General features: G+C 36.6%; 63 protein-coding genes (1 of these 63 running past the window's edge). 18 read left to right on the top strand and 45 right to left on the bottom strand.

Annotated features, from left to right (window positions below; translation table 11 throughout):
• The 23 genes from infA to rplC all read right to left on the bottom strand — a co-directional run.
• Positions 1-89: the 5' portion of a translation initiation factor IF-1 gene (gene infA / locus IPP61_15150; protein ID MBL0326496.1), read on the bottom strand. The gene continues 130 nt to the left of window position 1, outside the view; only the first 89 of its 219 coding nucleotides appear in the window; the start codon lies at positions 87-89; the stop codon falls past the left edge of the window.
• A gap of 1 nt (position 90) precedes the next feature.
• The gene (map, locus tag IPP61_15145) at positions 91-894 is read right to left on the bottom strand and encodes a type I methionyl aminopeptidase (protein MBL0326495.1); all 804 of its coding nucleotides are present in this window, start codon (positions 892-894) and stop codon (positions 91-93) included.
• A gap of 4 nt (positions 895-898) precedes the next feature.
• Complete coding sequence (gene secY, locus IPP61_15140) at positions 899-2,224, bottom strand: preprotein translocase subunit SecY (protein ID MBL0326494.1); 1,326 nt, start codon at positions 2,222-2,224, stop codon at positions 899-901.
• Positions 2,225-2,235: 11 nt separating this feature from the next.
• Positions 2,236-3,087 (bottom strand): 50S ribosomal protein L15, encoded by an 852-nt coding sequence (gene rplO / locus IPP61_15135; GenBank protein MBL0326493.1) that lies wholly within the window; start codon positions 3,085-3,087, stop codon positions 2,236-2,238.
• A 46-nt stretch (positions 3,088-3,133) separates the two neighbouring features.
• The gene (rpmD, locus tag IPP61_15130) at positions 3,134-3,313 is read right to left on the bottom strand and encodes a 50S ribosomal protein L30 (protein MBL0326492.1); all 180 of its coding nucleotides are present in this window, start codon (positions 3,311-3,313) and stop codon (positions 3,134-3,136) included.
• A 21-nt stretch (positions 3,314-3,334) separates the two neighbouring features.
• Positions 3,335-3,838: a 30S ribosomal protein S5 gene (gene rpsE / locus IPP61_15125; GenBank protein ID MBL0326491.1), complete on the bottom strand. Its 504-nt coding sequence runs from the start codon at positions 3,836-3,838 to the stop codon at positions 3,335-3,337.
• A 10-nt stretch (positions 3,839-3,848) separates the two neighbouring features.
• The gene (locus IPP61_15120) at positions 3,849-4,196 is read right to left on the bottom strand and encodes a 50S ribosomal protein L18 (protein ID MBL0326490.1); all 348 of its coding nucleotides are present in this window, start codon (positions 4,194-4,196) and stop codon (positions 3,849-3,851) included.
• Between the two features lie 30 nt (positions 4,197-4,226).
• On the bottom strand, positions 4,227-4,784 hold the full coding sequence (rplF, locus tag IPP61_15115) for a 50S ribosomal protein L6 (protein MBL0326489.1): 558 nt from the start codon (positions 4,782-4,784) through the stop codon (positions 4,227-4,229).
• A 49-nt stretch (positions 4,785-4,833) separates the two neighbouring features.
• On the bottom strand, positions 4,834-5,235 hold the full coding sequence (gene rpsH, locus IPP61_15110) for a 30S ribosomal protein S8 (protein MBL0326488.1): 402 nt from the start codon (positions 5,233-5,235) through the stop codon (positions 4,834-4,836).
• 110 nt (positions 5,236-5,345) lie between these two features.
• Entirely contained in the window at positions 5,346-5,615 is a 270-nt protein-coding gene (rpsN, locus tag IPP61_15105; GenBank protein MBL0326487.1) for a 30S ribosomal protein S14, read from the bottom strand.
• Between the two features lie 20 nt (positions 5,616-5,635).
• A complete protein-coding gene (gene rplE, locus IPP61_15100; GenBank protein MBL0326486.1) occupies positions 5,636-6,184 on the bottom strand; it encodes a 50S ribosomal protein L5 in 549 nt (182 codons plus the stop codon).
• A gap of 36 nt (positions 6,185-6,220) precedes the next feature.
• Positions 6,221-6,559 carry a 50S ribosomal protein L24 gene (gene rplX / locus IPP61_15095; protein MBL0326485.1) on the bottom strand — a complete coding sequence of 113 codons (339 nt, stop codon included), beginning with the start codon at positions 6,557-6,559 and terminating at the stop codon, positions 6,221-6,223.
• A gap of 33 nt (positions 6,560-6,592) precedes the next feature.
• Positions 6,593-6,961 carry a 50S ribosomal protein L14 gene (rplN, locus tag IPP61_15090; GenBank protein ID MBL0326484.1) on the bottom strand — a complete coding sequence of 123 codons (369 nt, stop codon included), beginning with the start codon at positions 6,959-6,961 and terminating at the stop codon, positions 6,593-6,595.
• A 34-nt stretch (positions 6,962-6,995) separates the two neighbouring features.
• Positions 6,996-7,250 carry a 30S ribosomal protein S17 gene (rpsQ, locus tag IPP61_15085; GenBank protein ID MBL0326483.1) on the bottom strand — a complete coding sequence of 85 codons (255 nt, stop codon included), beginning with the start codon at positions 7,248-7,250 and terminating at the stop codon, positions 6,996-6,998.
• 50 nt (positions 7,251-7,300) lie between these two features.
• Positions 7,301-7,486, bottom strand: a complete 186-nt coding sequence (rpmC, locus tag IPP61_15080; GenBank protein ID MBL0326482.1) for a 50S ribosomal protein L29 — start codon at positions 7,484-7,486, stop codon at positions 7,301-7,303.
• A 29-nt stretch (positions 7,487-7,515) separates the two neighbouring features.
• Positions 7,516-7,935, bottom strand: a complete 420-nt coding sequence (gene rplP / locus IPP61_15075; protein MBL0326481.1) for a 50S ribosomal protein L16 — start codon at positions 7,933-7,935, stop codon at positions 7,516-7,518.
• A 31-nt stretch (positions 7,936-7,966) separates the two neighbouring features.
• Positions 7,967-8,764, bottom strand: a complete 798-nt coding sequence (gene rpsC, locus IPP61_15070; GenBank protein MBL0326480.1) for a 30S ribosomal protein S3 — start codon at positions 8,762-8,764, stop codon at positions 7,967-7,969.
• Between the two features lie 41 nt (positions 8,765-8,805).
• On the bottom strand, positions 8,806-9,156 hold the full coding sequence (rplV, locus tag IPP61_15065; protein MBL0326479.1) for a 50S ribosomal protein L22: 351 nt from the start codon (positions 9,154-9,156) through the stop codon (positions 8,806-8,808).
• Positions 9,157-9,195: 39 nt separating this feature from the next.
• A complete protein-coding gene (gene rpsS, locus IPP61_15060) occupies positions 9,196-9,474 on the bottom strand; it encodes a 30S ribosomal protein S19 (protein ID MBL0326478.1) in 279 nt (92 codons plus the stop codon).
• Between the two features lie 10 nt (positions 9,475-9,484).
• Positions 9,485-10,309: a 50S ribosomal protein L2 gene (gene rplB, locus IPP61_15055; protein MBL0326477.1), complete on the bottom strand. Its 825-nt coding sequence runs from the start codon at positions 10,307-10,309 to the stop codon at positions 9,485-9,487.
• A 49-nt stretch (positions 10,310-10,358) separates the two neighbouring features.
• Positions 10,359-10,646, bottom strand: coding sequence for a 50S ribosomal protein L23 (gene rplW, locus IPP61_15050; GenBank protein MBL0326476.1), 288 nt, complete (start codon positions 10,644-10,646; stop codon positions 10,359-10,361).
• A gap of 12 nt (positions 10,647-10,658) precedes the next feature.
• Entirely contained in the window at positions 10,659-11,288 is a 630-nt protein-coding gene (gene rplD / locus IPP61_15045; protein ID MBL0326475.1) for a 50S ribosomal protein L4, read from the bottom strand.
• A 49-nt stretch (positions 11,289-11,337) separates the two neighbouring features.
• A complete protein-coding gene (gene rplC / locus IPP61_15040; protein MBL0326474.1) occupies positions 11,338-11,955 on the bottom strand; it encodes a 50S ribosomal protein L3 in 618 nt (205 codons plus the stop codon).
• A gap of 613 nt (positions 11,956-12,568) precedes the next feature.
• On the opposite strand from rplC, the gene IPP61_15035 reads away from it, so the two are divergent.
• The 4 genes from IPP61_15035 (at position 12,569) to IPP61_15020 (ending at position 18,331) form a co-directional block, all read left to right on the top strand.
• Complete coding sequence (locus tag IPP61_15035; GenBank protein ID MBL0326473.1) at positions 12,569-13,612, top strand: agmatine deiminase family protein; 1,044 nt, start codon at positions 12,569-12,571, stop codon at positions 13,610-13,612.
• Positions 13,613-13,705: 93 nt separating this feature from the next.
• Positions 13,706-16,027: a peptidylprolyl isomerase gene (locus IPP61_15030; GenBank protein MBL0326472.1), complete on the top strand. Its 2,322-nt coding sequence runs from the start codon at positions 13,706-13,708 to the stop codon at positions 16,025-16,027.
• Between the two features lie 4 nt (positions 16,028-16,031).
• Positions 16,032-17,348 carry a peptidylprolyl isomerase gene (locus IPP61_15025; GenBank protein MBL0326471.1) on the top strand — a complete coding sequence of 439 codons (1,317 nt, stop codon included), beginning with the start codon at positions 16,032-16,034 and terminating at the stop codon, positions 17,346-17,348.
• A gap of 11 nt (positions 17,349-17,359) precedes the next feature.
• Complete coding sequence (locus IPP61_15020) at positions 17,360-18,331, top strand: MoxR family ATPase (protein MBL0326470.1); 972 nt, start codon at positions 17,360-17,362, stop codon at positions 18,329-18,331.
• A 19-nt stretch (positions 18,332-18,350) separates the two neighbouring features.
• Here IPP61_15020 and IPP61_15015 read toward each other — a convergent pair whose 3' ends face one another.
• The 9 genes from IPP61_15015 to IPP61_14975 form a co-directional block, all read right to left on the bottom strand.
• Positions 18,351-20,024 carry a DNA polymerase/3'-5' exonuclease PolX gene (locus tag IPP61_15015; protein MBL0326469.1) on the bottom strand — a complete coding sequence of 558 codons (1,674 nt, stop codon included), beginning with the start codon at positions 20,022-20,024 and terminating at the stop codon, positions 18,351-18,353.
• A gap of 127 nt (positions 20,025-20,151) precedes the next feature.
• Positions 20,152-20,502 carry a preprotein translocase subunit SecG gene (gene secG, locus IPP61_15010; GenBank protein MBL0326468.1) on the bottom strand — a complete coding sequence of 117 codons (351 nt, stop codon included), beginning with the start codon at positions 20,500-20,502 and terminating at the stop codon, positions 20,152-20,154.
• Positions 20,503-20,622: 120 nt separating this feature from the next.
• The gene (locus tag IPP61_15005) at positions 20,623-21,189 is read right to left on the bottom strand and encodes a hypothetical protein (GenBank protein MBL0326467.1); all 567 of its coding nucleotides are present in this window, start codon (positions 21,187-21,189) and stop codon (positions 20,623-20,625) included.
• Complete coding sequence (locus IPP61_15000; protein ID MBL0326466.1) at positions 21,183-21,704, bottom strand: LptE family protein; 522 nt, start codon at positions 21,702-21,704, stop codon at positions 21,183-21,185. Before IPP61_15000 ends, IPP61_15005 begins: the two co-directional genes overlap by 7 nt.
• Positions 21,682-22,986, bottom strand: coding sequence for a sigma-54-dependent Fis family transcriptional regulator (locus IPP61_14995; GenBank protein MBL0326465.1), 1,305 nt, complete (start codon positions 22,984-22,986; stop codon positions 21,682-21,684). Before IPP61_14995 ends, IPP61_15000 begins: the two co-directional genes overlap by 23 nt.
• A complete protein-coding gene (gene miaB / locus IPP61_14990) occupies positions 22,983-24,404 on the bottom strand; it encodes a tRNA (N6-isopentenyl adenosine(37)-C2)-methylthiotransferase MiaB (protein MBL0326464.1) in 1,422 nt (473 codons plus the stop codon). Before miaB ends, IPP61_14995 begins: the two co-directional genes overlap by 4 nt.
• A 162-nt stretch (positions 24,405-24,566) precedes the next feature.
• Positions 24,567-24,725: a hypothetical protein gene (locus IPP61_14985; GenBank protein MBL0326463.1), complete on the bottom strand. Its 159-nt coding sequence runs from the start codon at positions 24,723-24,725 to the stop codon at positions 24,567-24,569.
• A 60-nt stretch (positions 24,726-24,785) separates the two neighbouring features.
• The gene (locus IPP61_14980; protein ID MBL0326462.1) at positions 24,786-24,986 is read right to left on the bottom strand and encodes a hypothetical protein; all 201 of its coding nucleotides are present in this window, start codon (positions 24,984-24,986) and stop codon (positions 24,786-24,788) included.
• Positions 24,987-26,136: 1,150 nt separating this feature from the next.
• Entirely contained in the window at positions 26,137-26,649 is a 513-nt protein-coding gene (locus IPP61_14975; protein MBL0326461.1) for a hypothetical protein, read from the bottom strand.
• A 1-nt stretch (position 26,650) separates the two neighbouring features.
• Here IPP61_14975 and IPP61_14970 point away from each other — a divergent pair, with 1 nt between their 5' ends.
• The gene (locus IPP61_14970) at positions 26,651-26,923 is read left to right on the top strand and encodes a hypothetical protein (protein MBL0326460.1); all 273 of its coding nucleotides are present in this window, start codon (positions 26,651-26,653) and stop codon (positions 26,921-26,923) included.
• On the opposite strand, the gene IPP61_14965 is transcribed toward IPP61_14970, so the two are convergent.
• The 3 genes from IPP61_14965 to IPP61_14955 all read right to left on the bottom strand — a co-directional run bounded on the left by IPP61_14965 (position 26,914) and on the right by IPP61_14955 (position 30,150).
• Positions 26,914-27,171, bottom strand: a complete 258-nt coding sequence (locus IPP61_14965) for a type II toxin-antitoxin system mRNA interferase toxin, RelE/StbE family (GenBank protein ID MBL0326459.1) — start codon at positions 27,169-27,171, stop codon at positions 26,914-26,916. The two genes, IPP61_14970 and IPP61_14965, sit on opposite strands and share 10 nt — an antisense overlap.
• Positions 27,172-27,188: 17 nt before the next feature.
• Entirely contained in the window at positions 27,189-27,422 is a 234-nt protein-coding gene (locus tag IPP61_14960) for a hypothetical protein (GenBank protein MBL0326458.1), read from the bottom strand.
• Between the two features lie 214 nt (positions 27,423-27,636).
• Positions 27,637-30,150, bottom strand: coding sequence for a BamA/TamA family outer membrane protein (locus tag IPP61_14955; GenBank protein ID MBL0326457.1), 2,514 nt, complete (start codon positions 30,148-30,150; stop codon positions 27,637-27,639).
• A 20-nt stretch (positions 30,151-30,170) separates the two neighbouring features.
• Between IPP61_14955 and IPP61_14950 the strand changes: the two genes are divergently transcribed.
• From IPP61_14950 to IPP61_14920, 7 genes are all read left to right on the top strand, one after another.
• The gene (locus tag IPP61_14950; GenBank protein ID MBL0326456.1) at positions 30,171-30,908 is read left to right on the top strand and encodes an RNA methyltransferase; all 738 of its coding nucleotides are present in this window, start codon (positions 30,171-30,173) and stop codon (positions 30,906-30,908) included.
• 117 nt (positions 30,909-31,025) lie between these two features.
• Positions 31,026-32,858, top strand: a complete 1,833-nt coding sequence (yidC, locus tag IPP61_14945) for a membrane protein insertase YidC (protein ID MBL0326455.1) — start codon at positions 31,026-31,028, stop codon at positions 32,856-32,858.
• Positions 32,859-32,927: 69 nt separating this feature from the next.
• Positions 32,928-34,580, top strand: a complete 1,653-nt coding sequence (locus IPP61_14940) for an amino acid ABC transporter substrate-binding protein (protein ID MBL0326454.1) — start codon at positions 32,928-32,930, stop codon at positions 34,578-34,580.
• A gap of 5 nt (positions 34,581-34,585) precedes the next feature.
• Positions 34,586-35,884, top strand: a complete 1,299-nt coding sequence (gene hemL / locus IPP61_14935) for a glutamate-1-semialdehyde 2,1-aminomutase (GenBank protein ID MBL0326453.1) — start codon at positions 34,586-34,588, stop codon at positions 35,882-35,884.
• Positions 35,881-36,855, top strand: a complete 975-nt coding sequence (locus IPP61_14930; GenBank protein MBL0326452.1) for a glycosyltransferase — start codon at positions 35,881-35,883, stop codon at positions 36,853-36,855. The genes hemL and IPP61_14930 overlap by 4 nt, the downstream gene beginning before the upstream one ends.
• Before the next feature lie 317 nt (positions 36,856-37,172).
• Positions 37,173-38,945, top strand: coding sequence for an ABC transporter ATP-binding protein (locus tag IPP61_14925; GenBank protein ID MBL0326451.1), 1,773 nt, complete (start codon positions 37,173-37,175; stop codon positions 38,943-38,945).
• 140 nt (positions 38,946-39,085) lie between these two features.
• Positions 39,086-40,282 carry a WG repeat-containing protein gene (locus tag IPP61_14920; GenBank protein ID MBL0326450.1) on the top strand — a complete coding sequence of 399 codons (1,197 nt, stop codon included), beginning with the start codon at positions 39,086-39,088 and terminating at the stop codon, positions 40,280-40,282.
• A 169-nt stretch (positions 40,283-40,451) separates the two neighbouring features.
• On the opposite strand, the gene IPP61_14915 is transcribed toward IPP61_14920, so the two are convergent.
• Positions 40,452-41,372: an AraC family transcriptional regulator gene (locus tag IPP61_14915; protein MBL0326449.1), complete on the bottom strand. Its 921-nt coding sequence runs from the start codon at positions 41,370-41,372 to the stop codon at positions 40,452-40,454.
• A 218-nt stretch (positions 41,373-41,590) separates the two neighbouring features.
• On the opposite strand from IPP61_14915, the gene IPP61_14910 reads away from it, so the two are divergent.
• Positions 41,591-43,108 (top strand): aldehyde dehydrogenase, encoded by a 1,518-nt coding sequence (locus IPP61_14910; GenBank protein ID MBL0326448.1) that lies wholly within the window; start codon positions 41,591-41,593, stop codon positions 43,106-43,108.
• 63 nt (positions 43,109-43,171) lie between these two features.
• Positions 43,172-43,552, top strand: a complete 381-nt coding sequence (locus IPP61_14905; GenBank protein ID MBL0326447.1) for a DUF779 domain-containing protein — start codon at positions 43,172-43,174, stop codon at positions 43,550-43,552.
• Between the two features lie 5 nt (positions 43,553-43,557).
• Here IPP61_14905 and IPP61_14900 read toward each other — a convergent pair whose 3' ends face one another.
• From IPP61_14900 to IPP61_14880, 5 genes are all read right to left on the bottom strand, one after another.
• Positions 43,558-44,982, bottom strand: a complete 1,425-nt coding sequence (locus IPP61_14900) for a TolC family protein (GenBank protein ID MBL0326446.1) — start codon at positions 44,980-44,982, stop codon at positions 43,558-43,560.
• A 3-nt stretch (positions 44,983-44,985) separates the two neighbouring features.
• On the bottom strand, positions 44,986-46,449 hold the full coding sequence (locus IPP61_14895; GenBank protein ID MBL0326445.1) for an HlyD family efflux transporter periplasmic adaptor subunit: 1,464 nt from the start codon (positions 46,447-46,449) through the stop codon (positions 44,986-44,988).
• A gap of 3 nt (positions 46,450-46,452) precedes the next feature.
• Positions 46,453-48,603: a peptidase domain-containing ABC transporter gene (locus tag IPP61_14890; GenBank protein ID MBL0326444.1), complete on the bottom strand. Its 2,151-nt coding sequence runs from the start codon at positions 48,601-48,603 to the stop codon at positions 46,453-46,455.
• A 206-nt stretch (positions 48,604-48,809) separates the two neighbouring features.
• Complete coding sequence (locus tag IPP61_14885) at positions 48,810-49,112, bottom strand: hypothetical protein (protein ID MBL0326443.1); 303 nt, start codon at positions 49,110-49,112, stop codon at positions 48,810-48,812.
• Between the two features lie 143 nt (positions 49,113-49,255).
• On the bottom strand, positions 49,256-49,585 hold the full coding sequence (locus tag IPP61_14880; GenBank protein ID MBL0326442.1) for a gliding motility protein GldC: 330 nt from the start codon (positions 49,583-49,585) through the stop codon (positions 49,256-49,258).
• 332 nt (positions 49,586-49,917) lie between these two features.
• On the opposite strand from IPP61_14880, the gene IPP61_14875 reads away from it, so the two are divergent.
• From IPP61_14875 to IPP61_14860, 4 genes are all read left to right on the top strand, one after another.
• Positions 49,918-50,163: a helix-turn-helix transcriptional regulator gene (locus IPP61_14875; GenBank protein MBL0326441.1), complete on the top strand. Its 246-nt coding sequence runs from the start codon at positions 49,918-49,920 to the stop codon at positions 50,161-50,163.
• A 30-nt stretch (positions 50,164-50,193) separates the two neighbouring features.
• Positions 50,194-51,192 carry a glycosyltransferase family 2 protein gene (locus tag IPP61_14870; GenBank protein MBL0326440.1) on the top strand — a complete coding sequence of 333 codons (999 nt, stop codon included), beginning with the start codon at positions 50,194-50,196 and terminating at the stop codon, positions 51,190-51,192.
• Positions 51,189-51,968: a hypothetical protein gene (locus IPP61_14865; protein MBL0326439.1), complete on the top strand. Its 780-nt coding sequence runs from the start codon at positions 51,189-51,191 to the stop codon at positions 51,966-51,968. Before IPP61_14870 ends, IPP61_14865 begins: the two co-directional genes overlap by 4 nt.
• Positions 51,969-52,221: 253 nt before the next feature.
• The gene (locus tag IPP61_14860; protein MBL0326438.1) at positions 52,222-52,524 is read left to right on the top strand and encodes a hypothetical protein; all 303 of its coding nucleotides are present in this window, start codon (positions 52,222-52,224) and stop codon (positions 52,522-52,524) included.
• A 58-nt stretch (positions 52,525-52,582) separates the two neighbouring features.
• Here the strand turns inward: IPP61_14860 and IPP61_14855 are convergent, their stop codons facing one another.
• The 4 genes from IPP61_14855 to IPP61_14840 form a co-directional block, all read right to left on the bottom strand.
• Entirely contained in the window at positions 52,583-53,155 is a 573-nt protein-coding gene (locus IPP61_14855; protein ID MBL0326437.1) for a Crp/Fnr family transcriptional regulator, read from the bottom strand.
• Between the two features lie 94 nt (positions 53,156-53,249).
• Positions 53,250-54,281 (bottom strand): acyltransferase, encoded by a 1,032-nt coding sequence (locus IPP61_14850; GenBank protein MBL0326436.1) that lies wholly within the window; start codon positions 54,279-54,281, stop codon positions 53,250-53,252.
• A gap of 26 nt (positions 54,282-54,307) precedes the next feature.
• Positions 54,308-54,775 (bottom strand): DUF1456 family protein, encoded by a 468-nt coding sequence (locus IPP61_14845; GenBank protein ID MBL0326435.1) that lies wholly within the window; start codon positions 54,773-54,775, stop codon positions 54,308-54,310.
• 80 nt (positions 54,776-54,855) lie between these two features.
• Positions 54,856-57,231 (bottom strand): alpha-xylosidase, encoded by a 2,376-nt coding sequence (locus tag IPP61_14840; GenBank protein ID MBL0326434.1) that lies wholly within the window; start codon positions 57,229-57,231, stop codon positions 54,856-54,858.
• Positions 57,232-57,475: the final 244 nt, after the last annotated feature.

Genomic DNA, 57,475 nt, shown 5'->3' with positions numbered 1-57,475 from the left:
TGTTTATTTTCCAGCTGGACTCTAAACATGGCGTTTGACAATGCCTCAACAATAACCCCATCAACCTGAATATTTGATTGCTTTGCCATATTAAATTATCACTAACTTTTTATTCTCTAATACTTCTTCTATATACTCAAAAGTGGTAAGAAGTTCAAATCCACTTTTTGTAACTAAAACAGTATGCTCAAAATGTGCTGCAGGTGATTTGTCTTCAGTTCTGATTGTCCAATTATCGCTTTCCTGAACAACAAATCTTTTACCTAAAGTAATCATGGGTTCGATTGCAATTACCATACCTGCCTGAAGCTTGGCACCATTACCTCTCTTTCCAAAATTAGGTACCTCAGGAGCTTCATGTAAATTCCTTCCTACACCATGACCCACTAATTCCCTTACTACACCATAACCAAGTTTTTCAACAAAGTTCTGTACAGCAAAACTCACATCACCAATGCGGTTACCCGGTTTTACCTGATGTATACCTTCAAACAATGAAAGTTTAGTATCTTTCAATAGCTTTTGCGTAACCGGTTCTACCTCACCAACCATATAAGTATAAGCACTGTCTGCATGATAACCGTTTTTAAAAACACCACAATCGACAGAAACTATATCTCCTTCTTTTAACTCTCTGTTACTTGGAATTCCGTGAACTACAACTTCATTAACAGAAATACATAAAGTTGCTGGAAAACCATTATAATTTTTAAAGGAAGGTTTAGCTTGATGATCTAAAATAAACTCTTCCGCTAACTTATCTAAATCTTTAGTTTTTACACCCGGTTCAATTGCTTTTAAAACTTCAGCGTGTGCTCTTCCTAAAATGACACCATTCTCTTTAATGATATGAGCCTCTTCTGAACTTTTAAGGTATATAACTTTTTTAGACACAATTTTATCTGCTTACCACTGATGTTTGACGTCCTTCAATTCTACCACTCTCCATCAAACCTTCATATTTCTTCATCAAAAGGTAGCTTTCAATTTGTTGAAGTGTATCTAAAACAACACCTACTAAAATCAACAATGATGTACCACCAAAGAAACCCGCAAAAAGTTGAGTCATTCCAAAAAGACTGGCAATTGCAGGAAATATTGCTATAAAGGCCAATAATATACCACCTGGTAAAGTAATCCTGTCTAATACCTGAGCAACAAAATCAGATGTTGGTTGACCAGGCTTTATTCCAGGAATAAATCCTCCTCCTCTTTTCATGTCATCAGCAATTTGATTAGGATTAATTGAAATTGCAGTATAGAAAAATGTAAATGCCAAAATCAAAACAAGATAAAGTAAATTATACTGCCATGATGTTGGATCGCTAAAGATCGTATTTACAGATTGTGCAAAATCACTCTTTTCAGCAAATAACGAAGCAACAAATGCTGGAATAAACATCAAAGCCTGACCAAAAATGATTGGCATAACTCCAGAAATATTAAGTTTTAAAGGCAAATATTGTCTTTGTCCACTTACTGATTTATTCCCAACAATTTGTTTAGCATATTGAACAGGAATTCTTCTCACAGCCTGAGTCATTGCCACAGCAAAAATCACAACCAGGAATAGTGCAACCAATTCAAGTATAAAGAAAAGGAATTCACCTTTTGCTCCTCTCGCCGATGCCTCACTGTAGATTGCACCCGGAAATCTGGAAACAATTCCAATCATGATAATCATAGAGATACCATTTCCAATACCTTTATCAGTTATTTTCTCTCCTAGCCACATACTCATCATTGTACCTGCCACCAACATTATCACTCCTGTAAAGTAAAAGAACCCTTGTGATATGGTAATTGCATCAGTAGGAATAGTTGTACGTAAATACGTAAAACCTTGAGTAGCAGTTACTATTATGGTTAACCACCGGGTAATTTGGTTTAATTTTTTTCTTCCAGATTCACCCTCTTTCTGAAGTTTCGAAAAATAAGGGAGGGCTAATCCAAGCAACTGAATTGCAATTGAAGCTGAAATGTAGGGCATAATACCCAAAGCCATGATGGAAGCCTTACTGAAAGCACCACCTACCAGGGTATCTAGCAATCCCAAAAGACCATTACTAGCTGTAACATCCTGTAATTTATTAGGATCTACACCTGGTAATGTTATGTATGAACCAATTCTAAAAACAACAATGATAAAAAGAGTAGCTAAGATTCTGTTTCTTAGCTCCTCGATTGACCAAATATTTTTTAGAGTATTAATTAATTTTTTCATATAAAGAAAAATTATTCAGGACGGCCTCCATTTAATTTATCCTGCAATTCTTTTAATTCGTCCCACTTTCCAGTAGCCGCAAGCAATGACTGCTCAGCCCAGGTTGAAGGATCATGTGATGCAAAATTGCTACCGCCATTAGAAAGTATCTCTTTCATGGTATCAACATTTGTGTCAGCTAACTTTTGAAAAGTATCAATTCCAGCATTTCTGAATAAATCAGCTATTTTTGGTCCAATTCCTTCAATTTTTTCAAGCTCATCACCTGCTTTAACCTTTTTTGTAGCTTTGGCTTTTGGAGCTTCAACTTCGGTCGCTTCTTCTGAAGTAACCTCAGCAACAACCTCTTTTTTTGCAACTTTAACTGACTTCCCTGATACAGCCGCAACCTGAACATCATCAAGCGAAGTTTCATCACTCAATAAAATTGCTTTACCACCTGCTTTCTCGATACTGTCAATCGCAGATTTTGAAAAAGCGTGTACTTTTATTGCTACTGCGGTGTTCATTTCACCTCTACCAAGAATTTTTACCAAATCAAATTTAGATACTAATCCGTGTTCTTTCAAAAATGCAAGATCAATTTTGTTGATTCCTGTATTTTCAACCAATGATTGAATAGTATCAAGATTTATTGCTTTATACTCAACGCGGTTGATGTTATTAAAACCAAATTTAGGCAACCTCCTTTGAAGTGGCATTTGACCACCTTCAAAACCTCTTTTCTGGCTGTAACCAGAACGAGATTTAGCACCTTTATGACCTCTTTTGGCAGTACGACCGCCACCAGAACCCTGGCCTCTGCCTAATCTGGTATTATTTCTAACTGAGCCTTCTGATGGCTGTAATAATTCTAATTTCATTGTTAATCTTTTTTACGCAGTAAATACTACTCGGTTTGCCCTAAAATTAAATATTTTCAATAGTGATAAGGTGACTAACCTTTCTAATCATGCCATCAATTGCAGGATTAGTTTCAACTTCAACAGACTTACCAATGCGATTTAAGCCAAGGGCCTGCATTGTTAATTTCTGTGATTTTGGTCTTTTAATAAGACTTCTGGTCTGAGTAACTTTCAATTTAGCCATCTCTTTAAATTTATCCGGAAATTATCCGTTGAATACTTTGTTTAGTTTGATTCCTCTCTGCATTGCAATTTCATGCGGAGCTCTCATTTTTACCAATGCATCGATTGTTGCTTTTACAACATTATGAGGATTGGAAGAACCCTTAGATTTGGCTAATACATTGTGTACACCGGCAGCTTCAAGTACCGCACGCATTGCACCACCAGCAATAACTCCCGTACCTGGAGCAGCAGGCTTCACGTATACAAATCCACCTGAATATTTTCCAATCATATCATGAGGCACTGTACCGTTGATAATAGGAACATTCACAAGATTTTTACGAGCATCCTCAATGGCTTTTGAAATAGCATCTGTTACCTCATTTGCTTTTCCAAGACCTTGACCTACAGCACCTTGTCCATCACCAAGTACAACGATAGCCGAAAAACTAAATCTTCTACCACCTTTTACTACTTTGGCAACACGGTTTATTGCTACAACTTTTTCTTTAAGTTCTGATTCGTTTACTTTAATTGCTTTCATTTAATTCGAATTAAAAGTTTAGTCCAGCTTCTCTAGCACCATCTGCCAAGGCTTTCACATTTCCATGATACAAATAACCATTTCTGTCAAATACACAAGTGTTTACGCCGTTTTCAATAGCCTTTTTAGCTATAGTCAAACCTACTTGCTTAGAATTTTCAACATTCAATGATTTAAGACCAAGTTCTTGTGAAGAAGCTGAAGCCAAAGTAGTACCAGCTATATCATCAATTAATTGAGCATATATACCAGAATTGCTACGAAATACAGTTAATCTAGGTTTCAATGAGGTACCATTAACTTTCTTTCTAACTCTCCACTTAATTTTCTGTCTTCTTTCAGACTTTAGACTAGACATATATTTATTGATTAAATATTCTACTATTGATTATTTTTTACCGGCAGTTTTACCAGCTTTTCTTCTTATTACTTCACCTACAAACTTAATACCTTTACCTTTATATGGCTCAGATTTACGTAGAGATTTAATTTTGGCAGCAACCAAGCCTATTAATTGCTTATCAATTCCTTCCAAAATAATAATTGGATTTTTACCTTTTTCCATTTTGGTTTCTACTTTCAATTCTTTAGGAACTATCAGGTAGATGTTGTGAGAATAACCCAATGACATATCAATCACATTACCATTATTGGTTGCTTTATAACCCACACCAACAAGCTCAAGTTCTTTTTTATAACCTTCGCTTACTCCTACTACAAGGTTGCTGATAAGTGATCTGTAAAGACCGTGAAGTGCTTTGTGACGTTTTTGTTCTGAAGGACGAGTAACAGTTAGCACTCCGTCTTCAATTGTGAGTCCCATATCGGGATCCATTCCCTGCGTAAGAACACCTTTAGGACCTTTTACAGTCACAAGGTTGTCGGAGTTAACTTCGACAGAAACTCCAGCGGGAATTGAAATTGGTTTTTTACCTATTCTTGACATAAATACTTGTTTAAGGCTTTAATTATTAAAGCGGTCAACTAAAAATTAATTAATATACGTAACACAACACTTCTCCACCCACATTAAGTGTTCTTGCTTCTTTATCGGTTACAATGCCTTTTGAAGTAGAGATAATTGCAATACCTAAACCATTGAGTACACGTGGTAATTCGTCGGCTTTCACGTATTTACGAAGCCCTGGTTTAGAAACTCTTGACAAGTTAACAATAGCCGATTTTTTTGTAAGCGGATTGTATTTCAAGGCGATTTTAATACTGCCCTGAACACCATCATCTTCAAATTTATAACTGGCGATATATCCTTTGTCATAAAGAAGAACTGTTAGTTCTTTTTTAAGGTTTGAGGCAGGAATCTCTACGACTCTATGCCTAGCTTTAATAGCATTTCTAATTCTGGTAAGAAAATCTGCTATTGGATCCGTTGTAATCATCTTTTTTTTAAATATTTTTTGGATACCTTAGCCAACATCAGACAGTATCACGGGCGTGACTTATCTAACTGGGCTGCAAAGATAGTAATTCAAATTAAGAAAAAAAAATTTTACCAAGAAGATTTGGTAACGCCTGGAATAAAACCGCTGCTGGCCATTTCGCGGAAGGTAACCCTGTTAATACCAAACTTCCTCATATATCCTTTGGGACGGCCTGTAAGTTTACAACGATTGTGTAATCTAACTGGTGAAGAATTTTTTGGGAGGGCATCTAGACCTTTCCAATCCTGAGCTTCTTTAAGGGCTTTTCTTTTAGAAGCGAATTTCGCAACTAATCTTTCTCTTTTTCTTTCTCTAGCTTTTATTGACTCTTTTGCCATAGCTCTGTATTAATTGAAAATTATTTATTTTTATTAGCAAATGGCATCCCTAAAGCTTTAAGCAATTCGTAACTTTCAGCATCAGTATTGGCCGAAGTAACAAATGTGATGTCCATACCTTGAATTTTACTGATTTTGTCGATTGAAATCTCAGGGAAGATAATTTGCTCTGTTACACCAAAAGTATAATTTCCTCTACCGTCGAAACCTTTTTCGCTGATACCTTGAAAGTCTCTTACACGTGGAAGAGCTACGGAAGTCAAACGATCCATAAATTCGTACATGATATTGGATCTAAGAGTAACTTTAGCCCCGATAGGCATTCCTTCTCTAAGTTTAAAATTAGATACGGCCTTCTTTGAAACGGTTGGAACCGCTCTTTGACCTGTGATAGTAGAAAGTTCTTCGACACTGTTGTCAACAAGTTTTTTATCGGCAGTAGCTGCACCGACACCTCTGTTAACGACTATTTTCAATAGTTTAGGCACCTGCATAACAGATTTGTACTGATATTTATCCATCAGTGCTTTCACTATTTCGTTTTGATATTGATCTCTAAGTCTTGCCATTTTCAATTTGTGGATTTCCGACCCACATTTTTTAGATTAAATAAATTTACCTGATGCTTTAGAATAGCGTTGAAGCTTTCCTGCCTCATTTTCTTTTCTACCAGTTCTGGTAGGTTTTCCTGTAGAAGGATCAACAACCATAACATTACTGATATGAATCGTACCTTCTTCTTCACGAATCTCACCTTGTGGATTTTGAGCACTAGGTTTGATGTGTTTTTTGATCAAACCAACGCCTTCAATTTTCACGCGGCTTTTTTTAACCAAAACCTCAACGATTTTACCTCTTTTACCTTTGCTATTACCTGCGATTACTTCGACAGTATCACCGCTTTTAACATGGAGTTTTGGTTGTTTATTAAATTTCCTTTCCATTGTAATAATTTAATTACTAATTTAAATAAGGGATTAAAGTACCTCCGGAGCTAGAGAAACAATTTTCATAAACTGTTTTTCTCTCAATTCTCTGGCTACTGGTCCAAATATCCTGGTTCCTCTTGGTTCGTTTTGGTTATTTAGTAAAACCACGGCGTTTTCCTCGAATCTGATGTAAGAACCATCTTTTCTTCTTACTTCTTTACGAGTTCTAACCACTACGGCTTTAGAAACAGTACCTTTCTTCATGTTTGAAGAAGACAACGCCTGTTTAACAGTAACAACTACTTTGTCACCAACAGAAGCATATCTTTTTTTAGTACCACCTAAAACTCTAATTACCAATACTTCCTTAGCCCCGCTATTGTCAGCTACATTGGCTCTTGATTCTTGCTGTAACATTATTTTTGCCTTTTACTATTTTGAAATAATCAGATTATTTGGCTTTTTCTATAACTTCAACCAATCTCCAATTTTTATTTTTGCTCAACGGACGAGTCTCCATAATTTTCACAGTGTCACCAATACCAGCGGTATTGTCTTCATCATGAAACATGAATTTTTTAGTCTTGAGCATAATTTTACCATATTTGGGATGTTTCACTTTACGAACAACCTGAATTACCCCAGACTTTTGCATTTTGTTGCTTGTCACAACTCCAATACGTTCTTTTCTTACTTGTCTTTCCATTTTCGGATAAAATTAATGGTTAATGCAAACCATGTTTTTTAGAATGATATTTACTTTCTACCGGAAACTTCAGTAAAAAGTCTGGCGATATTTTTACGTGTCTCAGTAATCCTCTTAGGATTTTCGATAGGTGTAATCGCGTGAGCAAATTTAAGTTTCACCAATCTGTCTTTTTCTTCGGAGATTTGTTGCTTTAGCTGATCCACAGTAAAACCACTTAAATCATTTTTTTTCATCTTCTTTAATAAATTGAAGTATTTGTTTACTATGCTTCGTAATCTCTACGAACAACGAATTTTGTTTTAACCGGAAGTTTTTGAGCGGCTAATCTTAAAGCTTCTTTAGCAAGCTCCAATGATACTCCGGTAGCCTCGAATAAAATAGTTCCAGGATAAATATTTGCTACCCAGTATTCCGGGGCTCCTTTTCCTTTACCCATCCTAACCTCTAAAGGTTTCTTGGTAATGGGATTATCAGGAAATATTCTTATCCATACCTGACCTTCACGTTTCATTGCACGGGTAACCCCGATACGGGCTGCCTCTATCTGTCTTGCGGTGATACGACCAGGTTCAAGACTTTTTATGGCGAATGATCCGAAAGCTATTTGGTGCCCTCTTGAGGCAATACCTTTGATTCTACCTTTTTGCTGCTTACGAAATCTAGTTCTTTTAGGTTGTAACATAACTTTGAAAATTTAGGCTATTGCCAAAAAATTAATTCCTTCTTTGTCCATTTGGCTTACCGCCGTTTTTTCTTCTTCTACCTTTGTCGCCATCTTCGTCTCTGCGGCCTTTACCACCCTGATGATGTGGAGCACCACCTTGAGAAGATTTTTTGCTGTCTGCTGATTCTGTTGCCAAAGCTGACACAGAAGTTAAGTCTCTTTTACCGAAAACTTCACCTTTAAATATCCAAACTTTGATTCCAATTAAACCATAAACAGTTAAAGCTTCCGATACTGCATAATCAATGTCTGCTCTAAGTGTATGAAGAGGAATTCTACCTTCTTTGTACATTTCAGTACGTGCCATCTCGGCACCGCCTAATCTACCAGAAAGCTTGATTTTAATACCCTGAGCTCCCACTCTGATAGCAGATTGAATTGCTTGCTTCATCGCTCTTCTGTAAGAAATACGAGCTCTTAGTTGCTGAGCGATAGTTTCACCCACTAATTTGGCATCAATTTCAGGTCTTTTTATCTCAAAGATGTTGATTTGAACATCTTTTTGAGTAAGTTTTTTAAGCTCTTCTCTTAATTTATCAACCTCACTACCGGCTTTTCCAATCACAACACCAGGTCTGGCAGTGTGAATAGTCAGGGTAATTCTTTTAAGGGTTCTTTCGATCACTACCCTGGAAACTGATCCCTTTGGAATACGGGCGTTGATATATTTTCTGATTTTGTCATCTTCAACCAGTTTGTCGGCGAAATTTTTTCCACCGTACCAGTTAGATTCCCAACCTCTGATGTATCCTAACCTCAAACCTACAGGATTTACCTTTTGTCCCATTTTGAAATATTGATATTTTATTTACTACTATAAAGTATTTATTAATTATTTTCCTGGCTATCTACCACGATGGTAATGTGCTGAGAGCGTTTTCTCACTCTGTAAGCTCTACCTTGAGGAGCCGGACGTAATCTCTTAAGAGTCCTGCCACCGTCAATCATTACAGTCTTTACATACAAATCAGCCTCTTCAATTTTGGCATCTTCGTTTTTATTCTGCCAGTTTGCTACAGCCGACATCAACACTTTTTTAAGTATTGGGGCGGCCTGTTGAGGTTGATGAGAAAGAACACCCAAGGCGTAATTTACTTTCTTACCTCTTATCAAATCAGCCACAAGCCTTGCTTTACGCGGCGAGGTTGGAAAATCTTTTAATTTTGCTACTGCTTCCATTATTTTAGAATAATTTAAAGAGTTATACCCTTGGGATTATTATCTTTTACCTTTATCTTTTTTATTAACGTGCCCTCTGAAGTTACGGGTAGGTGAAAATTCCCCTAATTTGTGACCAATCATGTTGTCGGTTACATAAACAGGAATAAACTTGTTGCCATTATGAACGGCAAATGTATGCCCAATAAAATCAGGTGTAATCATTGATCTTCTTGACCAGGTTTTGATTACTGATTTTTTACCTGAATCATTCATTGTGTCAACCTTATTTTCAAGTCTGAAATCTACATAAGGTCCTTTTTTAAGCGAACGAGCCATCTATAATCTATTATTTAGTTCTACGAGAAATGATTAATCTATTAGAGTATTTGTTCTTGGTTCTGGTCTTTTTACCTTTTGCAATCAGACCATTTCTTGAACGAGGGTGTCCACCAGAGGAACGACCTTCACCACCACCCATTGGGTGATCCACAGGGTTCATAACAACACCTCTTACCCTTGGACGTACGCCCAACCACCTGTTACGACCGGCTTTTCCTAATCTTTCATTCATATGATCTGGATTAGAAACCGAGCCAACAGTTGCAATACAAGTTCCAAGTACCATTCTCATTTCTCCCGATGGCATCTTAAGAGTAACATATTTTGCATCTTTTGCCAAAACCTGAGCATAAGTACCAGCACTTCTTGAAAGCTGACCACCTTTACCAGGAGTTAACTCGATGTTGTGAATGATAGTACCCAAAGGCATATTTTTCAACAACAATGCGTTACCAACTTCGGGTGCAACTTTTTCTCCTGAAATAACTTTTTGACCGACTCTTAATCCCTGAGGAGCCAAAATGTATCTTTTTTCACCATCTTCGTATTTTACAAGAGCTATTCTTGATGTACGATTAGGATCATATTCGATTGTCATTACTTCTGCAGAAACGTCATATTTATCTCTGTAAAAATCGATGATACGATATCTTCTTTTGTGACCACCACCAATATACCTGGCTGTACGGTGACCTTCGTTGTTTCTACCACCGGTCTTTTTAATAGACGTAGTAAGGCTTTTTTCGGGTTTATTAGTTGTAATATCCGAAAAATCCGGTGCTATTCGATGTCTTGTACCCGCAGTAATAGGGTTTAATTTTCTAACTGCCATTATTTTCTATTTTGCAGCCTAAAAAGGCTATACTTTAAACAATCAAATTTTATAATTCTGCGTAAAAATCAATCATTTCACCTTCTTTAAGGGTTACAATCGCCTTTTTGAAGGTATTGGTTTTACCTGATGACAATTTAGTTTTTGTCATTCTGGATTTCTTTTTACCAATTTGGGTGATGGTGTTTACTTTTTCTACGTTAACTCCATACATTTTCTCAACGGCTTGTGCTATTTGCAACTTATTTGAGTTGATGTCAACTACAAAAGTGTATTTGCCTTTAGAGCCAAGAGCCTGAGATTTTTCAGTTATTTTCGGTCTTTTTAAAACGCTCATTTCTTTAATTGATTAATCTTTAAGAATTGATTCAAGATGAGAAACTGTACTCTCGGCCAGCAAAATCACATCGGTATTGATAAGTTCGTAAGTATTCACAGAATCTTTATCTAAAACTTTGGTTTTAGGAATATTACGACTTGAAAGATAGAGGTTATTTTCTCCTCCGTTTACTACAAACAAAGTTTTCTTTCCTGCAAGATTCAAAGCATTCAAAAAAGAAATGTAAGCTTTTGTTTTTGGTGTATCCAGACCGAAGTCTTCAACAACAATCAGATTGTTTTCGGCCAAACGAGCTGAAAGAACTGATTTACGGGCAAGAACTTTAACTTTTTTGTTTAGTTTGAAGTCATAGTCGCGAGGACGAGGGCCAAATACTCTACCACCACCTACATAAGTTGGGGCTTTAGCTGAACCATGTCTTGCACCACCTGAACCTTTCTGACGAAGAAGTTTTTTAGTTGAGCGAGATACCTCTGCTCTTTCTTTCGATTTGTGAGTACCTTGACGTTGATTGGCAAGATAATGCTTAACATCAAGCCAAACTACATGTTGGTTAGGCTCGATTCCGAAAACCTCATCGCTTAGTTCGACTGATTTTCCGGTTTCTTTGCCTTCTTTGTTTAAAACTTTAATTTTCATTTTACTTAACTTTTTTTTCGATGTCGTTAGTTATCGACCTTATTAATTATTACTTATGCAATGTGATTATTGAATTTTTTGGACCTGGTACTGAACCTGATACAATGATCAAATTTTTATCCGGGAACATTTTCAATACTTTTAGGTTTTGAATAGTAACGTGTGTGTTACCCATTCTCCCACCCATTTTCAATCCTTTAAAAACACGTGCAGGATAAGAACATGCACCTATCGAACCCGGATGCCTTGCCCTGTTGTGCTGACCATGAGTAGTTTGACCTACACCACTAAATCCGTGTCTTTTAACTACACCCTGAAAACCTTTACCTTTTGTGTTACCACTTACATCTACAAACTCACCCTCTTCAAAACCGTCTTCTACACGAATAGTTTCACCAAGGTTGAAAGTTTTTTCGAATTCTTTAAATTCAACTAATTTTCTTTTAGGGGTAGTATTGGCCTTTTTGAAGTGTCCAAGAAGAGCTTTTGTGGTTCTTTTTTCTTTTTTCTCTCCAAATCCCAGTTGAACTGCACGATAACCGTCGTTGTCTTCGGTTCTTACTTGAGTTACAACACAAGGGCCTGCTTCAATAACTGTGCATGGCACCGCCTCGCCATTATTAAAAATGGTCGTCATTCCAATTTTCTTTCCAATAATTCCAGACATAGTCTTTACTTTAATATTATCGCTAAATTTTCCCAAATTTGAATTGGGCTGCAAAAGTACGAAGCTTTCCGCTCAAATCCAAACTTATTATTATTTTACATCTCAGAGGTTGAAACTTATTCAACATGAACAAAGACTCTGAACCCATAGGGTAAGGCGTAAATTTATGAAGGAATACGCCTTGTTGCCTCAATAGTCATTCCAAAAATAATCGCGAACAGGAGACTGCCTAGATAGTGTTTTCACAGTCGAAATCAAAAGGTTTCGTCAGATTGACGACTTCTTCTGATTTTTTGTAAGGAGATCCCTCCAGCGAATCGAGGTGCAAAGATATTAAAAATAAATTATAAAAAAAATGCAACCACCGATTTTTTTTAAAAAAACTAAAAAAAAACAGTTGAAAAATTCAACTGTTTTTAACCTATCATTTATTCAACCACTCTTAAAAAACGAATCGTTTATAAGAGATTCTTGCGATTTTGAAGGAGAAAATATAGTTTTTCCCCAAATACTGCCGCAAAAGTAATTGATTTTTAATTACGATAAACAAAAAAAAAGAAATTATTTTTGCACCCTTCAATAAGAAAATTCTTTTTGTTTATATTGTTAATGTATGTTTCCTAAAGAAAAAAACTTTTATTTCCCTGCCGAATGGCACCCTCATATTGCAACCTGGTTGACATATCCGGTTAATATTGATACCTGGGAAGACCGCTTGCCGAAAGTGTTACCTTATTATTTTGAATTTATCAAAACTTTGGCAAAGGGCGAAAAAGTCAGGATAAATCTGGATAAATCCAGATATATGGAAGGATTTATCTCTAACCTCGAGAAATTTAAAGTTCCTGAAGAAAATATTGAGATTTATGACCACCCCAGTAACGATTCCTGGTGCCGGGATCATGGCCCTGGATTTTTAATTAACCGTCAAAATACTGACCGTTTGATTATTGATTGGGAATATAATGCATGGGGAGGAAAGTATCCTCCTTTTAATGATGATAATGCAATACCAAAAAAAATATCAAAAGCCATAAATGTTGACTATGTGAGCCCGGGAATTGTTATGGAAGGTGGCTCAGTAGAATTTAATGATGCCGGTACTATTCTTACCAGCAAGTCTTGTTTACTTAATAAAAACCGAAATCCTCACCTCAATCAATCTCAAATCGAAGAATACCTCATTAATTATTATGGTGCTGATCAAATATTATGGATAGAAGATGGAATTGTGGGTGACGACACCGATGGTCACATCGATGATACGGTCAGGTTTGTGAACACAAACACGGTAATCACCATGGTGGAGCCTAAAACCGGTGACGATAACCATCATTTATTGAAGGAAAATCTTGAATTGTTAAAGAAAATGAGATTGCAGAATGGAGAAAAATTAAATATTGTAGAAATTGAAATGCCAGAACCAGTGTATGATACGGGATTAAGACTTCCGGCATCTTATGCCAATTTCTACATCAGCAATCAGAATGTAATAGTGCCTACCTTTAGATCTAAAAATGACGATAAGGCTTTAAAAATTATTGAGAGCTGTTTTCCTGACAGAAAAATTACGGGAATTGATTCCACTGAAATAATCTGGGGTCTTGGCAGTTTTCATTGTTTATCTCAACAAGAACCGAAATCAAACTTTATTTGAATTAATTGAAATAATAATTTCGAAATTCAGTTAATTTTAAAATTGAAAAAGCCAGTTGTTTGATTTTCCGGCTTTCTAAAAAGAATTAAAAACATGTCGCAAAAGCGTTTTCAAATATATATTTTCTTACTACTTACTACTTTGTATTCTTGCCAGAAAATCATAAAAACGGCACCAGTACAGGTCCCTCAAGTAGTAGAATTACAAAAAGAACCTCCTATAATAATTGTAAATCAAAATGAAATCTCGAAAAATGATCTGATAGAGGACATTATAAATAACGCTGAATTTGACTCTTTAAGTAATGATGAAATTATTAATGAGATAATAAAAAGGAAATTGTTGATATTAGAAGGTCAATCCCGGGGCATGGATACAATGGGGATATTTAAAGAAGAGGTTGAGACTTATAATAAAGTAACTCTGGAAAAATATCTGATTGACAAAAAAGCTCTGGAAAAATTACGAAATGAGATTTATGAAAATTATAAAATAGAAATCAATGCATCTCATATTTTTGTTCCGCTTTCAGCCTACGCCTCACCTGAGGACACTTTGAAAATATACCAGGAGCTAATGGATCTTCGTGATTTTGCAAAAAAGAAAGACAATTTCCCGAGTCTGGCAAAAGAATGGTCCAAAGATCAAAAAAATAATAATAAAGGTGGGGCATTGGGGTGGTTTTCAACACTTCATTTGATTTATCCACTTGAAAAAATTGCACATTCTACGCCAAAAGATTCAATTTCCTTGCCTGTTAGGACCAGAATGGGGTATCATTTGCTTAAAGTAAATGATAAAAGACCCAATAGCGGCTATGTAAAAGTTCAGCATATATTCAAACACTTAAAATCAGATGTGAGTAAAGAGAGTTATGACAGAACTTATACTTTTTTAGATTCCCTTAAATATGTAGCTGAGAAAGTAGGTAATTTTAATGAACTGGTTCATAATTATTCTGACGATTACAATTCAAAAGAAAACAATGGCATATTGCCGGTTTTCGGGATTGGTACCCGGGAAGAATCTACATTCGAAGAAGCAGCCTTCTCTTTGCAGATAGGCCAAATTTCAAAGCCTTTCAGATCTGTAAGTGGTTTGCATATTTTGAAACTAATCGAAAAATACCCACCAGATGATAAAAATACTTATTTAAAAAGAGTTGAGAGTAAACTTACGACAGATTCAAGAGGTGAATATTTGCTTGATGAAAGAATAAAAAAAATAAAAAAGAACTTTAAATTTTCGGTAAATGAAGAATTACTGGAACAAGTGCAAAATTATTTTGACGACAGAATTTTGAAAAGGACATGGAAAAGTCCCAATACCGATCTCAATGGTTTCGTGCTATTTTTTATAGAAGACAACAGATATATGGTGAGTGATTTTCTAAAATATGTAGAAGAACACCAGGAATATGAAAAATGGAATCCTGAAGAAACTCCCTATACAATTTCAAAAATGCTTTTTGAAAAATATACCACTAAACTATTATTGAATTATGAGGAAAGTGTTGAAATTAATAATAATCCGGAATTGCAACGAGTTTTTAAGTTAGAAAAAGAAAACCTGATGATTTCAAAAATCATGAACGAAAGAGTAATTCAAAAATCGATTAGCGACACAACCGGTCAAAAATCCTTTTTCAAAAACAATCCAAATTTATTCCCTCCCAAAGAAACAGGTGAAATGATATCAGTAAGTTTCGATTCTGAAGAAACACAAAAGAAGTTTTACGAATTAAAACAGAAGAGTAAACCTTACCAATTGCACAGGGGAATAAAACCGATGTATTTTAATAAAAATGAATTTGAGCTAAACAATGAAACCAAAAGAAAACTTATTGGTTTAATAAATATAATGAGGAAAAACCCCGGTTATATTGTTGAAATCGGCGGACATTCTGATGCAAATGAAGAAGATAGGATTGCTGAATTAAGAATAAAAAACACTGTAAATTATCTGGTTTCCAACGGCTTACCACTAACCAGGATTCTGGAAGTAAATTTTAATAGTTCAAAACCTGCTGAGCGTTTTGACTGGCAGAAAAACCAGAGAGTTTCGTTTCAGTTTTTTAGCAATTACGAATCCGACCTTGCAAAAGTTTTTATAGAAAAAAATCCTAATTCGATTTTATATCTCAAATATCAGGTTACTAAAGCTGAGTTTGAGAAAAAAATGGGACTAAAATGGGGCAATCAATCCGGAAGTATTAAAAACAATGGCAGAGTGGAGGAATTTACCTTAAAGGTGAAAGCAACCGGGGCAAATTTTAAAGATTACAGATACGATGTAATAGAAAAATATCAAATTTATCTTGAAAATGACCTATTAAAGACCTTAAGTCGTAAATTTGAGCTCAATTTTGACAAAAAAGAATTTTCTAAACTTTTAGAAGAAATAAAAAAACAATAATTATATGCGGAAACTGATATTCCTATTGATGCTATTGCCAATACTGGCTTACTCTCAAACCAAGCACAACGTAGATAAAATAATAGCAAAAATAGATAACTATTATATTTTAAAATCTGAAGTAGAAACTCTTAGTGCAAGGGCTGCCCAGGAAGGTCAGAAACTCGAAAAATGTCAGGCATTTGAAAGCCTGGTAGTTCAAAAACTTCTGGTGGCCAAGGCTGAAATTGATTCAGTTATCGTTGAAGAAGACCAGATCAACAGCCAACTCGATGCCAGGATGTCAGAAATGGTGAGATTGTATGGAAGTGAAAAGAATATTGTCCAACAATTTAGTAAATCAATAGAAACACTAAAATCGGAACTCAAAAATCAGGTAAAAGAACAATTGACTGCCGATAAAATGAGAAACACAATCACAGAAAAAGTGAATGTGACACCTTTGGAAGTAAAGCAGTTTTTTAACAAAATACCCTCAGACAGTTTACCTATAATTCCGACAGAAGTATCTTTACAACAATTAGTAATTTTTGCAAAAGTAACTAAAGGTCAAAAAGAAGATTTGGTGCTTAGACTCAATGATTATAAAAGAAGAATTGAGAATGGTGAAGACTTTGCGACACTTGCTAAAGAATACTCCGAAGATCAGGGTTCTAAAGTTCAGGGGGGAGATTTGGGTTGGGCAAAAAGAGGCCAGATGGTTCCTGAATTTGAAGCTGCAGCCATGAGCCTGGATTCCAACAAGTTATCAAATATCGTAGAATCGGATTTTGGTTTTCACCTGATTCAGACTTTAGAAAAAAGAGGTCAGGAATATCATGCAAGACATATACTACTCAGACCTGATTATAGCAGACTTGACTTGACAGAACCTAAGAAATTTCTCGACAGTCTGAAAAACCAGATAGAAATTGATAGTTTAAAATTTGACAAGGCTGTAAAATTGTATTCTGAAGACAAAATGACTTCAGAAGCAGGTGGTGTGTTATTAAGTGACGAAACTGGGAGTAATATGCTTCCGCTTGATGTTTCGATGGAGCCAAACCTTTATTTTACTGTAGATCCAATGAAAGTTGGTACAATAAGTGCACCATTGAATTACAGGAGCCAGGATGGGAAAACAGGTGTACGTTTAATCAAGATTAAAACCCGCAAAGAAGCCCATAAAGCCAATCTTAAAGATGACTATGAGAAACTTAAGTCATTTACTTTGAATATGAAACAAAACGAAATCATTGAAAAGTGGTTCAAAGACGCCCTTGCTGAAGTTTTCATTAGTATTGACCCTGAATACCAGAATTGTAGAATTTTTGAACAATAAAAAATAAACCCGTGTATTTAAAAAAATATAATACTGAAGTTGAAGCTGCTGATGCACTGAAAAAAACATATGTTGACCTTACAGCTGAAATTGGAAAAGTAATTGTTGGCCAGGAAGAAACTGTGAAGCTTTTGTTAACTGCAATTTTCTGTCAGGGTCACTGCCTGCTTGTGGGTGTTCCCGGACTGGCAAAAACATTATTGGTACAAACCATTGCATCTGCTTTGGATCTTGATTTCAACAGGATCCAGTTTACTCCGGACTTAATGCCATCTGATATAACCGGTGCAGAGACACTTGATAATAACCGCAATTTTAAGTTTGTAAAAGGGCCGGTTTTCGCCAATATTATCCTTGCCGATGAAATTAACCGTACGCCTCCCAAAACCCAATCAGCTTTGTTGGAGTCTATGCAGGAATATTCGGTTACGGTAGCCGGTGAAAAGCACTCCCTATCAAAGCCATTTTTTGTTTTGGCAACACAAAACCCAATCGAACAAGAAGGAACCTATCCCCTACCCGAGGCTCAGCTCGACAGGTTTATGTTTATGGTGAGCCTTGACTATCCGAGTTTTGAGCAAGAAATTAATATTGTAAAAAATACCACTTCTGATAAAAAAGTGGAGGTTAATAAAATACTTGGTGCTGACGAAATTATAGAATTTCAGTCTTTAATCAGAAAGGTACCGGTACCTGACAACGTTATTGAATATGCTGTGAGATTGGTTCATCAGACCCGCCCAGGAATTGATAATGCCTCTGAGGAATCAAAGAAATATCTGGAATGGGGTGCCGGCCCCCGTGCATCTCAAAATCTGGTATTAGCAGCAAAATGTCATGCACTGATAAATGGCAAATATTCTCCTGATATTGAAGACATTAAAGCCGTGGCCTTTCCAGTTTTAAGACACAGGATTGTCCGGAATTTCAAAGCCGAGGCCGAAGGGATTAGCGTAGAGCAAATCATCAGAAATATAATGTAAAGAGTCAGATGACTCTTTTTTATTTCTTAAGAAATACTTTTTTTACGGCTTCTAAAGATTGGGCGTTGAGCGTTTGAGAGGCTAACAGGCCTGCTTTTCTGGCTACAGCAACACCGTATTTCATATCATAGATGCCATTCATTTCATGTGCATCGGGATTAATACTTATCCATACTCCCTTTTCGAGACAAAGGTTGATCCATTTCCAGTCGATATCCAGTCGATATGGACTCGCATTTAGCTCCATTACCACTTTATTTGCGGCACAGGCATCAATGATTTTAGGATAATCGAGTGGATAGCCCTTTCGTGAAAGAAGCAATCGACCGGAGAGATGACCTAAAATTGAGGTGTAGGGATTTTCAATAGCTCTGATTAATCTTTGTGTTGCTTTCTCTTTATCCATATTGAGTACCGAATGAACTGATGCCACGATATAATCAAAGGTTTTAAGAATATCAGTTTCGTAGTCAAGGTCACCATTTGTCAAAATATCTGATTCTATTCCTTTTAATATCTCAAAACCTTCATAATTAGCATTTAACTGATCAATTTCCAATTGTTGCTTAATTACCGTTTCAGGCCATAATCCGGACGCATACTGTGCGGTTTGACTGTGGTCCGCAATACCAAAATATTCTAATCCCAGGTCTTTACAAAAGTCGGCCATTTGTTGCAAAGTGTGATTACCATCCGAATATTTACTGTGATTATGGACAGTTCCTTTTAATTTGTCCCAGCTTATCAGGTCTTCAATATCATTGTTTTTTGACCATTCTATTTCATTTATCCCTTCACGCATTTCAGGAATAATAAAATTGCACCCGAAAGCTTTATAAGCCTCCTCTTCTGACTGGAATGTTTGATTGGAAATATTTTTTAGTAGGGAATCGCCACTGTCATTAATCAATTTTAGATGATTCTCACTTGAATTTTTAATGATTTTCTTTGAAACCCAATCTTTTGTGGACGATTTTTCTATTTCAATATTAATTTTAAATTCACCATAAAAACCCCTCCAAACGTTTGGTGAAGAAGCCTGCAAATCTTGTTTAAATATTTCTGATGTTAGTTTTATCCCTCCAAAACCATCTTTTTTTACCAGAAAACTTAAAATATCAACTTCCTGACATTTTCTTACTACCTGGCCGGCTTCTTCGGCTTCCGGGTATTCTTGCCTGATATTTTCAATGATGAGTTTACTTAATTCTTCGGCAGTATTCATTCTGAGTTTCCCTTCCTGCTCCTGCAAAAACTGCAAGGATTCCAGAATAGCCGCCTGAGTCTTTTCTCCGAATCCTTTTATTCCGGCAATTTTCCCATTTTCACAGGCAATTTTCAAATCGTTGAGATTGTCAATCCCTATTTCTTTCCAGAGTAATTTTATTTTTTTAACGCCAATACCTTTAACTTTAAACATTTCAAATACGCCTTCCGGTGTAACAGAAATCAGATCCTGGAGTTCTTTGAGAGTGCCGGTTTTCACAATTTCAAGAATATTAGCCGACATCAATTTGCCAATTCCCCGAATTTTCTGCAATTCTTCCACATTGAGTTCTGAAAGGTTTTCTTCAAGCCTTTCAAGAGAAAAAATCATCCCCAGATATGTTTTGGAACGCATTTCATCCTGATCGTGTAAATCTAAAAGCTTGCCGGTCAATTCTATAATTTCGGCTATTTCTGAATTACTCATTTATATTTAGAGATATTTTATGCAAAATAAAAAAATCAATTGAATCAAGACTGAAAATATTAAAACAAAAAAAAGATACCTCTTTCGGGGTATCTTTTAATGGTAAATACTTTTGACTGCTAAGGTCTTATTTAGCAGGAGTTGGTGTAGTGGCAGGTGCAGTAATAGGGGCTGTAGTAGGTGCCGGCAATGATGGTGCCGTAGTAGAACGCTCTACATTTACATCACTTTCAGTAGCTTGAGCAGAACTGTTAAGTCTGGCCAAAATACCTGTACCTAAAGCAGCCACAAGTAAAAATGCGAAAAAGCCCCAGGTTAGTTTCTCAAGAATGTCGCCGGTTTTTTGCACGCCAAACATTTGAGAAGTGCCACCGCCAAACTCTGATGACAAGCCACCACCTTTAGGGTTTTGAATTAATATTACCACGATTAAAAGAATTGCGGCAATGATCATTAAAATCAATATTGTAGTAATCATATTTTTAAAATTTCTTTGTTTTTCTTAAAAGAACCGCAAAGATATGAATTTTTTGTCTTTAATAGAAAAGAATGAAGAATATTTCCTTTACAATTTCATAATAAAACTTAAGCAAAAAAATCAAAATTTATTTTCAGGTCTGTTTTCCAAAAACTTTAAAATCAATTCTCTGGCTTCTGTATCTGCCAGTCTATTTTTTTCAGTTTCGGCCGGAAAGTCCTGTATATTATTAGGATTTAAATCTTTAGATTCTAAATTCGTAGCAGTATTTTCTTTTTCCAAATCGACTTCAACAGCCTCTTTATCAATTACTTTCTCACTTTTTTGACTGAAGAAATTAGTCTTTTTGTAAAATTCATTTCTTTTTTCCTCGAATTTTTGAATAAAACTCAAAGCCAGAGCATTAAAGTCAGTAATCCTTTTTTTTTTACCACTTTGTGCAATAAATTCTTCAATATTTTTTCCTGAATAATGATAAAAAACTTCCTGATATTCAGCTGATATTTCGTCAGATATTTGCCACAGGCTACTTTTAAATATATCGGGTTGATATTGATTCAAAAGCATATGAGGAACCGGAGAATTGGGAATTGCTTCGCAACAGGCAATAAGTTCATTGATGTCTTTCAGGTTTTTAAAAGACTTGTTTTTTAACAATTTACTTACTATTTCGCCATGATTTACCATGTAGCTGCGGTAGAATTGAAGATATTTAAAACCAATTGGTCCAGAATTTTAGGAATGAGATTGGGCTCAACCTGAGTCAAAGACTGATCCTGAGGAAAATCCTGATAAAATGAAAAATCTTTATCAAAACTTTGATCTTCTTCGAGTTTGTTGGTAAACTTAACCTGAACCGTAATCGTAAGCCTATTCATTGCTGCTTTGTCACCAGCAGTGGCTGAAATAGGAGTTAATTCATAAGCGATGATAGCTCCCTCCAATTGTAAGTCGCCATCGGCGGTTCTGAACTTTAAGTCGGTGTTTCTTTGGTAATATTCCTTAAGTTTTTCATTGAAGTTAAGTGTAAGATTTGGAGGGCCGCCGGCAGTTGCCATCGTAAAGTTTTGGATAGAAAATGTCTTGAGGTCTTTGTTAAATTCAACGCTTGTGAATTTGTAAATACCGCATCCATAAACCAATACACTCAATGAAATGAGCAAAATGCCTTTCAAAAACTTAATCTTCATCCTCAATATCATATTGCTTTATTTTCCTGTACAGTGTTCTTTCCGAAATACCTAGACTCTGTGCGGCATATTTTCTTTTAAAATTACTTTTTCTGAGGGCTTTCACTATCATTTCCTTCTCATTTTTTTCAAGTGAAAGTGATTCTTCTTCTGTTTCATGGGTAATATCCTCCACATTTTCCCTGTTTTTCTGATAGTCATCGATATGAATCAGATTTTCGCTCAGAGGTTTCGCATAAACAGGATAAACCGGTTCGTTTTCTATAGTTACAGGCCTTGAATAATTAACATTGGGTTCGATTACCTCCTTAAATAGTTCATTATTTGATATTTCCGGGGACATTTCTACTCCAGACGACATCATAGAATATACCAATTTTTTGAGCTCAGTTATGTCTTTTTTCATATCAAAAAGCACTTTATAGAGTAGCTCCCTCTCGGTGTAATTGTTGAGCCCGCCTAAATCATTATTTGTAAGTAGTGCAGGAAGCCCCGAAGACTGACTTTTGGGTAAGTATTTCTCAAGCATTGCCGCATTAATGATCCGGTCTTTTTCTAGAATTGTGATCTGCTCGGCTATGTTTTTAAGTTGTCTGATGTTACCCGGAAACCTGAATGCCCTTAATAATTCTTTGGCTTCTTCGGTAAGTTCAACAGGTTGAATGTGATTTTTTTCGGCAAAATCAGATGTGAATTTTATAAACAAAAGCTCTATATCGAAGCCTCTTTCTCTCAGAGGTGGCACCATTATAGGAACCGTGTTGAGCCGATAATAAAGATCTTCTCTGAATTCACCTTTCTCGATGGCCGTCTGAAGATTGACATTAGTGGCAGCAACTACTCTTACGTTTGTTTTTTTTACTTTGGAGGATCCAACAGGTATGTATTCACCGTTCTCAAGAATTCTAAGGAGCCTGGCTTGCGTTCCAAGTGGCATTTCGGCGATTTCATCCAAAAAAATCGTACCGCCGTTGGTAGTTTCAAAATATCCTTTCCGGTCTTCGATAGCTCCTGTAAATGAACCCTTTATGTGTCCGAAAAGCTCAGAGTCAATTGTTCCTTCCGGAATTGCACCACAGTTTATAGCGATAAATGGACCCAATTTTCGTCCACTTAATCCATGTATTATTTTGGAAAAAGATTCTTTTCCGCTACCACTTTCACCGTTTATCAGAACTGTAAGGTCGGTGGGTGCTACTCTGATTGCCACACCGAGTGCATAATTGAGCGAAGGAGCGTTTCCAATTACTCCAAATCTGTTTTTTACTGTTTGTATTTCTGTGGTATTAATCATTCTACAATTTCACCTTTCAGCGTAGCAGCGGTGCAGCTGTTTACAAGTACGTTGACGTATTGACCTTTTTTATAATGTTTTTTTGGAAAAACAATCATCTTATTCTGGTCGTTTCTTCCTGCAAGTTCTTCTTTAGATCTTTTTGAAAAACCTTCAATTAATACTTTATGAACTTTGCCTATTGCCAGTTGATTTCTAAAAAGAGAATGAGTCTGTTGTTTTTCAATAATTTCATTAAGGCGTCGTTTTTTGATTTCTTCCGGCACATCATCAACTAATTTTTTTGCAGCAGGAGTACCGGGTCTTTCCGAATAGAAAAACATATACCCGTAATCAAATTTTACATATTCCATCAGGCTGAGGGTATCCTGATGATCTTCTTCAGTTTCTGTACAAAAACCTGTAATAATGTCATGAGAAATCCCGCAATCCTCTCCTAAAATCTCACGGATACGATCAATTTTATTAAGATACCATTCACGGTCATAGGTACGGTTCATTAAATCAAGTATGCGACTGCTGCCACTCTGGGCGGGAAGATGAATGTAATTACAAACATTTTCGTTGGCTTTAATGGCATACAATACTTCGTCGGTGATATCCTTGGGATGCGAAGTAGAAAAACGCACTCTCAGCTCCGGATTAATTTTGGCCACTTCGGTTAATAGTTGGGCGAAATTATATTTTTCCGTTTTGGCTTCATTTTCCCATTTGTAAGAGTCTACATTTTGACCCAAAAGTGTAACCTCCTTATATCCTTTTTGAAATAAATCTTTTGCCTCATTGATAATTGAATGTGGGTCACGACTACGTTCACGGCCTCTTGTATATGGAACCACACAAAAACTGCACATATTATCACAGCCCCGCATGATAGAAATAAAAGCAGAAACACCATTAGAATCCAGTCTGATAGGTGCGATATCAGCATAAGTTTCCTCACGCGAAAGAAAAACATTTACTGCTTTATGACCTTCTTCTACTTCTTCAAGTAAGTTGGGCAGGTCACGATAAGCGTCAGGTCCTACGACCATATCAACCATTTTTTCTTCTTCCAAAAACTTGGTTTTTAACCTTTCGGCCATGCAGCCCAAAACCCCGATTTTAAGATTTGGTTTTTGTTTTTTATTGGCATTGAGGGCACTAAGTCTGTTTCTAACTTTCTGTTCAGCGTTATCTCTGATGGCACAGGTATTAATTAAAACCAAATCGGCTTCTTTTACATCGGAAGTTGTAGAATATCCGTTATTTCTAAGAATTGAAGCAACCACCTCGCTATCAGCAAAGTTCATTTGGCAGCCATAACTTTCGATATATAGTTTTTTAGTGCCGGTTACAAATTCATTGTTTGAGATTTTGGCCTCATCTAAAGTAGCTTTTTCCTCCACACTGAGGCTTTTATCATTTTCCACAATCATTCTGATCTCAGATTTTTTCTGCAAAATTAACACAAAACTGACATTATGGCAGAAAAAAGAGATTAAAATTAGTTAAACTCGGATATGTACTAATGAAAATACGTTTAATAAAGATATTTTATATTGATTTGTTGTAATCCATAAATTTAATAAATACCGCTCCTACACAACAGCTCGCATCAGCTCCACCATTAGTACCGGGGCAAGTTCGGTGACTACCATCTCAGTTGATGGGTCAGGCTTCACTCCAACAGGTGTAATATGATGAGCCGCATATACCAGGATTAGATCATGGATAGGTGTATTCACACAAGGTAGCATCACAATACCATTGGCGTGTCTGATCTGGTCCAGTCAGATTATTGTCATTATTCTTGGTACCTATGTTACAGCTGAAGCTGGCGATGTTACATGCTCCGTTTGGGTCACGGCAGGTATCGTTGGAGGGTGCTCAGGCAGACTCAAGGAAACACTTGGTCGTACCAGCAGGATAACCAGGGTTGGTGTTGGATGAGTTATAATCAGGGGAGAGTGTGGGACAGTTACCATTACCTGTTCGGTTACCATCGCTACCACAGACATACTGGTCTTGTGAAGGTGGATCCACACAGTCGTTACCGCTGGGGATCTTGGGAGAGATACAGGTAGCGGTACAGGTTCATGCTCACTGACAGCTACTCACGAGTGTATAGGGTGTATCAGCTGTAGGTGCTGGAGTACCCGCACAGGCAGAAGCTCAGGCGATGGGATTTGTACAGTTAAAACACGCCGCATTGGTATATTGACAAGTAGGACTTGCTCATCCTCCATTTGAACCTGCACAATACCACGATGAGGTAGTGCCACAAGCAGTCTTCTGATCAAGCCAATTGAGCGTTCCTGCACTACAACCTCAGTTAGTTGCACCACAAGAGCCGTTGACAATATTTGTGGTACAAGATGCCAAATTGTTTCACCCAAAACTACATTGCCACGAATTTGAAGTTTTATTGATAGCCGTACCAGCAGAACAACCATATAATTGCGTTAAATCACATACTGGTTGACGACACAATGCATCGTACAATGGTCATCCTATAGATTCATTATATCCCCATTGAGCAGCTCATGAACCCAAGGGTGCACACCCAACAGTTGTTCCATCACTTTTGTATAAATTACGCCAAGCCTGAGCATTGGGACCACAGGTAAATGGTTCATTATATCTAAAATATCTGCATTCTCAAGCTGAAAAAGCTTCAAACAACTGAAAAGAATGTTGAGCGTACCAATTCGTTTCATCTTGTTCAATTCTACAAGTAGAAATACAAACTGTAGGTGGCGTCACATTCATTGGTCTAAAATCATGCCTTCGATAGGTCTCATTTTGATTTAACACATTGAAGGTATAACCGAAATCACACTCCTCACCTACATTTGGCTGTACCGTACCATCTCAGCAACATCAGCCTCCAGGATATGAATCTCAATTACTACAAAGTTGAGTAGAGGCCGCCAAAACCACACCCACACAGCCTACCCACAGCATACATACACCCAACGCTACTTTATACATGGCTACGCATAAAACTAAAAAATCAACCACCACTATAGGCGATTGACCTCATATTGCAATACCATCAGCCCTTTTTGAGTATTTTTGAGGCTGACATTATCCATATTTCTAGTTTACTTTTTGTGTTGGATTTACTCCGAAGTTAAAGTCTGAAAACCAGTACTTCCACCAGCTATTTCAATGAACAACTAATTCTTCACCAGCATTAAGTGTAAGATTTTTGCATGGTACTATTTGGACTATATTTTTTATTTCATCAATTGTAAATTCATCAGTCAAAACATCTAACCATGGGTTTTTTGTTGAAGGATTATTGTCGTCCTTATCAGCTATAAAATCTGTTGCAGTTATTACACTTTCACCCCCAGACGATTTCTTAACTAATGACAATGAAATATAATAGAGAGGCTGTCCCGGATTCAACTCTTTAGCCTTAGCTAGTACATCCGCCACTGATTTTTTTTGGATGATGGGTGTAGCTTTATAGACCATGCCTTTGGCACTTACTAGCTCCAGATTTATTTTAGCAAAGTTCTTAAAGATATAAGGATCTACTCCACCTTCTAGAATTGAGTATTTGAGTGTACCATCTGGGTGAGGTGCTAGTTTGTCAGCAAATGCTTGTTCTTCAGCAGTAAGAGTGATTTCCTCTGGATTAGGGTCTTTATCCTTATCACCACAACTCGTCATAGTGGCAACTAGCCCCGTACCTCCCAAAGTAATCGTGGTGGTGGTAGCACTTGGTGTGAGAGCCGTCATGAGAGCGAGTGTACCCATGCGTACTTTGTTACCCCAGCTACTCGTATCAGTACTCTGCCCTTCTGCAGGCATTGTTACTGTGTCTGAGGTGATGACCTCACCCCCCCGCCCCTCTCCCGAAGAGAGGGGAGCTATTGCGTTTGTGTTGTTTTCTTTTGTCATGATGTTGGTTGTATTAGTTGGTAAAATATTTGGTTATTTATAAACTTCTTTACGATGCTTGATTCTTATTATTGAAATCGTTATGATTTCATCTTCTATTGAATAAATTACACGATAATCTCCAATTCTAATTCTGAATAATTTCTTAAAAATATCACCATGAATTTCAAAATCTGTTAGCTGTTCAACACCATGGGGTCTGGGGTTTTGAGATAAAGCTTTAATTTTTTTATAAATTCTTAATTGAATATTCTGAGGTAGCTTTTCAAATTGTTTTTTTGCAGCACTCAAAAAACTTACCCTGTAATTCATTGATTTATCTCTTCAAAAATAAAACTATTTCCTTCCTTTTTTAGAGAAAATCTGGCCCCATCGTCTTCCTTTAACTCTTTTTTAATAGCCAAAACATCTAAATAATCTTCCATTAATACCTCATAAAACTTTCTAAAATTTTTATTCTTGAGATTAAGGGTAACTGAGGCAGGTTTACCTGCACTATCGTAGGTAATGGTTCTGAGCTTTTTGAGTGTTGCTGATGTCATGTTTTTGATATTGAGCTAAATACAAAGCAATTATAATAAGTTTTTTTTAGATTACAAAGTAGAAATGTTTGATTTTTGAAAACCTGGTGTTAAAAGTACAATCATAAAACGGAGAACTCAAAAATCTAGTGATTGGATATAGATTAAGTCAGGATATTAAACTTTTCAATACTTATAAATATGTTTTTTGGGGAATTGTATTCTGTCTAAAAAATCAGAAAGGATACCCAATCCCGAAGTTCCAGTTGAGACCGTAGGGTTTATTGCGTTTCATTGAAAATTCATCCAACACATATCGTTGTCCCTGGATTCTTGCTGGGTCAAAGACTTTTATTCCCCAGTCAAATCTGAAAAGGAAATAAGACAAGTCCCAACGAATGCCGAAGCCGGTCCCCACTCCTATTTCGCGGTAAAAACGCTTGAAATCAAAATTGGATTTATTGACTTTGGATGGTGAATCTATGTTGTGCCATTTCCAAACATTACCAGCGTCAATAAAAGTGGCGATTTGAATGTCTCCGGCAAAATGGAGCACTTTTAATCGATATTCGATACTTGATTCAAACAAAATATCGCCAGGCTGAGGAATAGTATTGCCAGCAGTTGTGGTGTCAGCTCCGGCAGAACCTACACCCAAAGTTCGCGGAGCCCAGGCTCTCACGCTGTTACTGCCACCAACAAAAAAGTTTTTGTCATAAGGCAATGATCGGTTGTTACCATAAGGGTTAATTACACCCAAATTGAGCCGGAAAGCATAGCTGCTATTTTTATTGATGTTTATGTTTCTTCTTAAATCAGCGTTTATTTTCAAAAACCTAAAATATTGCCTTACTGAATCTATAGAATTTGCCGATTGCTTCAATGGGAAAAGCTTTTCAATGAGATTGATTTGATCTTTGTTGTTGAGGAAATTTAAAACAGTCCCTCCCGATTCCAAAAAGAGTCTGAAAAACTTAGAGTCAGACAAAGGCCTGCTTGGATCCTGTTTATTAATGACAAGATTTGAATTAATAGAAGAAACAAACTGGGGATCAAATGTAACTTTGAGGTTATTACCTTGCTCTTGTTGTAAAGAAATCAGACTATTATAAAACGATTGACCGGCTTCGTTGTTGAAATAAATGGTATTAATGAGTGAAGCATCTAAAAGACTGAAATAGAATACCGCATTTTTGTTTAATTGGATGGAATAGTTGGTGGTCACTTTAAAATTAAGCCTTTTTCCCCAAAAGGGTTCAGAATAATTATACCCAAAACCAAGAATAGTTCGGGGGTTTTTAAGGTAATACTTTTCCATCTGACGAGGAAAAAGCCATAGATTTGGAAGTGTAACATTCAGATTTACACCCAATTCCAAACTACCTCTTATTGATTTTTCATTAGAGATAATAGGAGAAGGCTGCCCTTCGTATGAAGCCCTTATAGCCGCTTCTATGGTTTCCAATCGTCGAAACCTATTTCTGGAGGTCAGTGTGACCGGTACACCAAATCCAAAAAACGTGGAACCGTCATTATAAATATTGTTAACTCCGGGGCTGATCCCGAAACTATATTTTTGAAGCAAAGGTGCGAAATACTCTACCGACAACTGACCGGGTGCCAGAGGCTTTATCTGAGAACTTGCAAACGAAAACTGGTTAAAATAAGCCACCTGCCGTTGGGTTTCCTGCACATCAATTTGTCGATACAAATTTCCTTGTCGGGTTATTATTCGGTTGGAAAGTACATTTAAAGGTATATTTCGATCAAGTCTTATAAACCTGACACCATTGTAAACTACGGTATCGGGTTTGAGATCTGTATTGTCAGCACTGGGGTCAAACGCCTTAAAAACTACTTCTTCAATGTTGAATTTTTCATGCCTGAGGTTATTAGGATTTAAAACTTCAAAATACAATTCTCCGTGTTTTTGTTGTTTAAATAAATTTTCATCCTGCTCCGGATTGCTTGCTCCATGAATAAGATATTTATTGTTAAAATTATAATATCCGTTATTCTTGAAAAGTTGCTCTAACCTAAGTTTTTCGGCCTGAACCAATCTCAAATCAAACAAATTTCCCTTTTTAATTTGTGCTTTTGAAATCTCGTCATTAATTAATTTCAGAAGTAAAGTGTCTGAACAGTAATACTTTACAGTATCAACCACAAATCCGGAATTCTCAGAAACAATATACTGAACTTTAACTTTTCTCGTATTTGCTATTGTATCTAATTTGTAAAAAACCTCCGCATCACGATAACCTATATCAAATAAAAACTTACGAATTTTTGTAGAAGTCTCTGCAATTTGAGACTCGTAAGCATAAACCTGTTTTTCTCCAATATTTCGCCAAAACCAGGCATTTTTTTCTTCTAAATTGCCCTCTATTCTGCTAATCTTTTTCTCTAATTTCTGAATTTTCCGTGCACTGTATTTTGGAGTTTTCTTAACATTTTCAATTTTATTCTGAAAACTCAGGAGTTTTTGTGTCTGCCTGAGGGAGTCAAATTGTTTCAGTCCAAAATTATACCACCAAACTCTGGGGGTTAAGGGCAGTTCCAGTGGTTTTGTGTTTTCTTTTTGGCTAAAAGGGATTATTTCCTCCAACTCTTCAACAATCACATGCTGCTGACCTTTGAAATCATTTCGCCAAAGGATATATTTTCCTGCCGGCACCGAGTTTCTGCACGAGAAAATCGCCAGTGACACAGAAAACAATACAAGCAACCGAAAAATACTTTTTGACAAAATAGTTCTTAAATTTGTATATGATTTCAAAACAGCAACAAAAATACGTTCAATCTCTCCATAATAAAAAATACAGACAAGAATATGGGGAGTTTATTGTAGAAGGTGAAAAGAATATCCTGGAATTAATTGATTCAGAATATGAAATTAAAGATATTTTTTGCAGTCAGGACTTTGAAAAAGAACTTAAAAAAAATGGAAAACAACTTCCATTGACCACAGGCACGGAAGAGCAAATAAATGCAATTTCTACTTTAAAGAACCAGAACTCGGGTGTTGCTGTAGTAAAAATAAAAGAACCGGAAAATATTTCAACCAGTCAAAATCTTCGATTGATTCTAGATGGTATCAAAGATCCCGGAAACCTGGGTACCATTATCAGGTTGGCGGATTGGTATGGTTTGAAACAGATTTATTGCTCAGAAGACACTGTAGAATTCTATAATCCTAAAGTCATTTCTGCCACCATGGGCTCATTTAGCCGCATATCTTGTGTTTATTTAAACATTCAGGATTTCTTAAAAAATAATCCGGGTACAACTTATGGTGCATATTTGGGTGGCACCAATATCCATGATTTAAAACCCTCTAATGGTGTAAATCTTATTATTGGAAGCGAATCACATGGAATCAGGGAAGAAATACTTCCATATGTTTCAGAAAAAATCACTATTCCCGGTTTTGGAAAAGCCGAATCTTTAAATGCCGCAATTGCCACCGGTATAATTCTGGACAACTTCTCAAGATTTTTCAAATAAATAAAATGTATTTGCGGAATTTTTAAAGCTAATAAAAAGTTAATTTAGCTTAAACCAATTAAATCAAGTTTTTTTTCCGAATTTTGCGGAAATTTTGTCAAAACCTCAATCCAAATAATGGAAAAATTAGATAAGAATACGGTCATCGGGTTAATATTGCTTTTTGTGCTTTTCGGTGTTTACACTTATTTCGAATCGACCAAACCCCAGCCCGTAAATACGGAAGCAAATAAAAACAATAATGCTCCGGCAAAGGCTACTCAGAGTAAAATAGCATCTGTCCCTTCAGCTCTAGCTATGAATGATAGCTTGCCTGAAAAACTAATTAAAATCGAAAACAAAGATTTGATCGTTACTTTTTCAACGAATGGAGCTTCAATCAGGAAAGTTGAGCTGAAAAATTACAAAAGTTATTCGGTCTTTAAAGCTGAGAAAAATGAACCAATGGTGATTTTTGATGGCACGAAATCAGGAATTAATTTCCAGATTCCTGTTACAACGGGCACATTGGATCTTTCTGGCTTGAGTTTCAATTCCAATAATACCGATGCCAAAGTATCAAAGGTGCCTTTAACGGTAACTTTTTCGGCGAATTCTTCTGCCGGTTTAGTAGAAAAAACCTACACCTTGAAAGAAGCAGGATTTGAGATTCTCCAAAATCTTAAAATAGCTGATGCAACCAAACTAAAAAGTGGCTCAGCGGCACAAATTGTGTGGAAACATAATTTTGAATATACTGAAAACGATTTGGCTGAAAACAGGAAATCGGCTCAGATCAACTATTTTGACAAAGAGGAAAACTTTGAAGACATGGGCCTTGGCTCAGCGGGGAATGATGACGAAGATGCCGAGCTTCCCGTAAAATGGATGTCGTTTAAGCAGAAATATTTCACTTCAGGTGTAATTGGTGAAAAAATATTTTTTGATAAAGCCAAGTTTGTCCTGGAAACACCCGAAAAAGACAGTTCAATTGTAAAAATTGGAAGTGCAACAATGGATTTTGCAGGAACAGAATTGGCAAAAGGACTTGAATTGAAATATTACTTCGGTCCTAACGAACTCAATAACCTCAAAGCCGCCGGAAACGATTTTCAGAAAAACCTCTATCTGGGGTATGATATCGTAAAACCCATAAACCGTTACATTTTTGTTCCATTGTTTAATTGGGTAGAATCGTTTGTAACCAATTATGGTTTATTGATCATTATCGTTGTTTTAATTATCAAACTGGCTCTTACGCCGTTGATCTATAAATCATACGTAAGTTCTGCCAAAATGCGGGTTTTAGGCCCTGAAATCAACGCAATCAAAGAACGTGTAGGCGATGATGCCATGAAAGTGCAGCAGGAAACTATGAAACTTTATCAGCAAGTTGGTGTAAGTCCTTTGAGTGGATGTGTACCATTATTGCTGCAGATGCCTATTTTGATGTCGGTATTCTTCCTGTTTCCAAACATGACCATGTTCCGTCAAAAAGGTTTCCTATGGGCAAGCGATTTGTCAACCTATGACGCACCTATCAGTTGGGCTTACAACCTACCTATCATAGGAAACCACATCAGTTTGTTTGTGGTATTGATGACCATCTCTAGTTTGGCCTTTACATATTACAACAATCAGGTTACTCCTGATCAGCCAGGTCCTATCGACATGAAAAAAATGTCTTATTTCTTCCCATTGATATTTTTCTTTGTATTAAATAGTTTTCCTGCCGCACTTAGTTTTTACTATCTGGTTTCAAACGTGGTTACTATCGGTCAACAATTGGCTGTAAGGAAATTCATTGATGAAGACAAGATTTTAGCAATTCTTGAAAAGAACCGGAAAAATTTTGCCACCAAGCCTCAAAAGAAAAACAAGTTTGGTGATTTTCTCCAAAAACAACTGCAGGCTTCAGAAGAAATGAAGAAGCAAGCAGAAGATTTGAAAAAAACAGGCAAAAAGAAATAAGATAATGCTCTACAATTTTTAAATTTGTAGAGCATTATTGTTTTTTGACCATAACAATCAATCTATCCAATGAAAAAAGGGCTTGTATTGTTCTTTTGTACGTATTATGCTGCATTTGGCCAAATGGGTGACCAGAGCTATTTGCTTGAGTACAAAAAGGCTGTTCAGCTATTTGCTGACAATCAATACGAAGAGGCCTCGAAGAAATTTGGTCTGCTTTCTCAAAAATCATACCAAAATCCAGTCGTTCCTTATGCCTTCTTTTACAATGCTTTAACTTCAAAAAACAAAGGTAATCTGTACCAAAGCAGGGTCTATTTCAGACAATTGTTTGAGAATTTTTATGACTGGGAAAAAATAAATGAGGCACGAATTATTTATGCTGATATTAATTTATCCGAAAACTATTTTGAAGAAGCCTTAAAAACTCTGGAATTAATCGATGATAAGGAATTTGAAAGCATAAAATCTGAAATGCTAAGCACTTATATTCCGAAAATCAAAAGTCAATCAACGTTAAAGGACCTCTATTTTAAATTTCCAAATCAAAAGGAAATCGCTGTAAATCTTGTAAAGAAAATACAACAAAACCGGTATAATTCCAAAGAAGATCTTGAAATATCGGATATGCTCACCAACAGGTTTAAATTGTATGATAAAATTCAGGATAAGGATGATTCAAAAGATCGGGACAAGGCAAATGCAATTCACCAGGTAGAAATTGCTGTTTTATTACCATTTAATTTTAGCCCAAATGCAGCCAATTCTGAGGATTACAGATATGTTTATGATTTGTTTTCGGGGATGAAACTGGCCGAGGAATCGCTTGCCAGTGAAGGGATCGCTTTAAAATTGCATGCATTTGATATAAAAAAATCAAGGTCAGATTTTCAGAATTTCGAAAGGAAAGGCAGTTTTTCGGGAATTGATTTATTTGTGGGACCTCTTTATGCTGAAACCAACCAACCAGCATCTGATTTTGCCGGTTTAAACAGAATCATACAGGTTCATCCGATTTCCAACAATAAAGAACTGGTAAAAGGCAAGAAGAATACATTTCTTTTACAGCCATCTTTTGAATATCAGGCTCAAAAATCACTGGATTATTTCCAGGAAAATAATGGCAGAAAAAACCTGAGTATTTATTTTGGAACCTCAAAAAAAGATTCACTTTTTGCATTGACATATAAAACCGAAGCTATTAAAAGGGGTTATAAAATTACTGTTTTCAAACAATTCCATGGCCTTCTTACCAAAATACAACCCGAAAACGGCCATATTTTCTTTGCTGGGGATAATAATCTTGGAGGGAAGTTTATACAGTCATTCCAGAAAAACAAAATCAATTGTGATATATTGGCAACCGCCTCATCTTTCTCGTGGGAAAAAAATAGCACTCAAAATTTCCCGTCCAATCTCATCATTCTATATCCTGAATTTGTTCAAAAAGAAAAAGAAATTGTAAAAATATTTGAAAAAAAATACTTTGAAAAGACGTCTTCCCTTCCTAACTATTTCAGTTATCTGGGATATGACATGGTTTATTTTTTCGGGAAAATGTTGAAAGATGGTAAAGATGTATTTTCGCTTAATCTTGAAAGCGGACCCTACAAAGACGAATATCTGCTAAGTGGCTTTGATTATAGCCAATCAAAAAATGAAAATGGAATAGTTCCTCTGGTAAAATTTAACGGAGAGACTTTTGAGGAGATTTACAGGTAAAACCAATGAAAAACAAAAACAGTGAAAAGCTTTTTAAAGAAGCTCAAAAATATATTCCGGGTGGCGTAAATTCACCCGTGAGGGCCTTCAAATCAGTAGGCGGGAATCCCAGATTTATAAAACGAGCCAAAGGTGGCTATCTTTATGATGAAGATGGCAATAAATACATTGACATGATCAATTCCTGGGGTCCAATGATCCTTGGACATGCATTTACCCCTGTTGAAAACCAGGTAAGAAAAGCAGTTAAATCCTCTTTTTCGTTTGGTGCACCTACTAAAAAAGAAGTAGATATGGCCAAATTAATTGTGGATTTGGTTCCTTCGGTCGAAATGGTCAGAATGGTCAACTCGGGTACAGAAGCCACAATGTCTGCCATAAGATTGGCACGGGCATACACAGGCAAGGAGAAAATAATAAAATTTGAAGGTTGTTACCACGGTCATGGCGATGCATTTCTGATTTCAGCAGGAAGCGGTGCCCTTAGTTTGGGGCAGCCCGACAGTCCCGGAATTACATCAGCTACCTTAGGTGATACACTTACCGTACCTTACAATGACGTTAATACACTTGAATCGGTTATAACAAAAAACAAAAATACCATTGCGGCCTTAATCATTGAGCCTGTGGTAGGAAATATGGGCTGTGTACTTCCCGAAACGGGTTATTTGGAAGCCATAAGGGAGATTTGCACCAGAGAAGGAATTGTTTTGATATTTGACGAAGTCATGACCGGCTTCAGACTTTCTTTAGGTGGAGCCCAGGAAAGATTCAATATTAAGCCTGATTTAACTACTTTAGGCAAAATTATCGGCGGTGGTATGCCTGTAGGTGCCTATGGTGGCAAAAAAGAAATCATGCAGATGGTTTCGCCTTCAGGGCCCATGTATCAGGCAGGTACACTTTCAGGAAACCCCATAGCCATGTCGGCAGGAATGGCCATGTTGAAACATTTGAAAAAAAATCCTAATGTTTATTGGCAACTTGAAGCTGCCGGACTGGAGATTGCCTACGGAATCACCCAATCATTGAAAGAACTCGAGCTCAATTACACTGTTAACCAGATTGGCTCAATGTACAGCTTATTTTTTACCGAAAATAAAGTAGTTGACTATACCACTGCAAAAACCTGCGATACCGCGGCATTTGGAAAATATTTCAATGCCATGCTCAACCGGGGCATTTATCTGGCTCCAAGTCAATTTGAGTCATTATTTATTTCAGAAAAAATTGATTCAAAAATCATAAAGAAAATTCTGAAAGCCAGTCATCAGAGTTTAATAGATTTAAAAACGGAAAAATGAAAAGGTTTTCGGTCATAATTCCAATTTATAATCGGCCAGAAGAGTTGGACGAACTACTGGAAAGTCTTGAAAAACAAACCTTTAAAGATTTTGAAGTCCTGGTAGTAGAAGATGGATCTACCCTCAAATGTGGTGAGGTAGTAAAACAATACTCTTCTTCACTTGATATAAAATATTTTTTCAAAAAAAATGAAGGGCAGGGTTTCGCCAGAAACTATGCTGCAACGCATGCTGAGGGTGAATATCTTGTTATTTTTGATTCTGATGTGGTGGTTCCGCGAGAATATTTTGAGATTGTGGACGAGGCACTAACAGAAAGTAATCTGGATGCTTATGGCGGAGAAGACCGGGCAGACGAATATTTTAATGATCATCAGAAAGCCCTGAGTTTTGCGATGACCTCAATATTTACGACAGGAGGCATCAGAAGCAAAAAGAGCAATGCGGGTGGAAGCTACCAGATCAGAAGTTATAATATGGGCATTAAAGCCGCAGTTTTTAAAGAAATTGGTGGTTTTAAAAAGACAAATATGGGTGAAGACATGGAACTTAACCATAGGTTGCAAAAAGGTGGATATTCTAAAGAACTCATAGAAGGAGCTTATGTTTATCACAAAAGAAGAGGAGATTTTGGAAACTTTTTCAAGCAAATCCTGAGCTTTGGCCGTACAAGGATTCAACTTAAGAGAGATTATAATATTCCAATTAAAATAGTGCATACTTTGCCGGTTCTATTTACACTATTTATCCTGAGTTTGCCTTTTCAGTTTTTTATTAACAAAGAGTTATTTGACCTTTCTCTGGGGATTTTGTGGTTATATTTTTTGATTATTTTTATCTCAGCCTCAATTACTCAAAAAAGCTTAAATGTAGGAATTCTTAGCATTCCAGCATCATTTATACAACTTTTTGCGTATGGATTTGGTTTTATACTTGAGGTATTTGGCAAATCAAACAGTAACCAAACTTAAAGATTTACGAAGCAGAGAAATGTTTTGATTTATAACGGGGTACCAGTCAACATGCAGTGAGATTTTTTGGCATGAATAAGACATACACTCTGTATATTCATGATTATAACCACAAGAGGGACACTTCCCTCCGGTTTCGAAATGATTAAAACTCTCTCCGCAAAAGCACCTCCAGGTTTGAAACGGAAGTGGTTCAGTTTTACAACTAGGGCAACACGCCTTCATTAAATTAGTTTAAGGTTTTACAAAATTAAGGAGTAAAAACTAAGAAATAAGCTCAAATTGCACAGAATAATTTAATTTTTTATCAAAGGATTTTGGAGAAAGAAAACTACAAAAATAAAATAGTTGATTATCAAATACTTAAAAGGCTATTTGGTTTTATTTTACCTTATAAAGGCAGGTTTGTATTATTGGTAATTCTAATAATTATTAATGCTGTGCTATCGCCCGCTTTGCCTTTGTTAATACAATATACCATCGACGGTCCGATTGCAGAAGGAAACTATAATCAATTGAGCCTGTGGGTTGGTGCCATGGTAATCCTATTAACAGTAACCTCTATGGTATCCTATTTTAACACCTATGAGTCGGGTTGGCTGAGCTCCCGAATAATTCATGATATCAGATTAAAGGTTTTCAGGAAAATAATTCAACTTAGATTAAAATTTTATGATGAAACAGCCATCGGAAAACTGGTGACTCGTACAATTTCTGATGTAGAATCCCTTTCTGATGTGTTTAGTTCCGGGTTTGCCGCAATTGCCGGCGATTTATTACAATTGTTCCTGATTATTGGGGTAATGTTTTTCATCAACTGGAAACTCACACTTATCAGCCTGAGCACTATACCCCTGATGTTGGTCAGCACTTATATATTTAAAGAAAAAGTCAAAAAGTCATTTAATATGGTCAGGAATGCCGTGGCCAATCTTAATTCTTTTATTCAGGAAAGAATATCGGGGATGAGTCTGGTACAGATTTTTAATGTAGAAGAACAGGAATATAAAAAATTTGAAGAACTTAACAGGGAGCATAAAATCGCCAACATTAAATCTATACTATATTATTCTGTTTACTTTCCTGTTGCTGATGTAATCGCCGCCTTAGGAGTAGGTCTGATTGTATGGTATGGTGCCAAAGGAATTATTGGAGAGGAAGTAACCTTTGGTACTATCACTGCATTTATAATGTATATCAATCAGTTTTTCAGGCCCATCAGGATGATTGCGGACCGTGTCAATACATTGCAAATGGGTGTAGTTAGTCTTTCCCGAATTATTGAAATTCTTGATGATGGCGAAAATGTGGAGAAAAGTGGAAAAGAAAAACCTGAAATTGAAGGTAGAGTCAATTTTGAGAATGTGTGGTTTGCGTATAATGAACCGCAGTGGATTCTGAAAGACTTAAGTTTTGAAGTTAAAAAAGGGCAATCTGTTGCCTTTGTGGGTGCCACAGGTGCCGGAAAAACTTCTATAATAAGTTTGCTTAACCGATTATATCCCAATCAAAAAGGTCAAATATTACTTGATGGTAATCCCATTGAAAACTACGATCTTCAGTATCTTAGAAGTAATATAGGTGTAGTATTGCAGGAAGTGTTCCTTTTTAATGGCAGCATTGAAGAAAACCTGAGGATGGGTGATGATACTATTACCCTGGATGAGATTAAAGCTGTAGCCACAAATGTAGGTATTCATGATTTTATCATGAGTTTGCCGGGTCAATACGAGTACAAGGTAATGGAGCGTGGAGCCACTTTGAGTATGGGCCAGAGACAATTGCTGTCTTTTGTGAGAGTATTATTGCAAAATCCAAAGATTATTGTGCTGGATGAAGCCACTTCTTCCATAGATTCTGAGTCAGAACAACTGATACAAAATACTATTGAAAAAATAATGAAAAACCAAACCTCCATTATTATTGCACACAGGCTAAGTACCATCCAAAATGCAGATAAAATTATTGTTTTAGATAAAGGAAAAATTTTGGAATCAGGAAGTCATCAGCAATTATTAGAAAAACAAGGTGCCTATTCTCATTTGTATGAACTCCAATTTAGCAACCAAAGTGTCAAAATCTCCGACTAAAACATACCACTGTATATTTTTTTAAAAATATTTTCGAAATCATACCTTTTGCTAAGTTTTTATAATTTTTTTCATAAAAAATAAGCAAATTTTGGCACGCGATTTGCATGATAATACATGAACAATAAATCATGTATCTCATGAAAATCTCGGGAAAACTACTTATTACAATTTCACTTATTACCATCGGAATGATGGTGGGTAATGTGACAGCCCAAACTAAAAAAGACTTTAACGTTGGATACAAATTTTCCAACGGACTGGCAAAAATTTATGTCAACGAAAAATACGGTTTCCTTAACCGTGAAGGAGAGTTGGCATTTCCCTGCATTTTTGATTATGCCAATGATTTCACCAATAATTTTTCTATCGTTAGATTAAATGATAAATACGGTATCATTTCTATAAACGGTTTACAATTGGTTGAATTTGATTATGACTATATTGAGTCTTATTCAAACGGACTGGCATTGTTTAAAAAAGACGGAAAATTTGGTTATATGAATGAGGACGGAAAAGAAGTAATTCCGGCTACATTTGATTATGCCATGAGTTTCTCAGAAAATCTAGCAGTAGTTAAAATCAACAATCAGTTTGGTTTTATCGACAAAAAAGGTGAAGTAAAAATCGAACCTGAATATGAATTCCTGAGCTCATTCAGCGGAGATCTTGCCCTAATCAAAAAAGACGGCAAATTTGGATATATCAATAACAAAGGTAAAATTGTAATTGCTCCTGTTTACGATCAGGCTACCAATTTCAAAGAAGGTTTGGCCACTGTAAGACAAGATGGAAAAAGTCATTTGATCAGCAATAAAAACAAAACCATTACAGATTTAGGTTATGAAAGTATCGGACCATTCACCAATGGCACTGCAGTATTTTCCAACAATGGCAAATTTGGTTTGATAAATAACAAAGGCCGTGAGGTTGTTTCAAATCTTGATTATATCGAAGAATCTTCAGAAGGCCTGTTGGCATTCCAATTGAATGACCGTTGGGGTTTCATGGATAACAAAGGAACTATCCTTATCGCTCCTTCATACGAAAGAGTAAGAGGTTTTTCTCATGGTTTGGCAGCTGTTGCCAACAACAAAAAATACGGATTTATCGACAACAAAGGAAAAGTAATTGTTCCCTTGATGTTTGACTATGCCAACGATTTCTCTGAAGGTTTTGCTTGCGTAAAATTCCAGAATTCATTTATTTATTTGAATGAAAAAGGTGTAGAAAAAATCGAAATTTCGAAAGCTATTGGTACTCAGGATCAGTTAAATGTTAAATTTAATGAGTCGCAAAACGGTACATTGATTTCGAGCATCGATTTGTATAGATAAGAATAAAATAATAGTTAATAATAGTTTGAAAAACTCCGGGCGTTTGTCTGGAGTTTTTTTATGCCAAAATTTTTACGGAATTCTTTATCAAAAAAAATATTAAAACCGGTAAGTTTTTCTATAAAAAAGGTAACGAGAATTCTCTGGATTAAAGAAATATTTAACTTACTCAAACATTTTTCATGGAGTTGGAAAGGCTTTTAAACTCTGAAGGTGATAGGTTTTTCTTTTTCTTAAATATCCGGCAGAAATAAGAAAAACTATTGAATCCACTGGCCAAATAGGCTTCTTTTATACTTACTCTTGGATTTCTTAACATACTTTCAGCGATCTTCAAACGCTCCTCAATAATAAAATCATTTGGGGTTGCACCTATTTCATGCTTGAACGTACGATAAAAACTCGACTCGCTCATGTAGGCTTTTTCGCTTAGAATATCTATTGAAAGATCTTCTGTAATATTTTCTCTGATGTATTTAATGACAAAAGAAAGACGGTCGTTGTTGGAATCGGTAAAAGATTTTTTAAGATACATCGATTTGGTTTCAGTCTGTAGAATCCTGATGACTAGCTCCTGAATAAGTAAGTCAGAAAAAATATCTTTGGAGGGATGATTTTCGGTAAAAATAAAGATCAATCGTTGCAATATCTGATTGATGGCGATGTCATTGGTGAAATGGTAGTTATAATCCAGAATACTCCACTCCTGCCCATTTTGTTTGGTTCCACGCTGGTTAAGAATATCAACAGCCTCTTTTAGCTTGGTTTCAGATAGTGCCAAAGCAAGACATTGGGTTGGGTTTGTGGGGGTGGCTTCCGGAAAATCTATGCACATCAGCTCGTTGGCCGGCAAAATCACTGATTCTCCCGGCAAAAACCCAAATGAATTAGTGTTATGTAGGTGCATCACTTTTTTACCTTTAATCATACTTGCCAGAACCGGGTCCTGAAACTTTAGCATCACCTGGCTTGCCTGAATATGCGTTTCAAAGATATTAAGCTCGGCATTTTTTAGCGTATGAATCGTTCGGTTTTCAACCAGATTTTCCAGTTTACGATTTTCATAGTGTTTCGCAGTAAGGTCGAGCATAAGACTTGGCTGTTTAAATTCCAATCAAAATATTAATATTTCCACAATAAACATAACAAAACAAATCGACTTTTTGAAAGTAAAGTTCAATTACTTAGAGAATTGTTCAAACGATTGAATGAAAAATGAAACTGGTTGGGAGAAAACTACAATTTTATTTCACTTTTCTAAGATTTTTTTGTGCTATTCAATTTTCAAAACTCTAATTTATTAAAACTATGTCAAGTACAAGCAATAATTTGGTTGCTAGACCAAATCTGAAACCTCATTATGATAATTTTATCAATGGCAAATGGACACCGCCTTCAACCGGGCAATATTTTGAAGTAATCTCCCCTGTCGATGGAAAAGTAATGTCAAAAGCGGCACATTCTGCAAAACTTGATATCGAAAATGCCGTAAACGCTGCTCATGAAGCTTTCAAAACTTGGGGAAAAACTTCCTCCACTGAAAGGAGCATTATTCTCAACAAAATAGCCGACAGAATTGAAGCCAACTTAGAGTACATAGCTGCCGTAGAAACGATGGATAACGGAAAAGCTGTAAGAGAAACCATGGCTGCTGACATTCCTTTGACCATTGACCATTTCAGATATTTCGCCGGCGTGATTCGGGCAGAAGAGGGAAGCATTTCTGAGCTGGACAAAGATACCGTTTCTATCATTGTTCATGAGCCTATCGGTGTGGTGGCACAGATTATCCCCTGGAACTTCCCTATACTTATGGCCGCCTGGAAACTGGCACCGGCACTTGCGGCTGGTAACTGTGTGGTATTGAAACCTGCGGAAAGCACTCCAATTTCTATTATGGTTTTGATGGAACTGATTGAAGATTTGTTGCCGGCAGGGGTTATAAATATAGTCAATGGTTTTGGGGCCGAGCTGGGTCGTACATTGGTAACCAATCCAAAAGTAGCCAAAGCGGCATTTACAGGATCTACTGCCACAGGTAGAATGGTGATGCAATATGCCACAGAAAACATCATTCCGGTTACTTTGGAATTAGGTGGAAAATCACCCAACATTTTCTTCCCATCGGTAATGGATGCCGACGACGAGTTTCTTGACAAAGCCATCGAAGGTGCAGTACTTTTTGCTTTAAATCAAGGTGAAGTATGTACTTGTCCGTCCAGATTGCTGATTCATGAGTCGATTTATGAGAAGTTTATTGAAAAAGTGATTGCTAGAACAAAAGCCATAAAAGTTGGCCACCCGCTAGATCCAACGGTGATGATGGGAGCTCAGGCTTCGCAGATTCAGAAAGACAAAATACTTTCTTACATCAATTTGGGTAAAGAAGAGGGAGCCGAACTGCTTTGTGGCGGAGATGTAAATCATTTGGGAGATGAACTGGAGGGAGGATATTATATTCAGCCAACATTATTCAAAGGCCATAATAAAATGCGACTTTTCCAGGAAGAAATATTCGGGCCTGTTTTGGCGGTTACAACTTTCAAAACCACAGAAGAAGCCATTGAAATAGCAAATGACACACTTTATGGCCTGGGTGCCGGCGTGTGGACACGTGATGCACATGAACTATACACAGTGCCAAGAGCCATACAGGCAGGTCGCGTATGGGTAAATCAATACCATGCTTATCCGGCCGGGGCACCGTTTGGTGGATACAAACAATCCGGTATAGGACGAGAAAATCACAAAATGATGCTTGGACATTATCGCCAGTCAAAAAACATGTTGATTTCTTATAATAAAAACAAACTGGGTTTCTTTTGAGAAATCTAAAACCAAAACCGCCACGGATTCTGAAAGGGATTCGTGGCTTTATACTTTTTGATTATGGAAAAAATTAAAAGACTGTCAGCCAGCCAGGCGGCATTGGAGTTGATTGAAATGCTTTCGGGTAAGTTTGGGGATTTGATGTTTTATCAGGCAGGAGGTTGCTGCGAAGGCACTCAGCCTCAGTGTTTTGAGAAAGGTGGGTTCTATTTAAGGTACGGAGATGTTTGTATTGGAGATGTAAATGGGTTTGAATTTTGGGTAGATAAAGATCTTTTTGAATACTGGAAACATTCACATTTCACGCTTGATGTAGCAGATGGATATGGTCCGGGTGGTTTTTCTTTAGAAACACCTTATGGTAAGACATTCAAAGTAGAATACCGTTTGTTTTCTGAGGAAGAAAGTAAAAATCTGGTTGAGGTGCGGTTAAATGATTAAATAAATCAATTTCCGGTATAATACTTATAAACCAGGTTGTAGAAATAGTGCGTGTATTTGTTTCTGATAACATTTGATTTTGCTGCCTCAAGACTCAATTTAGTCTGATTGTATTCCACAAATGAATTCATACCTTCTTCGAAACGTTCTTTTGAAAGTTTGAAGGCTTCATTTTGTGCTGATTCATATTTTTGAGCCTGTAGATAAAGTTTTTTAGAATTTTCAAGCTGGGTTTTTATCTGAAGCAAATCATTTTTTACTTCCGTTTCTGCTTTTTGAAGCTCAGATTGAGCGATTTGTTTTTCTATTTTCGAAATCTGAATTTGCGTGTTTCTGTAATTTTTATCCAAAATAGGATATTCTAAATTCAGTTTCAGCCCTAAACCAATGTTTGAAAACAACTGTGAAAGGTAACCAAATCTCACTTCCTCGGTTTTTGGAACCTGCGAAACCACATTTAAAGGAAAATTATTTCCGTTGATACTAATAAACTGATTTTCAGAAACCTGGATAACTTGCTGCGGCTCCCCAATAAACTTTATCCTTCTGTTTGCCTGACTTGAATAATTGGTAAAAAGTCCACCGGTAAAAAACAAAGAGGGCTTTTTGGTACCTTCTTTTAGTTTGATTTGGTTTTCAGCAATATCAACATTCAGTTTCTTTTGTAATAAAAGAGGAAGACCCACCAAATTATCAGTTTTATTAATTGAAGCTTTAGACAGATCCGGCACCAAAGGTTCATTTACTTCCTTGATTTCCAGCTCAGGAGTATTCATTATTTTTTTCAAATAATTCTTAGCATCCAAAAGCTGATTCTCGGCTTCCAATATTCCCAAAGTTTCATTTTCCAGTTGTGCTTTGAGTTCAATCAGACTACTTTTTGGAAGATTACCCAATTCAATCAAAGCATTATTTCTCGTTATCTGAGTTTCGATGATTTTCTTTTGTTCAATCTTCAAATCCAAAATTTCCTGTTTTAAAACTACCTCTAGAAATGCCAGTGTTACGGCCTTTTTCAAATCAAATTTTAAGATTTCAGCATCAATCATTGCAGATTTTTGAAACTTCTCGTTCAAAGAAACCGTATTTTTGATGATATCTCCTTTGTATAAAGTCGTGCTTGAGGTAAGACCAAGTGTAGCCGAATTGATAGGTTGTGTTACATATTGATTGCTCACCGGGTCAATATTTCTTCCCAAATTAAAACCCTGAGAAAAATCTGTGGACAAAGTCGGGAGCTTTTCTTTTTGACTCTGTTCAAGATTCCTGACAGAAATATTGGCTTTTTGTCCTGCGATTTTTACATCAAAATTATTATTGATGGCCATTTCGAGACAACTTTCAAGCGTGAGGGCATTGTTTTTTTGGGCAAATCCTGAAACAGAATTCACAAAAACAAAAATCAATATTTTGAACAAATACTTTCTCAATACTTAACCTTTAATATATTTTCTGATCTCATAGAAAAGTTTCTCTATCAATCGCAATTCTTCCGTTACTACCTCAGCACCAGCTGTCATGCCTACTTTCATTTGTATCTTATTGTTTTTGCCTAAAGATTTTTGATCAGGCAAGGCAATTTTTAACAGATAAACTGAATCAAGAGGAATCTCACTCACATAAGCTACTTTTCCATCTACTGTGCCAAATTCCTGATAAGGATAACCGTCAAATTTCAGAATGACCCGCTGACCGGGCTTAATTTTCCCGATATTGTATTGACCCACGTACATTTCTCCATACCAATTGCCTTTTTCAGGCATCACGTACAACAGGTTTTCGCCGGCTTTAAGCATTTGGTTTTCCTGTATATTTTTGATAAACATCACTTTACCGTCGGCGACAGCCTTAATAAAATGCAATTCTTCCCAGTCCTGAATGTGCTGAAGCAAAGTACCCACCTCGAGTTCCAGTTTGTTTTCGTATTCTTTATCTGATTTTTTAAGATTCAGAATATCCTGGTTTTTCTGGTTGATCTGAAGTTTATTATTGTTGAGAGAAGTCACCAACTGATCATATTGGGCTTTTTTATTGAGCATTTTACTTTCAGAAGCCCTCAATTCGTTTTGAGATATCAGTTTTTTCCCAAAAAGCTTCTGCTGGTTTTGGTATTCGTCCCGTGCCAGATTATAATCTTTCTGGTAGTTGGACAATTGTTGCTGAATTTTATCGTCAATATCACGCAATTCCGAAATATCATTATTCAAAATGCTCATTCGCTGTGCCTCTACCCCACTCACGCCAAAAGATTCGGCAAGTATATAAGTATTGTAAAATGCCTGAAAATAGGGTTGTATTTCGCCCAGACCTTCAAACTGTGGGATATTTTCGATTCCTTTTTTGGACTGGCGGATATCGATCAGAGTTTGTTTTAGCTTAGCTACCTGAGTGGGTTCGGCCAGACTATGGATTCTGCCTAAAATCTGGTTTTTTACAACTTTTTGACCGTCTTTGACCAGCAATTCGTCGAGCAAACCTTCTTTTCTTGCTGCTACAGTTTTTGCCAAATCATTGCTTGTAATTTGCATTTTCCCTTTCACGAGATCAGGATACTGCACAAACCAACTGATGGCTAAAATCATCATTAACACAAATAATGTCCATGTACTTCCCCAGCGGATCAGCCAATTGGGTGGAGTTTCCAACACTTCAGTTACCAGGTCGCTTCTTTCGGGTTTACCCAGGCCTTTAAGTTTTAGCTCCGGTGGATTGTTTTTAACAGTTACCAGACCCAAATCTGCCATGCTGGTATTAATTCCTGCAAGTTTTGAAGATTTATATTCTTTTTTCTCAAAACCCTGATTCTGAACAGGATACTCAGCAGACTCCTGTGAGTTCATCAGAATCTTGATGCTCAGGTCGTCATTTGAATATTCTTTTTTAAAATCGCTGTTCATATTTTATCCGAGTTCGAGTTGATTTTTTACCAATGCATAATAGCTTCCTTTCTGTGAAATAAGCGATTGGTGATCGCCAATTTCTGTGATTGTGCCGTTTTCAAGCACTACAATCTGGTCTGCGTTTTTTACGGTACTCAGTCGGTGAGCAACCACGACAACCGTTTTTCCTTTAAAAAAATTATTCAGATTTTGCAATATAACCCGCTCATTATTAGCATCAAGTGCGTTGGTTGCTTCATCAAAAAATATCAGATTGGGATCTTTGTAAACCGCTCTGGCTATCAATATTCTCTGTTTTTGACCCTGGCTTATACCAATTCCTTCGTCCCCAATTTTTGTATTGTAACCGGCGGGTAACTGTTCAATAAATGGCAAGATGTTGGCCACTTTTACCGAATACAAAAGTCTTTGATAGTCTATCATATCAACACCCACTGCAATGTTTTTGGCGATAGAATCCGAAAAAATAAATCCTTCCTGCATAACGGTACCGCATTCTGCACGCCATGAGCTAGGCAATATGCTTGCCAGGCTGTTTTCTCCAATCATAATCTGCCCGGAAGTTGGTTCGTAAAATCTCAGGATTACCTTCAATAGCGTGGTTTTTCCGCTGCCACTGGAGCCCACTATTGCGGTCACTTTACCGCTGGGAATATTAAGATTGATATTGTTGAGTGTAGGTTTATCTATGCCCGGATAAGCAAAAGTGAGGTTTTGAATTTTAAGTCCTTCAGAAAGATCAAAATCATTGACAAAATTACTTTCCAATGGTTCTTCATCGGCAAGATTATGAATTTCGTTTAATCTTTCCAGACTGATTTTCGCGTCCTGGTAGTGTTGAATAAAGCCGACCAAACTGTCAATAGGGCCATTGAGCTGACCAACGATATATTGCAGGGCCATCATTCCACCCAGGGTGAGGTCACCTTCGATTACTGATTTGGCAGCAATGAACGAGATAATTATGTTTTTTCCTTCGTTGATAACCATCGCACCTGTACCCTGAAATTGCTCCAAAGCAAGGGTTTTTAGATTTAGCCGAAATATCTTAATCTGCAGATGCTCCCATTCCCAACGTTTTTCTTTTTCAGAATTGGTTAGTTTAATATCATGAACACCAGAAATCAACTGTATTATTTTCGACTGATTTTGAGCCGAATAATTAAACTTTGTATGGTTGAGTGTTCTTCTTTTTTTAAGAAAAAATCTTACCCAAAAAACATATAAAGCACCGCTAAAAAGATAGATTCCGAATATAGTGGTATCATAATATGCCAATACAAATCCAAAAACCAAGAATGTAAATGCATTGAATATAAAACTTAGCGTAGTACTTGATAGAAATTGCTCTATCTCATCATGGTCTCCGATACGTTGAAGTATATCCCCTGTCATTTTCGTATCAAAAAATGAAAGCGGGAGATTGAGCAGTTTAATCAGAAAGTCTGAAACGATGGTAAGATTGACCCTGGAACTGATGTGTAAAAGCAGCCAGCTTCGGATAAATTCCAGGCCTGCTTTTCCAAAAAACAACATCAACTGTGCTATAAATATCAAAAAGATGAAGTTGAGGTTTTTGGTCTGGATACCTGTATCGACCACCGATTGCGTCAAAAAAGGCAACACCATTGTAATGATCGTGCCTGCGATTAAACCTATAAATAGCTGAATGATGAGGTTTTTGTATTTGGCCAGGTAATTGGTAACCCGCTTAAAACTAAGCGAATCGGCTGGACCTTCATGCTCAAATTCTGAAAACTTTGGTGTGGTTTCGAGCAAAAGGGCTATTCCCTCCTTATCTTCAATACTAATCCAATGTTTTTCAAATTCCTCGCGGGTATAAACCAGGTTTTCTTTTCCCGGGTCTGCTACATAAACTTTATATTTTCCTGACTTTTTTTTGATATCATAAACCACCACAAAGTGATTTTGATCCCAATGGGCGATACAAGGAAGTGGGGCGTCGAGGAGTTGTTCAAAGTCAATTTTCACACCCAGTGACCTGAATCCCATCAATTCGGCTGCCCGGCTGATTCCCCGTAAAGAAACGCCTTCCCGGGTGATCATGCATTTATCACGCAGATATTGAATATCGACGGTTTTCCCATGATGTTTGGCCACCATTTTCAGACATGTGGGGCCACAGTCCATTTGGTCAAATTGTCGGTAATGGGTAAAATTCTTCGTCAAAATATCACTAGTGTTTCCTATTAATATTCAAATTTCATGCCGTAAAACACAAAAAAGGCTGGTGAAACCTCACCAACCTTTCTACTAAAATATCATGTTAATTTTCAAAAGGTAAATCTACTTTTTGGGCAACAAATGAATGTTTAAAGATTTACAATTTAAATTTCTTAGTTTGTCCAGATTTCTTCTACTACCGGAGGAGTAACTACAGGAGCCGGAGTACAAGATTTTGGAGCACCACAGCCAAAGCTGAAGCTAAAATTAATATCAAAACAAGAACGTACCGGAGCTGAATTACCACAAGATCTTTCAGGTCTGGTGTAACTTCCGCCACATGAATGTGATCTGGTTTGACAAGGGTTACAGCTATTTGATCTGCTGTGACCGTAGCTGCTTCCGCAACCACCTAAAATGTTTGTTGATTCGTTGCTTACTAAGCTAAAACCGATAAAATCATTGAAGTTTTTCATAATTATTCACTCTTTTTGGTATTCTGATGCCACAAAGTTGTAGAAACCAAATTGAATGAACTATATACCAAAGTATATAAAATGCAGTAATGCCCTTTTTTTCTTCAAAAAAGGCATAAATCTTTTGAATAAATTAATAAAAACTACTCTCCTACTTCGTTTTCAAGCAATGAGGTAATCTGAAAACACGCGTTGTCAATAATATTTCCCATAACATGGTCGTCGGTGGCTACCCTGACGGTCTCTGCTATTTTTTTCATGACTTCCAAATAAAATCCTTTTAGTTCGAGCGTGTGCATTTCTTTGTTCCACAAATCAATCACCATAGAGCCTCGTCCTTTTGCATCCCAAATACCAATCGTGATGGCCTTTGCTTCTTCAACTTCTACTCCTTCGTTGTTGCCCCACAGAATACGCTCGGGTGAATTGTTGGAGTCGGATAATATTTCGAAGTTTATTTGAGTGCTTTTCACAAAAAGAATTTTAATTCGATTATTATAAAGCAAATACTATGCCTGTTTTTTCAGTCTTGGGTATTTTTTTATAAAGACACATTAAAATAACCTAAAGTATTGATAATGTAATACTTATGAAAACAAAAATTCCCCAGCTTTAAATTCCATGATTTTCCTTAAAAATAATCAACAAAAAAAAATATTTTTTCAGCATTTTATGTAATTGTAAAACACTGTTTTTAAGGGGTTTATTATGCAAAATATCCCATTAGATAATTATATTAAAAAAACTATCCGGTGGTATAATTTTTGAAGTAATCCTTACACATTCGAGCTAAATAAAATAAATCATGGATAAAATGATTCTTCTAACCATCGGGAAAAACTTAAGAAAACTAAGATTATTTTTTGGTTACTCTCAGCAAGAGCTGTCTTATATTCTGGATGTAACCCAAACCACCTATTCCAAATGGGAAAGTGATTTGAAAACTCCGACTATCAGAAATCTTATTAAAGTGAGTCAGCTTTATAAAATTCCTTTAGAAGACCTTGTATATGACCAACTCAAGTTTGATCATATTCAAAGATCGGCCTAATTTATATTTTAACTAAAGGATTTTTTAAAAATGGTTGCACCAAAAATTTCGTTTTGCACAACGGTAATGAATCGTTTGCACCATATCCAGAAAACCCTCCCTCAAAATATTGTAGATAACAATGATTATACCAATATCGAATGGGTGATTCTGGATTACAACTCTAATGACGGTCTGGAGGAATGGTATTCTGCCAATGCAAATGTGTTGGGTGAGAATGTTAAATATTTCAGAACCAACGAACCCTCACATTACAAAAGAAGTCATTCCAGAAATATGGCTTTCAGATTGAGCACCGGTGATATTTTGGTCAATCTTGATGCCGACAACTATGCCGGCAGATCATTTGCAAGATATATTAGCAAAATGTTTATCAATCATCCCGACTCTTATCTGGCTGCCAGTGAGAATATATCGGCTGATGTCTCAGGCAAAATATGCGTTTCAAGAAATGATTTCTTCGCCATTGGTGGTTACGACGAAACTATTGAAAGTTATGGTTTCGAAGATTTTGATTTGAAAGAAAGGCTGGAAAAATATGGCGTAAAACGATTGACATTTGAAAATTCAGAGTTTTTGAAAGCTATCAGTCATTCGGTCCATGAAAGAATAAAAAACGAATATCTCTATAAAAATCTGGAAAAACTTTTTATTGAGAGAATCAGTCCTATGAAGGCAAGATTGATTTTTATTACTAAAGATGGAAAATATGAAAGTGCTGAAATCGTGGATTGTCAGATGAGATATGAAGGTTTACATGTAAAACCCTTAAACCAGAAATTCAGATTTGTGATAGTGGAAAACTCGATAGAAAAAGGTAATTTTTCGACAGGGATTTTGCACAACTCTATTGAAATCATCAATCAGAAGACAATTCATAATATAATCTATTTTTATTCTCAGCTTCAAAGTAAGCCTTTGATTCTCAAAAAATCGGATAACAAAGATTATGCTGCCAATATCAATGGTTTTGGCAACGGTAAAATATTAAATGCATTCGAACCTATAAGCTCCCCTATCGCAATATGAGTACACTTTTACTAAAAGACATTGACTGGCAGGGTGTAATGATTTTTACCGCCAAGGAACATTGGCTGGACATACTCACTAACCTTAGAAAAAAGGCCGAGGGGAATCCTTTCTTTTTTTTCTTTGACAATGAAAGAGGGAGCCACCTGAAGGTATTTTTCAAAAACAACAAACTTTCATTCCTCGATAATCTGGAAAAAAGTTTTGAGTCTTATGAAAAAATTGATAATTCAAAATATCAGGATCCGATTTTTCCAAATTTCGAAATCAACACGATCCACCGTTTTCAATATATTTCTGAAAACAGTGACATTCAATTACCTGAAAAGGCCGGAGTGTCGTTGACCGTAGAATTGGTATCAAAAATCTCTAACATTATCATTGGGGCCTTGGGATACAATTCGTTTTTCCTTGAAGAAAAAAACAGGGTAAACTTTGCTTTGCAACTTGCATTTTTGAGTCCGGTAAGGAAATCTGCTCAGGAAAAAGCTGAATTACTAAATTATTGCACTGAACCTGAAATATTAAATATAGACCACGGTCTTCTGGAATTCTACGAAGAGATTCAAACCATTGAGTCGGAAGATGAACCCATCGAATACTGGGTGAAATCATGGATAGGACTATGCGAAAGCCATTTGAATCTTAAAAGCTTTGATTTTATTTTTGATTTGATATGTCAGATACTCGAAATAAGGGATTTCAGTGAAAAAGTAAAAAACACACTACTGGCTGCGATTAAATCCGAATTGGGAGAAGATCATAAGGAAAAATAAGCACGTAAGCCGACTTTCTGGTATGCTAAGCTAGATGGAGTTTTAGAATTGAAAAAGTCAATTTTTGATATTTCAATTTAAAATTGTGCAAAAACCATGCCTGATTCTATAGATATTTACTATTTTGATATAAATCAAAAAGTATAATTCCTGCTTGTTTAAGTTAATCTTATTTATCTACATTTGTAGCCATAGGATCAGAATTCTATGGTTATGATTCGAAACTATTATTAACTATTAAACATAATTAAAGATGAAATCTCTCGACAAATTTGCAGGATTAGAAATTAAAAACACCGAAGAAGTAAAAGGCGGAACATTTGGATTACTTTCTGGTTTGTTTGGTGGTTGCGGATATACTCAACCTAAAACATGTTACACTCCTCCGGTTAACAATTGCTATACTCCTCCAAAAAACAATTGTTACACTCCTCCACAAAACTCTTGTGGAAACGGTGGTTACCAACAGCCAACACCTCCTTCTTGTACTCCTAAGCCAAATAACTGCAATTCAGGATTTAGCTGGAATTTCAGTTTTAGCTTTGGATGTAGATAATTGCACATTCTCTACAAATAAGTAGGACAATGCCTGTAGCTATGCTGCGGGCATTTTTTTATGTGCAAATTTGGCTTCGCATTCGGCTAAGCGTTTCCTGGCTCATTCCCAGATAAGAAGCAATATGCCCCAAAGGCACCCTCTGAATAAGGTAAGGCTGGGTTTCCATCAATCTTTCGTACCGTTGCAAGGCACTTTCAGACCTGATAGAATACAACATACTATCGGCATCAATAAAGATTTTTTCGTATAATTTCCTCACATAATCATTAAAAACCACATGCTTCTGAAGCAAATACTGAATGTGATCGTATTTCAGAAAAAATACCTCAGTGTATTCCAAAGCCTGGATGTTTTCGAGAGAAGGAACTTGTAAAAGATAACTCTGTGGAGAGGTTATTATACTATGTTCAATGGAAAAAGCCGTAGTTATTTCTTTGCTCTCGTTACAGGTAAAAGAACGGCAACAACCCTTTTCGATATAATAAATACCCTCGCAAACATTGCCTTCCCTGAGCAAATACGCATTTTTCTGAAATACCAAACCCTGGAAATAGGATGCTATTTCGAGCTGAATATCCATCTCAAACTTCTTGTATTCTTCGACCAAATCAAATTTCAGTTTAACCATTAAATTGCCTAAAGGGTAGTAATAACAATGCAAAAATTGTACCACTTAATAAGCTGGAAGAATTGGGAAACTGGTATTTTGAAAGGGCCCTGGTTTATTTTTTTAATAAGTTAGCAAAAAACTTTTCGTAATAATTGGCCACTAAATAAGAAATAATAACAGAGCCAACTAAGGTCAAAATATACCGGGAATGCGGAGGATAATGCAGGTGTTTTAACAAGTTTGACAACATTATTTTTCCGGTAAAAACATATACAATTGGATGCATCAGATATAATGTAAAACTGATTTCTCCCAGTAGATTAAGTATGCTGTGAATAATACCCGGAGCCTTGCCGGAGATTTTGAATACCCCGAAACAAATCAGTAAACAGCTTACCAGAAATACGATTCTGTTCCATCCATAAATGATTTTTATAGCATCACCATTTGCGGGATAAAAAACAAAAATCAAAACACCTATTGAAATTATTATCAGGCTATTGATAACCTTCAACTGTGTGTTTTGAAATAAATATCCCATTAACATTCCCAGGAAAAAATAGAAATATTGGTTGAGTGGGTTTACGTAATTTGTCCATTGTTGAGGGAGTGTTTTAGTAGGGTCAAAAACTACGAAAGTGAAGTATAAAAAAATGGCAGCAAATGTAAATCCTAATATCCAGATGCCATACTTTACCTTCTTAATTATATACAATGACAATATAAACAAAATATAAAAAGCCAGGACATTGCCGATAGACCAGGCACCTGTAGAAAGATAGGCCTCCCATTTTACAAAACCAAATAGCCCCGTGAGATTTAGAAGAATATCAATCATTGCAGGCATTTTTGGCCGGAGATAAATAGAAATAAATGTTACCAGCCACAGTAAAGGATAAATCCTTATAAAACGCTTTTGAATAAATTGAAGAATGGCACTTTTCTCAAAACTAAATTTCTTCTCATATACCAAATAGAGTGTCAACCCACTTACAATATAAAATATCGCAACACCAAATATCCCAAAGCGACCCAAAGCAGAGTCCATATTTAAGGGGCCGGTTTCCCAGATAGTTAAATGGTAAACCATAATACCGACTGCGGCCAGACCTTTAAGATAATCAATGGAATAATATCGTTTCATAGGTAACCTATTGTTTAATAATAAAATCAGGATGCCGCACTTCTATGTTTTTTGGCCAGGCCTTCCAGGAAGTTCCTCAAAAACTGGTCTTTACATTCCCGATACTGCGGTTGAGATGGGTTTCTGAATATCGCACTGATCTCATGCTTACTGATTTTCATTCCCACCTGATCATAAATATCAATGATATCCTCGTCTTTCAGATTTAAAGCAATTTTTATTTTTCTGAAAATAATATTGTTGTTGAGCTGTTTTTCGGGCTCGGGCATTCCTCCCTCTTTGGGTCCTCTGAAATTTACGATAAATCCGTTAAGATAGTGAGCAAAAATCCTGTCGTTGAGCGGCTTATGCTTTTCATCTTCTTCTTTTTTGAGATAATCACTCAGGTCAGCCCGATTGACTTCAAAACCTCCCATGGAAAAGATTTTCATCATTTTATCATCACCAAAATCAAATGCATACCGAAGTCTTCTCAGAATATCATTGTTTTTCATCAGTCCAAATTTTTCACAAAAATAAATAAAAAAAAAGGCCTTTCGGCCTTTTTCTCCTCATAGAACTATTAAAACAACAATTAAAAGTTTTTAACACTAAGGGTAAGTTTAGTGCTTGTGGAATCAATCGTAACGTTGAATTTATTTCCTTTTTGGATTAAGCCTACATTAATTATGTCAGTATTGCCGGGCAAAAACAAGGGTAATTTGCCAGATACCTGTGCACTTCCATATTTCACCAGCGTGATTTTTGACCAGTCAATTTCTCCGGTGTGCTGTACGACCTGCTCTGTTTGCGGAATCACAGCTCCATCTCTCACCAATATTATGGCCTGAATGGCACCGGTTTTCAATTTCAAATATTGTCCGCCTTCATATTTTGCACCGCTCTGAAAATCAACCCATTTACCTTTAGGCAGATACACCTCTCTTTCTGATTTTCCGGTTTCAAATATCGGAGCTATCATCATATCCGCACCAAACATATACTGATTGTCCACATTCCATGCACCTCTGTCGTCTGGAAACTCTACCAATAATGCTCTGGTCATTGGAAGTCCTTTCATGGAAGAAAGTTTGGCCTGTGTGTAGATATAAGGCATCAGACGGTATTTGGTATCCGTTACATTCCGGAAGTAATCTTCGAAATCTTTGCCGTAATCCCAAGGTTCTTTGGGAGGTTGACCATGGCAACGCGAATGCGAGGCAAAAATGCCCATTGGTAGCCAGCGACGATAAAGCTCCTCATTGGTTCTTTGGGTAAAACCCCCGATATCATGACTCCAGAAAGTAAATCCACTTACACCTAATGACAAACCGCCACGCAATTCGGCTGCCATACCCATGTCGGTACTTTCTGCATCTCCACCCCAGTGCAATGGATACCTCTGGCTACCTGCCCATGTACTGCGGGCCCAAATAATACGCTCATTGTTAATCTCTTGCGTAAGATCAGAAACAATTTTATTGTATCTTAAAGGATAAAGATTATGCTCATAAAATCCGGTGCGACCGTTGGAATAAATGCCATAAAGCGGAGCCGTCTCACCAAAATCAACTTTAATGGCCGATACGCCCAATTTCAAAAGTCCACCTATTTTATCTCTGTACCATGCGATGGTTTCAGGATTGGTAAAGTCCAGAACGGCATCTTCATAAGGTATTCCACCCGTAGCATTTTTTACATTAAGGCCTTTTTTTATGATTTCATTAAACAATACATTTTTAGGCACAAAATATGGCAATTGCCACAAGCAGGTCTGAATCCCTACTTTCTTGAAATCGGCGATCATCTTCACCGGATCAGTGAAACGGTTTTTAGAAAACTCATAATCACAACGCCAGTCGGTTTCAAACCATCCGGTATCAAAATGTATAACATCTGCCGGAATTTTATGTTCTCTGAGCTTGGTCACGATATCCCGACCGTCTTTTTCAGAAAAATAGGTAATGCGGCTCATCCATAGTCCAAATGACCACAAGGGAGGCATGGGTGCTTTGCCGGTGAGATTGGTGTATTCGTCCAGAATATCTTTGGGTTGACCCAAAAACACAAACAAATCCAGGCTTTCGTCACCTATCATTAGTGCATTGACGGCCCGGTTTGTATTCCCAAAATCGCAGGTGATGGGCGTAGAAGTATGCATAAACATACCGTAACCTTTGTTGCTTAAATAAAACGGAATGGGTTTGTACATTTCGTGTGACTCCACGCCATTGGCATCTGTGGTACAAAGCACTACTTTATCACCGACTTTATCGAAGTTAACAAATGACTCCCCACAACCAAATATCTTTTCGTCGGGTGAAAGTGCAAAGGCAGCATTGACACTGCGACTATAATCAAATTTCCTTCGGATAAAACCAAAAGGCATGGTAGGCTTGTAAGACGGGCGACCATCAACCTGGTGTCTTGTTTGGGTTATAAGATTGCCCGCCGCATCAAAAAATTCTATTTTCCAGGGTGCTGTGCTTAAAACCACCGAACCGTGAGCACTTTTGTAGGTGTGCTTTCCGGCTGAGAAACTATATGCCCAGTTGTTTAGTGCCACCGGTTCTTTGACCAGCATCAAAGAAGCCTCATTGTAATTGCCTTTGGTGCCGGTTTCCATTTTTATCCTAACCGTACGGTCAGAGACGAACTCCAAAGAAAAAGGCAAAACAGGGTCAGCAGCATATTCAGTTGCAGGAAACTCGTTGTTTCCAACTTTTCTCCATGAGAACTGGGTATTGCTGAATGCATGCCCTCCCATGGCCTCATGACGAAGATATTTTACAGTTCCCTTTCCGGTTTTGGGGTCAAAGGAGGTAAGACTATCGGCAAAAAAATAGTAATTGGAATGATCCCGAAAATCAGGACTGATGTCAAGAGGTTCATTCAAAAGCGTAGGACGCGACTGAGCCCAAACCATAGCAGGTAAAAGGACCAAAGCCATCATCCATTTCGAAGCTTTCATTTATTTTAAGGTTTTTATAGCCACGAAATTAAACAATAAATGTATATGTGACAATTATTTTTTCGGATATTTTTATGGGTTAAAAAACGATTCTCTTCTTCTAAGTATTTTATTTCTAAAAATTTTAAATCCATAATTCATATTCATAATTTACTAATTATCATAACCTTACCCGACAACAAACGACTACAATCGCTTATATCCGAATACAAACGATTAATAACCGAATCAGTTTCCGGCACTG

It is taken from the genome of Cytophagaceae bacterium (assembly GCA_016722655.1).
GTDB lineage: Bacteria > Bacteroidota > Bacteroidia > Cytophagales > Spirosomataceae > Leadbetterella.
This window is presented reverse-complemented; position numbering and strand designations above follow the sequence as displayed.

Bases quoted from the DNA above. Each gene is read 5' to 3' on its own strand.
- yidC (MBL0326455.1), top strand. From the start codon at position 31,026: ATGGAAAAATTAGATAAGAATACGGTCATCGGGTTAATATTGCTTTTT.
- IPP61_14865 (MBL0326439.1), top strand. From the start codon at position 51,189: ATGAGTACACTTTTACTAAAAGACATTGACTGGCAGGGTGTAATGATT.
- rpmC (MBL0326482.1), bottom strand. From the start codon at position 7,486: ATGAAAAAAAATGATTTAAGTGGTTTTACTGTGGATCAGCTAAAGCAA.
- rplX (MBL0326485.1), bottom strand. From the start codon at position 6,559: ATGGAAAGGAAATTTAATAAACAACCAAAACTCCATGTTAAAAGCGGT.
- IPP61_14840 (MBL0326434.1), bottom strand. From the start codon at position 57,231: ATGAAAGCTTCGAAATGGATGATGGCTTTGGTCCTTTTACCTGCTATG.
- IPP61_14915 (MBL0326449.1), bottom strand. From the start codon at position 41,372: ATGCTCGACCTTACTGCGAAACACTATGAAAATCGTAAACTGGAAAAT.
- rplO (MBL0326493.1), bottom strand. From the start codon at position 3,087: ATGAAATTAGAATTATTACAGCCATCAGAAGGCTCAGTTAGAAATAAT.
- IPP61_14920 (MBL0326450.1), top strand. From the start codon at position 39,086: ATGAAAATCTCGGGAAAACTACTTATTACAATTTCACTTATTACCATC.
- rplF (MBL0326489.1), bottom strand. From the start codon at position 4,784: ATGTCAAGAATAGGTAAAAAACCAATTTCAATTCCCGCTGGAGTTTCT.
- IPP61_14885 (MBL0326443.1), bottom strand. From the start codon at position 49,112: ATGAAAAACTTCAATGATTTTATCGGTTTTAGCTTAGTAAGCAACGAA.
- IPP61_15035 (MBL0326473.1), top strand. From the start codon at position 12,569: ATGTTTCCTAAAGAAAAAAACTTTTATTTCCCTGCCGAATGGCACCCT.
- IPP61_14975 (MBL0326461.1), bottom strand. From the start codon at position 26,649: ATGACGAGTTGTGGTGATAAGGATAAAGACCCTAATCCAGAGGAAATC.
- rplP (MBL0326481.1), bottom strand. From the start codon at position 7,935: ATGTTACAACCTAAAAGAACTAGATTTCGTAAGCAGCAAAAAGGTAGA.
- hemL (MBL0326453.1), top strand. From the start codon at position 34,586: ATGAAAAACAAAAACAGTGAAAAGCTTTTTAAAGAAGCTCAAAAATAT.
- IPP61_15025 (MBL0326471.1), top strand. From the start codon at position 16,032: ATGCGGAAACTGATATTCCTATTGATGCTATTGCCAATACTGGCTTAC.
- rpsH (MBL0326488.1), bottom strand. From the start codon at position 5,235: ATGATTACAACGGATCCAATAGCAGATTTTCTTACCAGAATTAGAAAT.
- IPP61_15000 (MBL0326466.1), bottom strand. From the start codon at position 21,704: ATGATATTGAGGATGAAGATTAAGTTTTTGAAAGGCATTTTGCTCATT.
- IPP61_14845 (MBL0326435.1), bottom strand. From the start codon at position 54,775: ATGAAAAACAATGATATTCTGAGAAGACTTCGGTATGCATTTGATTTT.
- IPP61_15030 (MBL0326472.1), top strand. From the start codon at position 13,706: ATGTCGCAAAAGCGTTTTCAAATATATATTTTCTTACTACTTACTACT.
- IPP61_14850 (MBL0326436.1), bottom strand. From the start codon at position 54,281: ATGAAACGATATTATTCCATTGATTATCTTAAAGGTCTGGCCGCAGTC.
- secY (MBL0326494.1), bottom strand. From the start codon at position 2,224: ATGAAAAAATTAATTAATACTCTAAAAAATATTTGGTCAATCGAGGAG.
- rpsN (MBL0326487.1), bottom strand. From the start codon at position 5,615: ATGGCAAAAGAGTCAATAAAAGCTAGAGAAAGAAAAAGAGAAAGATTA.
- IPP61_14980 (MBL0326462.1), bottom strand. From the start codon at position 24,986: ATGTCTGTGGTAGCGATGGTAACCGAACAGGTAATGGTAACTGTCCCA.
- IPP61_14860 (MBL0326438.1), top strand. From the start codon at position 52,222: ATGAAATCTCTCGACAAATTTGCAGGATTAGAAATTAAAAACACCGAA.
- IPP61_15120 (MBL0326490.1), bottom strand. From the start codon at position 4,196: ATGTCTAGTCTAAAGTCTGAAAGAAGACAGAAAATTAAGTGGAGAGTT.
- rpsC (MBL0326480.1), bottom strand. From the start codon at position 8,764: ATGGGACAAAAGGTAAATCCTGTAGGTTTGAGGTTAGGATACATCAGA.
- IPP61_14870 (MBL0326440.1), top strand. From the start codon at position 50,194: ATGGTTGCACCAAAAATTTCGTTTTGCACAACGGTAATGAATCGTTTG.
- IPP61_14875 (MBL0326441.1), top strand. From the start codon at position 49,918: ATGGATAAAATGATTCTTCTAACCATCGGGAAAAACTTAAGAAAACTA.
- rpmD (MBL0326492.1), bottom strand. From the start codon at position 3,313: ATGGCTAAATTGAAAGTTACTCAGACCAGAAGTCTTATTAAAAGACCA.
- IPP61_14960 (MBL0326458.1), bottom strand. From the start codon at position 27,422: ATGACATCAGCAACACTCAAAAAGCTCAGAACCATTACCTACGATAGT.
- miaB (MBL0326464.1), bottom strand. From the start codon at position 24,404: ATGATTGTGGAAAATGATAAAAGCCTCAGTGTGGAGGAAAAAGCTACT.
- rpsS (MBL0326478.1), bottom strand. From the start codon at position 9,474: ATGGCTCGTTCGCTTAAAAAAGGACCTTATGTAGATTTCAGACTTGAA.
- rplE (MBL0326486.1), bottom strand. From the start codon at position 6,184: ATGGCAAGACTTAGAGATCAATATCAAAACGAAATAGTGAAAGCACTG.
- secG (MBL0326468.1), bottom strand. From the start codon at position 20,502: ATGATTACTACAATATTGATTTTAATGATCATTGCCGCAATTCTTTTA.
- rpsE (MBL0326491.1), bottom strand. From the start codon at position 3,838: ATGAAAGCAATTAAAGTAAACGAATCAGAACTTAAAGAAAAAGTTGTA.
- IPP61_14905 (MBL0326447.1), top strand. From the start codon at position 43,172: ATGGAAAAAATTAAAAGACTGTCAGCCAGCCAGGCGGCATTGGAGTTG.
- rpsQ (MBL0326483.1), bottom strand. From the start codon at position 7,250: ATGGAAAGACAAGTAAGAAAAGAACGTATTGGAGTTGTGACAAGCAAC.
- rplW (MBL0326476.1), bottom strand. From the start codon at position 10,646: ATGAGCGTTTTAAAAAGACCGAAAATAACTGAAAAATCTCAGGCTCTT.
- IPP61_14940 (MBL0326454.1), top strand. From the start codon at position 32,928: ATGAAAAAAGGGCTTGTATTGTTCTTTTGTACGTATTATGCTGCATTT.
- IPP61_14855 (MBL0326437.1), bottom strand. From the start codon at position 53,155: ATGGTTAAACTGAAATTTGATTTGGTCGAAGAATACAAGAAGTTTGAG.
- IPP61_15005 (MBL0326467.1), bottom strand. From the start codon at position 21,189: ATGGTAAATCATGGCGAAATAGTAAGTAAATTGTTAAAAAACAAGTCT.
- rplD (MBL0326475.1), bottom strand. From the start codon at position 11,288: ATGAAAATTAAAGTTTTAAACAAAGAAGGCAAAGAAACCGGAAAATCA.
- rplV (MBL0326479.1), bottom strand. From the start codon at position 9,156: ATGGAAGCAGTAGCAAAATTAAAAGATTTTCCAACCTCGCCGCGTAAA.
- IPP61_14930 (MBL0326452.1), top strand. From the start codon at position 35,881: ATGAAAAGGTTTTCGGTCATAATTCCAATTTATAATCGGCCAGAAGAG.
- IPP61_15015 (MBL0326469.1), bottom strand. From the start codon at position 20,024: ATGAGTAATTCAGAAATAGCCGAAATTATAGAATTGACCGGCAAGCTT.
- IPP61_14890 (MBL0326444.1), bottom strand. From the start codon at position 48,603: ATGGACTGTGGCCCCACATGTCTGAAAATGGTGGCCAAACATCATGGG.
- rplC (MBL0326474.1), bottom strand. From the start codon at position 11,955: ATGTCTGGAATTATTGGAAAGAAAATTGGAATGACGACCATTTTTAAT.
- IPP61_14985 (MBL0326463.1), bottom strand. From the start codon at position 24,725: ATGCTACCTTGTGTGAATACACCTATCCATGATCTAATCCTGGTATAT.
- IPP61_14910 (MBL0326448.1), top strand. From the start codon at position 41,591: ATGTCAAGTACAAGCAATAATTTGGTTGCTAGACCAAATCTGAAACCT.
- IPP61_14895 (MBL0326445.1), bottom strand. From the start codon at position 46,449: ATGAACAGCGATTTTAAAAAAGAATATTCAAATGACGACCTGAGCATC.
- rplN (MBL0326484.1), bottom strand. From the start codon at position 6,961: ATGTTACAGCAAGAATCAAGAGCCAATGTAGCTGACAATAGCGGGGCT.
- IPP61_14950 (MBL0326456.1), top strand. From the start codon at position 30,171: ATGATTTCAAAACAGCAACAAAAATACGTTCAATCTCTCCATAATAAA.
- rplB (MBL0326477.1), bottom strand. From the start codon at position 10,309: ATGGCAGTTAGAAAATTAAACCCTATTACTGCGGGTACAAGACATCGA.
- IPP61_14995 (MBL0326465.1), bottom strand. From the start codon at position 22,986: ATGATTAATACCACAGAAATACAAACAGTAAAAAACAGATTTGGAGTA.